Raw genomic sequence first — 57,671 nt, 5'->3', positions numbered from 1 at the left:
CGGTGCCTGCGGCACCTTGGCATAGCGCTGGAACAGCAGCAGCAGGGTCTCGCGCCAGGCGGTCTGCTGCTGCAGGGCACCGGCGTCGCTGTCGAGCAGGCGGTGCAGCTGGCCGAAGGCGCGGTGCAGCTCCACGTCCTGCAGCACGCTGACACCGAACGAGGGCGTGCCGCCGGCGTTCAGGCCCAGCTCGGCGAGTACGCCATCGACCTGCGCCGGCGCCGGGTAGAAGCCGCGGTACCACCAGCCCTCGTCGTGGGCCTTGGAGCCGGTGTGCACTTCGTCCGGGTTGATCAGGACCATGCTGCCGACCGGCGCCAGATGGTCGCTGCCGCGATGACGGAAGCGCTGCGCACCACCCTCGATCACGGTGAACACGAAGCCCTCGTGCACATGCGGCGAGAAGCGCTGCTCTATATAGCGCGCGTGCAGCAGCTCCACGCCGCTCAGCGCCGGGCTCTCCCAGAAGCGTGTCCGCTCGCCGCCGGCCATCGCCGTCACGCGCCGAAGCGCGCCTCCAGAGCGGTCTTTACCTGCGGCCACTCGCGATCGGTGATGCTGAACATCACCGTGTCGTCGAGGCGGCCATCGGCCAGGCGCCGGTGATTGCGCAGCACGCCTTCGCGCTCGGCACCGAGCTTGGCGATGGCCTGCTGCGAGCGCAGGTTGCTGGCGGCGGTCTTCAGCTGCACACGCACCAGCTGCCATTCCTCGAAGGCGTGACGCAGCAGCAGGTACTTGATCATGCTGTTCAGCCCGGTGCCGTGCTGGCGGGCGTCGAGCCAGGTGTAGCCGATCTCGGCGGCCGGCAGGCCAGGCATGAAGTCGAAGAAGCGGGTGGTGCCGACCAGTTCCCCGGCCAGGCGAATGACGAACACCACCGCCCTGCCCTCGCGGTGGTCGGCCAGGGCGCCGCGATACCAGTCCGGGCGCAGGGTGCCGTTCATGTACTGCTGGGATTCGCGGTTGGCCTCGGCCAGTTCGAGCAGCCCCGGGATGTCCTCCTCGGCCAGCGGCTCGAGGCGCAGCGCGCCGCGCTGCAAGGTGATGGGCAAGGGCTGGAACATGACGCGAACTCCGGTAAAGCGACAACGGGCGGCCACGCTATCAGGGGTATCCACGCCACTCAAGCCACTTGCGACCTTGGTCGGCCTGACGAGTGGCACGCCGCGTGCGAGACTACAAGCATAATCCCCATGGTCCGCGTGGCCATGTACCTGATTGCGGAGCTCGCATGTCGTTGTCCGGCGGACTGATCGCCTTCGTCGCCCTGGCCTACATGGCCATCCTGTTCGCCATCGCCTTCTATGGCGATCGCCGGCGCACGCCGCTCAAACCGCGCACCCGCGCCTGGGTCTACAGCCTGTCGCTGGCGGTGTACTGCACCAGCTGGACCTTCTTCGGCGCGGTCGGCCAGGCCGCCGGCGAGCTGTGGTCATTCCTGCCGATCTACCTGGGGCCGATCATCGTCCTGATGTTCGCCCCCTGGGTGGTCGAGAAGATGGTGGCGATCAGCAAACAGGAGAACATCACCTCCATCGCCGACTTCATCGCCGCGCGCTACGGCAAGTCGCAGAGCCTGGCGGTGGTGGTGGCGCTGATCTGCCTGGTCGGCGTGCTGCCCTACATCGCCCTGCAGCTCAAGGGCATCGTGCTCGGCGTCAACCTGCTGGTCGGCACCACGCCGAGCCCCACGCGCGGCCAGGACACGGCGCTGATCGTGTCGCTGATCCTCGCCCTGTTCACCGTGCTGTTCGGCACCCGCAGCCTGGACGTCACCGAACACCACCGCGGCATGGTGCTGGCCATCGCCTTCGAGTCGCTGGTCAAGCTGCTGGCCTTCCTCGCCGTCGGCGCCTTCGTCACCTGGGGCCTGTTCGGCGGTTTCGGCGACCTGTTCCAGCGCGCCAGCGAGGCACCTGCCCTGGAAGAATTCTGGTCGCAGACCGTGAGCTGGCCGGCCATGCTGGTGCAGACCGGCCTGGCGATGACCGCGATCATCTGCCTGCCACGCCAGTTCCATGTGGCGGTGGTGGAGAACATCGAGGCCAAGGACCTGCGCCAGGCGCGCTGGGTGTTCCCCATCTACCTGATCCTCGCCGCGCTCTTCGTGGTGCCGATCGCCCTGGCCGGCCAGTTGCTGCTGCCGGAAGGCGTGCAGCCGGACTCCTTCGTGATCAACCTGCCGCTGGCCGAGGCGCACCCGGCGCTGGCCCTGCTGGCCTTCATCGGCGGCGCCTCGGCCGCCACCGGCATGGTCATCGTCGAGGCCGTGGCATTGTCGACCATGGTCTCCAACGACATGCTGCTGCCGGCCCTGCTGCGCCGGCAGAGCGCCGAGCGGCCGTTCGAGGCCTTCCGCCACTGGATGCTCAGCGCCCGGCGCGTCAGCATCGTGGTCATCCTGCTGCTGGCCTATGTCTGCTACCGCCTGCTCGGCACCAACGCCAGCCTAGCCACCATCGGCCAGCTGTCGTTCGCCGCCATCGGCCAGCTGGCACCGGCCATGTTCGGCGCCCTGGTGTGGAAGCAGGCCAACCGCCGCGGCGTGTTCGCCGGCCTGGCCGCCGGCTGTGCCCTGTGGTTCTACACCCTGGTGCTGCCGCTGGTGGCCGGCGGGCTACGCTGGTCGCTGGACAACTTCCCGCTGCTGCCGGAGCTGCTCTACTACCCGGTCGGCATCGAGATCGACCCGCTGACCCGCGGCGTGCTGCTGTCGCTGAGCGGTAACTGGCTGCTGTTCGGCCTGGTCTCCTGGCTCTCCCGCACCCGCGTCTCCGAGCACTGGCAGGCCGGGCGCTTCATCGGCCTGGACACCGGTGCCAAGTCCAGCGGGCGCAACCTGCTGGCCGTGCAGGTGGCCGACCTGATGGCCCTGGCCGCGCGCTTCGTCGGCGAGGAACGCGCGCGGCAGAGCTTCGTGCGCTTCTCCTACCAGCAGGACAAGCCCTTCAACCCCAGCCAGAACGCCGACAGCGACTGGATCGCCCACACCGAACGCCTGCTCGCCGGCGTACTCGGCGCCTCGTCGACCCGCGCCGTGGTGCGCGCAGCCATCGAAGGCCGCGACATGCAGGTCGAGGACGTGGTGCGCATCGTCGACGAAGCTTCCGAGGTGCTGGAGTTCAACCGCGCCCTGCTGCAGGGCGCAATCGAGAACATCACCCAGGGCATCAGCGTGGTCGACCAGAACCTGCGCCTGGTGGCCTGGAACCGCCGCTACCTGGAACTGTTCGAGTATCCCGAGGGGCTGATCGGCGTCGGCCGGCCGATTGCCGACATCATCCGCTACAACGCCGAGCGCGGCCTGTGCGGCCCCGGCGACGTGGAAGAACACGTGACCAAGCGCCTGTACTGGATGCGCCAGGGCAAGGCGCACACCTCCGAGCGCCTGTTCCCCAACGGCCGGGTCATCGAGCTGATCGGCAACCCCATGCCCGGCGGTGGCTTCGTCATGAGCTTCACCGACATCACTGCCTTCCGCCAGGCGGAAAAGGACCTGCTGGAGGCCAACGAAGGGCTGGAGCAGCGCGTCGAGGAACGTACCCGCGAGCTATCGCAACTCAACCAGGCCCTCGGCGAAGCCAAGGGCACCGCGGAGAACGCCAACCAGTCGAAGACCCGCTTCCTCGCCGCGGTCAGCCATGACCTGATGCAACCGCTGAACGCCGCGCGGCTGTTCTCCGCCTCCCTCGCCCACCAGCAGGACGCCCTGCCCCAGGAGGCCCAGGAGCTGGTGCGCCACCTGGACAGCTCGCTGCGTTCGGCCGAAGACCTGATCGCCGACCTGCTGGACATCTCGCGCCTGGAAAGCGGGCGCATCACCCCCGAGCGCAGCCACTTCCCCCTGGCCCAGCTGTTCGAGACCCTGGGCGCCGAGTTCAAGGTGCTGGCCCAGGAGCAGGGTGTGGACTTCCGCCTGATGCCCAGCCGCCTGCGCATCGACAGCGACCCCAAGCTGCTGCGCCGGGTGCTGCAGAACTTCCTCACCAACGCCTTCCGCTATGCCCGCGGCCACGTGCTGCTGGGTGTGCGCCGAGAGGGCGAGTACCTGCGCCTGGAGGTCTGGGACCGCGGGCCGGGCATTCCCGAGGACAAGCGCAAGGTGATCTTCGAGGAGTTCAAGCGCCTCGACAGCCACCAGACCCGCGCCGAAAAGGGCCTCGGCCTGGGCCTGGCGATCGCCGACGGCCTGTGCCGGGTACTCAACCACCGCCTGGAAGTACGCTCCTGGCCGAACAAGGGCAGCGTGTTCAGCGTCAGCGTGCCGCTGGTGCGCAGCGCCGCACCGCAGGCCCTGGCGCCGGCCAACGAACTCAACGGCAGCACCCTGGGCGGCGCCCAGGTGCTGTGCATCGACAACGAGGACAGCATCCTCGCCGGCATGCACAGCCTGCTGTCGCGCTGGGGCTGCCAGGTGTGGACGGCGCGCAACCGCCTGGAATGCGAACACCTGCTGGACGAGGCGGTACAGCCACAGCTGGCGCTGGTCGACTACCATCTGGACGAAGGCGACACCGGTACCGAGCTGATGGCCTGGCTACGCACGCGCCTGGGCCAGCCGCTGCCGGGCGTGGTGATCAGCGCCGACGGCCGCCCGGAGCTGATCGCCGCCGTACATGCCGCCGGCCTCGACTACCTGGCCAAGCCGGTCAAACCGGCGGCGCTGCGGGCGCTGATCAGCCGGCACCTGCCCCTGGCCTGAATCATTGATTTCATCGATAGGAAGTAGCGGGTTTTTGCGCTTTTTATCGGCCATCCATCGATAGATCATGCGCTCCATCCCCGGTGACGCAATCTGGCATCACCGGCCACGGAGTCATCACCATGATCGAAGTACGCCCGTTCGCCTCCCTCGGCCATGCCCACCACGGCTGGCTGAATGCCCGTCACCACTTCTCCTTCGCCGAGTACCAGGACCCGCAGCGCACCAACTGGGGCCGCCTGCGTGTGTGGAACGACGACGAGATCGCTGCCGGCAGCGGCTTCCCAGCGCACCCGCACCACGACATGGAGATCATCACCTACGTTCGTGAAGGCGCCATCACCCACCGCGACAACCTGGGCAACCAGGGCCGCACCGAGGCTGGCGACGTGCAGGTGATGAGTGCGGGCACCGGTATCGCCCACTCCGAGTACAACCTGGAGGACGTCACCACCAAGATCTTCCAGATCTGGATCATCCCGGACCAGCAGGGCGAAGCGCCGTCCTGGGGCGCCAAGCCCTTCCCGAAAGGCGAGCGCGCCGGCCAGTTCGTCATCCTGGCCAGCGGTCATGCCAGCGATGAGGAAGCCCTGCGCATCCGCGCCGACGCCCGCCTCGCCGCCGCCACCCTGGCCGCCGGGCAGAGCGCCGAGTACCCGCTGGGCCGCCTGCGCAAGGGCTACCTGGTAGCCGCCAAGGGCCGCATCGAGGTCAATGGCGTGGAAGCCGCCGAACGCGACGGCGTGGCCGTCGCCGAGGAGGAAGTGGTGCGCATCACCGCACTGGAAGACAGCGAGGTGATCCTGGTCGACGTCGCCTGACGCCGATTATTCGCCGGCCTCGTCCAGCATGGGCAGGCCGGCAGCTCGCTCGATCAGCTCCGGCGCCAGGCTCTTGCTGGCGCGGGCGCCGAGCAGCTTGAGGTTCTCCACCCGATTGATCAGATTGCCACGCCCCTCGCACAGCTTGTTGCGTGCGGCGTCGTAGGCCTTGTCCAACTGCTTGAGGCGGCTGCCGACCTCGTCCAGGTCCTGGATGAAGGCGACGAACTTGTCATACAGCTGTCCCGCCCGCTCGGCGATCTCCAGGGCGTTCTGGCTCTGCCGCTCCTGGCGCCAGAGGCTGTCGATCACCCGCAGGGTAGCCAGCAGCGTGGTCGGACTGACGATCACGATGTGCTGCTCGAAGGCCTCCTGGAACAGCCCCGGATCGGCCTGCAGGGCAGCAGCGAAGGCAGCCTCGATGGGCACGAAGAGCAGGACGAAGTCCAGGCTGTGCAGACCTTCCAGGCGCTGGTAGTCCTTCACCGAGAGACCCTTGAGGTGGCTGCGCAAGCTCAGCACGTGCTGCTTCAGGGCATGGCTGTGTGCGGCCTCGTCCTCGGCGGCGATCATCGCCTGGTAGGCGGTAAGGCTGACCTTGGCATCGACGATCACCTGCTTGTCGCCAGGCAACTGGATCAGCACGTCCGGCTGGAAGCGCTCACCCTCGGCGCCCTTGAGGCTGACCTGGGTGTGATACTCGCGGCCCTTCTCCAGGCCGGCATGCTCCAGCACCCGCTCCAGAATCAGCTCGCCCCAGTTGCCCTGGGTCTTCTGGCCCTTGAGGGCGCGGGTCAAGTTGGTGGCCTCGTCACCCAGGCGCTGGTTGAGCAGTTGCAGGCGCTCCAGCTCCTTGGCCAGGGAGAAACGCTCGCGGGCCTCGTTCTGGTAGCTCTCCTCCACCCGCTTCTCGAAGGCCTGGATGCGCTCCTTGAGCGGATCGAGCAGCTGGCCCAGGCGCTGCTGGCTGGTCTCGGCGAAACGCTGTTCGCGCTCGTCGAAGATCTTCCCGGCCAACTCGGCGAACTGCGCACGCAGCTCGTCACGGGCACCCTGCAAGTCGGTCAGGCGCTGCTGGTGGTGGTCCTGTTGCTCACGCAGCTCGGCGGCGAGTGCGGCGCGCTGGCTCTCCAGCTGGCGCAGCTGGCCTTCCTTCTGTTCACGCTCGCGGCTCCACTCCTGGGCCGCCTGCTGTGCGGCCTCGCGCTCGCGGCCAAGCAACTCGCTCTCGCGACGCAGGGCGGCCAGCTCGGCCTGCTGGCCGCTGTTTTCCTGTTGCAGGGCGCGCTGGTCATCCTGCAGGCCATCTATCTGCGCGCTCAGCCCCTCCTGCGCCAGGCGTGCCTGGCCCAGGCGTTCCTCCAGCAGCAAGCGCTCGCCGGCCTGGGCCGCCTGGGCGCGTTGCAGGCGCCAGGCCAGCACGGCCAGGGGCGCCGCACCGAGCAGCAGGCCCAGCAGCAGGTTGGTCGGATCGAGGACGAAGGAAAGAGGCACGGGCGGGCTCGCTGTCGGGGGTCGGAATGCCCGGCAGTATACCCGCGTGAATCAGGGGGTGAGGCGCTGCAGCAGTCGCTTCGCCTCGTGGGAACCGTGGGCGGCGGCGAGGTCCAGCCAGTGGCGGGCCTGCAACAGGTCGCGCTGGCGCGCCTGGCAGTAGAAGCGCCCCAGTTCCAGCTGGGCGCGCACATCGCTGGCGCGGGCAGCCTGGCGCAGCAACTCCAGGCCTATGCGGCGATCGCGGGCGTTGCCGCAGTCGCGGCACAGCAACTGGCCGAGGCGACTCTGCGCCGCGACCACACCCTGGCGGGCCGGCCGCTTGAGCAGCCTGCCGGCGAAGTGCTTGATGCTGGAGTGATGCCCCAGGCGGGGACGATCGAGAAGCCAGAAGGCCAGACGGATCGGGAGCCGGTGGCTGACATCGGAACGATGCTGGGCCGGCAGAACGCGAGAATTCATGTAAGCAATGGCTGACTTCGGGGCGCGCAACTCTACTCTCTTTTTTCGCCCGGTAAAGACTTGCCAAACGCGACGGCTCTCGCTCTAGAACAACAACTCTAGAAATCCACAGAAGCTGTGGATAACTTTGTGGGCAACTTGGTGGAAACCTTTCTCATCCCCCATTGTCTGCGGCTTCGGCTCAAACTGATGCTTTTTTCACCAATGTAAAAAATCCTTATTTTTCAGCAGCTTAAAAAATGACCACGGAGAATCAAGCGGTTACGACGCTTTGTGACAGAAGCTTGACAAGCTGCCTCGCGATTGTGCACAAGTGCGCCGCTCTAGAGCGCACCCCGCTCCCTTTCGGAGCACCGCCAGCCCTGGCATGCGGCCTGTTGCACACCCTCGGCCGGAGGCATCCGGCCTTACGCCGGCTGCGGCAAACGCCCCTCGACCATGAACAATTCCACGCCAAACAGGCGCGGCGTGTCCGGCATCTGTGCGCTCTTGAAGGCCACATAGCCGGCGGTGGTCTCGCATAGCCAGCGCTGCACGTTGCGCGGCCGCCGCTCACTGAATGCCTCGGGCGCATAGAGCGCCACATTGGTGCCGCCAAGGGGGCAACGCGCCGACGGATACTCGAAGGCTTCCACCCCCGCTTCACGCATTGCACTGCCCAGTTCATGGGTGGCGCGATAGTCGCTGCGGTGGGTCAGCACCTCGCGATGGCGGTCGAACGGCGGCATCTGCAGGCGCACGCCGCGTTCCACCTGATAACGCGCCTCGAAGGAGGAATGCTGGGAGAGAATCCGCGCGCTGGGCGGCGGCACCGCCATGCCCTGCCACAGCACGAAGCGGTAGAAGGCCGTCTCGGCCATCGCCGTCTCCAGCCGGCAGGCGGCGTAGAACAGACTCGGCTCATGGCGCCGGCCAAAGCGCGAGCCCCAGCGCAGCGGTGGATAACGAAAAGGCGTGTGCAACAGATAGTGCAGCGGCTCCTCGCTGGGCGGCAGCGGCGGCTTGCTGCCTTCCAGCAACTGCTCGAGCAGCGCCTGCTCTTCCAGGGTGTCCACCAACTGCACGGTGGCGACCTGTTCCTGGTTCTCCACCAGGCGCACCAGGCGCCCACGCAGTGGAAACATCTGCTCTGCGCCGGCGCAGGCCTGCCAGATATCCATATCAGAACTCACTTGGCCCGGCCTCGGCCGGGCATCGGAAGGGAAATCAGACCTTGCCGCGGATCGCGTCGAGATACTCCACCACGCGCACCAGCCCCTGCACCTGCGCCATCTGCTGCAACGGCACGCCAGCCAGGTGGCGGTTCTCGGTACGCAGGAAGTGGCGCATGTCTTCGAGGTTGCCGCCGAACAGGGCGAACAGCGCACGATAGATGCGGATCAGCAGCAAGGCCAGCTCGCCGGTTTTGCTCTGCGGGCGCAGGCCGCCGCTGTCGCTCCAGCGGCTGATGGCCGAGCGATTCACGCCCACTATCTCCGCCAGTTCCTGCTGGGTCAGGCCCAACTGCTCACGGGTATTGAGCAGGGCCTTGAGCAGTACGGCATCGGCCTGGGCAACGGATTTGCTGAGCGCGCTCATGGCTTACTCCTGGCGTTCGTTAAGCACACATATAGCACAAAAAGTGCGAAACAAACAAAACAGACCGACCACCGAACGAGACTGTGTCCTCGATAGCGAAGGCAGACGGACCATAAGGAACGCCGAACAGCACGTGGCAGCTCATGGCAGAGAGCCCACGCGATCAGGCCATGTCGCTCTCGCTGAACTCCTCGGCCAGGAAGTCGATCAGGGTGCGTACCGAGGGCAGCAGGCCGCGGCGCGACGGGAAGATGGCGTGGACGATGCCGCACTTGGGCGACCAGCCCGGCAGCACTTCCACCAAGGTGCCGGCGGCCAGGTCGTCACGCACCGCCACCCGCGGGAGGTGCACGATGCCCACGCCGGCCAGCGCACCATTGCGCAGGGCCAGCAGGTCGTCGGTGATCATCCGCGGCTGGTGCGCGATCACCAGCCGCGCATCGTCCGCCCCCAGCAACTCCCACTGATAGTCGCGCTGCGCGCCGCCCCAGTGCAGGCTCGGCAAACGACTCAGCTCCTCGGGGGCGAAGTCCTGGGGCAGGGAGGCCAGAAGGCCCGGTTGCCCCACCAGGCACTGGGTACTGGCGCCCAGCACCTTCATCACCATGTCGGTGTTCTCCAGCGGTGGAAAGCGCACCCGCAGGGCGACATCGAAGCCCTCGTGGAGCAGATCCACGCGGCGGTTGGTGCTCTCGACGTACAGCTCCACCAGCGGGTACTTGAGCATGTAGCGGGTCAGCATCGGCCCGACCCAGGAATTCAGCAGCGTCGTTGGGCAGGCCAGACGCACCAGGCCGCGCGGCTCGCAGCGGTTGCGCTCGATGACCTCCGCAGCCCCCTCGGCTTCCACGCGCATCGCCAGGCAACGCTGGTAGTACTCCTGGCCGATCTCGGTGAGCGACAGGTGGCGGCTGGTGCGGTGCAGCAGGCGCACGCCGAGGCGCTCCTCGAGCTGGGCGATGCGCCGGCTGAGCTTGGACTTGGGCATATCCAGCGCGCGCCCGGCTGCGGCGAAGCCGCCCCGCTCCACCACCTGGGTGAAGTAGTAGAGGCTGTTGAGGTCTTCCATAGATCGTTCTCCAAATAGAACGCTAGAGGCAATTTTCGCAGTCTAGCGCGCCAAAGGTCTCGAATTTAATCTTTCTTCCATGCAGTGACGCACTGCAAGACGAAACCAAACACCGGCCCAGCCGGAACCTACTGAAAGCAAATCGAGGACTTCACCATGGCCAACACCACCTACAACCGCCTGGACAAAGACAACGCCGTCGTTCTGCTGGTCGACCACCAGGCCGGCCTGCTCTCCCTGGTTCGCGACATCGAGCCGGACAAGTTCAAGAACAACGTGCTGGCCCTGGCTGACCTCGCCAAGTTCTTCAACCTGCCAACCATCCTCACCACCAGCTTCGAAACCGGCCCCAACGGCCCGCTGGTTCCCGAGCTGAAAGAGATGTTCCCCGACGCGCCGTACATCGCCCGCCCTGGCCAGATCAACGCCTGGGACAACGAAGACTTCGTCAAGGCGATCAAGGCCACCGGCAAGAAGCAGCTGATCATCGCCGGTGTGGTCACCGAAGTGTGCGTGGCGTTCCCGGCCCTGTCGGCGATCGAGGAAGGTTTCGATGTGTTCGTCGTCACCGATGCTTCCGGCACCTTCAACCAGATCACCCGTGACTCCGCCTGGAGCCGTATGACCCAGGCCGGCGCGCAGCTGATGAACTGGTTCGCCGTGGCCTGCGAGCTGCACCGCGACTGGCGCAACGACGTGGAAGGCCTGGCCAAGATCTGCTCCGACCATATCCCGGACTACCGCAACCTGATCACCAGCTACAGCGCCCTGACCGCCGGCAAGTGAGCCACCGCGCATAAAAAACCGGAGCCTGATGCAGGCTCCGGTTTTTCTTTGTGCCCTGAAAACTCGCAAGCACGGCGCAGGCCACTCAAATCGCCGGAGCAATTCAAGGCTTTCCGCGCTCATAGCTCTCAGGCAACCCCGAGGAGCGAGCCATGAGCCTTGAACACCCAGAACTGATAGTCATGCGCGAGCGCCGCAACGTGGCGCAGGCCGAGCTTGAGCGCTACGCGCTTGAGCAATATCCAATCGACAGCGAAGAAAAATCGCTTGGCCTGGCCATGCGGCAAAAGGCCGTGGCCGCCATCGAGGAAGAGATGCGCCATGTGGCGCTGGACGGCAAAGCAGAATAGGGACGCTATTTCCAGCTTTGCCCTGAACAGAGCTCGCTCCCCTCTCTAGTCGGCCAACTGCGCGCGGGACCGTCGGATTATCTTCCTGCAATACATGTGATCAGGATTTGCGATACTGCCTGGCAATGCCCAACTCGCTGGCAGCGCCCAGGGATCGCGCGCTTCCAATATTCCTTCAGTGCTCGGCTTCCATCGCTGGCTCCTCACTTGCCCGAATCCATGGTCACCACCGTCATCCTCGGCATGCTCTGCGTGCACCTGCTCTGTTTCTGCGTGATGTTCCTGCTGATCAGCACACGGCTGAATGGCAAGAAGATGGGCATGGAAGTCTTTGCCCTGGGCAATTTCCTGCTCGGCACCGCCTACATCCTGCAGTTGCTGGGCGGCCCCGCGGGTTGGGGAGTGATGAGCGTCATCAACCACACGCTGACGCTGTGCGCCCCCGTCGCCTATGTGCTGGGCGCCCTGCGCTTCTTCGATCGGCCAACCTCCGTGTGGCGCCCCCTGCTGGCGCTGGCCGGTGGCTACACCCTGGCACAGGTACTGGTGCAATGGGCGCTCGGCAGTGAGGCGCGCCATGCCCTGCTGGCGGGTTCGTGCGCGACACTGTTCCTAGCCATGATGGTGGGCGTGCTCTATGCCGGGCGCACCGTGGCCAAGGACCTACGCGCCGAGATGGTGGTGTTTGCCGTGCTGATCGGCGGCATCTGCGTACTGAACGCCGCGAAGCTGGTGATGATCCTCTCCGGCGGCATGGCGGCGCTCGATCTGAACACCAGTTTCCAGAGGACTTTCTACATCTACATGTCATTCCTCGGAACGGTGCTGCCGCCTTGCGCCGTCTGGCTGGTGTTGCGCCGCCTCACCGATGAGCTGCGCAGCATGGCCGCCCATGACCCGCTCACCCGCCTGCTGAACCGCCGCGGACTGATGGATGGGCTGGATGCACACTTCCGTTCCCGCACCGCTGGGCCCGCACACCTGCTGATCGTGGATATCGACCACTTCAAGAGCATCAACGACACCCATGGCCACAAGGTCGGTGACCTCGTGCTGTGCCACGTTGCCCAGGTCCTCAAGGCCAACGCCCGCCAAGGCGATCTGATCTGCCGCCTGGGCGGCGAGGAGTTCGCGATCATCAGCCTGGACACCGACAGGGCCGGAGTCTTGCAGCTGGCAGAGCGCACGCGGGCGGCGATCGAACACAGTGCTGTGCCGGGAGCCAGTCCGACTCGGCCGCTGCGCTGCAGCGTGACCATCGGTGTTTCGAATGAATTCAGCAGTGCCCAGGCACTCGACGAGTCCATGCAGCAGGCCGATGCCGCGCTGTACCGGGGCAAGGCCTCAGGACGCAATCGCGTCGAATGGGCCCACGCGCAGTAGATCAGGCCAGGTTGTGGCTGCCCGTGTAGGGCCAGTTGCAGGTACTGACTCGCGGGCGAAGACGGCCTAACTGGTCTTGCTGCATTTCGGCTCGACCGTGAAGGTGCGGGAAACATCCACGGCGCCGAGATGCTCCAGCGTTCTCCGGCCAATCAGCACCGGATAGAGCATCTTGCTGCGGTTGTTGAGCGAGAACTCTTCGTCGTAGATCTTGTTGCCGATGCACATCTTCAGGCGCACCACGGGGCGCCGGTCAGCCCCACCCGCGCCTCTTACCTTGATGTTGCGCTCCACCTTACGCTCGAACGGGATGCTGACCGACTTCTCGGTGTTGCTGTCCTGTACCTCGACATTGAATTTCACCCACTTCTCACCGTCCTTCTCGAAGCGCTTGATATCCGATGCATCCATCGACGAGGTCAGCGCCCCCGTGTCCAGCTTCATCTTTAGCGAGACATTTTCAGGTAGCAGCAAGCCCTCCTCTATCCAGCCGATGCTCTTGGCGGTGGGCTGATTGGCCGAGATTGCCGGGGCGGCGACAAGCAACGACAAGAGGACGAGAACGGGTGCCGAGCTGCTCATAGGGGGCTCCTGAAAAAGGGCGACATGAGCGGTAAGGTGTCCTGCGTTCTGTAAATGTTCCGTGAAATCGACCGACAGCTCGTCGGCTGCAGTGGAGTAGGCCATGAGGGCCGTTGCGCTGATGATCGCCAGGAACATCACCCACAGATACAACCGTGGCGCCTGCTCGAATGGCGCCAGCGCAGCCTTCGGCGCCAGGCTTACCGCCTGACGCCTGCTGTCGGCCGCTCTCGCACGCTAGAAAGCGTTCCACCTAGCCAAGCGACTTCACCAGCATGGGCTGGAAGAGCGGTGAGTAATCCTGCTGCCGCTCCAGCCCGGCGACGAACGCCAGCACCTCATCCTGGGCCCTGCGGTCGATATGCGGCGCCGCCATCTTGCGCAACTTGCGTTCGAAGTCGGCATCGCTCATCGGCGTTTCCAGGGAGCCGGGACCGCTGAGCATTTCGCTGCTAAGCACTTCGCCAGAACGCAGGGTCAGCGTCACCCGGTTGCCCAGCTGCTGGGGAAAACGCTGGGTCAGCGCCGGGTCTTCGCTGACAGTGGTGCGGCTCATCAGGGCGATGGCGCGCGGGTCGGCGATCTGCTCTGGCGCGTAGGAATCCAGGGTGATGTCGCCATCCAGCAGGGCCCGCGCGACGTTGTAGGGCAGGCTGTGATCGGCGGTTTCGCGCGTGCGCGGCCGCCACTTCTCCGGGTCGGCGAGCACCCGGCGGTTGAACTCCGAGGTTTCGATGTGGATGGTCTCGATGGCGTCGAGATCGCCAACCCGCGCACGCAGGTCGATGCCAGCCCACACCGCCGTGTGCAACTCGCCATTGGTAGGGAAAGTCTTGGTCAGCGAACGCAGGATAGCGAAGTCGCCGTTCGCACGATTGCCGAAGCGCTCGACATCCAGACTGAACTCACCCGTCACCTGGCGGAAGAACCCCATGTCACCCTCGAACACCGGTGCCGGTCCGGTCATGCAGTGGCGTGCCAGACTGGCGGCGAAGATGGCGTTGCGCGCCGCGTTCGCCGCCGAGCAGCCCTTCCAGTCGGACAGCGAGCCCGAACGCACCTGACGCATTGCCAGGTGCGCGCAGAGGGCGATGTTGATCGCCTGCTCGGCCTGCTCCTCGTCCAGCCGCATCAGCCGCGCAGCCGCGGCGGCCATCGCCACGTTGATGTAGTTGACGTGGTCCCAGCCGCGCTTGTTCAGGCTGGCGGCGTCCTGCAGGCGCATCTGGATTTCGTAGGCGATGACGATGGCCATGATCAGCTCGCTGCCCGTGGCGCCTTCGGCCTCGGCCAGGGCCAGGCAGGCGGGAATGCTGTCGCTGGGGTGGCCGGGCTCAAGGCCCATGTAGCCGTCGTTGTAGTCGAGGAAGCGGACCATGATGCCGTTGGCGAAGGCGGCCAGTTCCGGCGTGGTACGCAGATCGGTGCCGAATACGCTGGACGCCGGCTGGTGCACCTGCGTGGCCACCGCGATGGCCGCCTCCACCGGCTTCGCGCCGTAGGCGCCGAGGATGCAGGCCAGGCTGTCGACGAAGCGCCGGCGCACGCAGGCGGTCACCGTGTCGGGCAGATCATCGATGGATAGATTGCAGGCATAGCGGGCCAGGCGCCGCGCCAATGTGGGTTCGGACATGAAGATTCTCCAGTATGCCGGCTCAGGCTAGCCAGGGATTGGCGCGCAGGTGCGCGGCCTCGAATGCGCGGATCTGCTCGGTGCGCCGCAGGGTGCTGCCGATGGCATCCAGCCCCAGCAGCAGGGCCTGCTTGCGTAGCGGGTCGATGTCGAAATGGATGATCGCGCCGTCGCCGAGCAGCACCTGCTGCGCCTGCAGATCGACGCTGATCGCCGCGTTGGCCGGGTCGCTGACGATGCGCCCGAGGTGCTGCAACTCCGCCTCTCGCAGCTGAATCAGCAACACGCCGTTGCGCTGGCAGTTGTCGAAGAAGATGCCGGCGAAGCTGGTGCCGATCAGCGCGCGAAAGCCCAGCTGTTTCAGGCCCCACACAGCATGTTCGCGGCTGGAGCCACAGCCGAAGTTGGGCCCGACCACCAGGAAGCTGGCGCGACTCCACGGCGTTTGGTTGAGCACGAAACCAGGGTTGGCACTGCCGTCCTCGAGAAAGCGCAGATCGAAGAACAGGCCACGGTCCAGGCCATTGCGATCGATGCCCTTGAGGAACTGCTTGGGCATGATCACGTCGGTGTCGACGTTGGCCGCCAGCATCGGCGCGGCGATACCGCTGACATGGGTGAACGGCTGCATCTCAGCTCTCCAGGGACAGGCTGCGGACATCGGTGAGATGGCCGCTGATGGCGGCCGCGGCGACCATCGCCGGGCTCATCAGGTGGGTGCGCGCACCAGCGCCCTGGCGGCCCTCGAAATTGCGGTTGGTGCTGGAGGCGCAGCGGTCGCCCGGCGCCAGCACGTCATCGTTCATCGCCAGGCACATCGAGCAGCCGGACTGCCGCCATTCGAAGCCGGCCTGGCGGAAGATCTGCGCCAGCCCTTCGGCTTCGGCCTGCTCGCGCACCAGGGTCGAGCCGGGCACGATCATCGCCCGCACATGGCTGGCCACACTGCGCCCACGCACGATTCGCGCGGCGTCACGCAAGTCCTCGATGCGCGCGTTGGTGCAGGAGCCGATGAAAGCGTGGCTGATGCGGATCGCCGCCAGCCGTTCGCCGGGCTGCAGGCCCATGTAGCGCAGGGCGCGCTGCAGGTCCTGGCGGCGGATCGGGTCGCCCTCCTCCTGCGGGTCCGGCACGCATGCGCCGATGGGCGCCGCCTGGTCGGGGCTGGTGCCCCAGGTGACCATCGGCTGCAGCACAGCGGCGTCCAGCTCTACCTCCGCGTCGTAGTGCGCACCGGGATCGCTGCTCAGCTCGCGCCAGCTGGCCACGGCCTGTTCCCAGAGCGGGCCTTGCGGCACGCGCGGCTTGTCCTTGAGGTAGGCGAAGACCTTGTCGTCGGGCGCCATGAAGGCGCCGCGGGCGCCGGCCTCCACCGCCATGTTGCAGATGGTCATGCGCGCCTCGACGCTCAGCGCCTCGATGGTCTCGCCGCAGAACTCGATGGCGTAGCCGGTGGCGCCGGCCGCGCCGATGCGCTGGATCAGCGCCATGATGATGTCCTTGGACGTCACCCCGGCGCCGAGTTCGCCGCGCACCGTCACGCGCATACTGCGCAGCTTCTTGTAGACCAGGGTCTGGGTGGCCAGCAGGTGCTCGATTTCCGAGGTGCCGATGCCGAAGCCGAAGGCGCCCAGCGCGCCGTAGGTGGTGGTGTGGCTGTCACCGGCGGCGACCATCATGCCGGGCAGGATGAAGCCCTGCTCGGGCGCCACCACGTGCTCGATGCCCTGACGCTTGTCCAGCACATCGAACAGCTCCAGACCGAAGTCGCGGCAGTTCTGCTCGAAGTAGGAGACCTGCCGCGCGCCGCCGGCATCCGGCATGGCGGCGATGCGCTCGGGCGCCGTGGGGTTCACATGGTCGACCACGCACAGCGTGGCGGCCGGGCGCCACACGCTGCGCCCGGCTTCGCGCAGGCCGCTGAAGGCCTGCGGGCTGGTGTATTCGTTGGCGACCTGGCGGTCGATGTACAGCAGCACATGGCCGTGGTCGTCGAGGGTGCAGACGGTGTGGGCGTCGATGTGCTTGTCGTAGAGCGTTCGGGGGCGGTTCATCACGGCTCTCGCGCGGGTCGTTGGGAATCGCGGGCGTGGTACCCGCTGTCGCCATGGCCGCGGATGGCGGCCATGGCGACACGAGGACGATCAGGCCGCCGTGCGGGCGAGTTCCTCGGCCAGCACGTAGCCCCACTGCGCGCCGTGCATGTCGCGATCGGCCAGCGAGCCCTGTACCACCGGGCGCGGCAGGCTGATCTTGATGACGTTGAGCAGGGCCAGGTGGAAGGTGCGCACCTGGCTGGCGTCGCTGTGGAAGATCGCCGCCATCGACTCGGCGCCCAGCAGCGGTTCGGCGCACAGGCGGCTGTAGGTTTCGCCGTCAGCGCAGAAGATGTCGAAGGTCAGCCAGAAAGGGCCGGCGCTTTTCGAGCGGATTTCGTATCCCTGAGACTGGATCATGGTCAGGCTCCTGTAACGGTGAAGTCGAAACGGTACGGCGCCAGCGGGTCGCCGATGACCATCACGTGGTTGAGGACGAATTCGTAGACCAGGCCGCGATCCATCGAGGCCGGCGACAACGGGAAGGCGTGGGTCGGCAGGTCTTTGTCGTCGGGCAGCGGGAAATGCAGCATGTAGGGGTTGAGCAGGGCCAGAATGTCCTGGGTGTGCGAAGCGTCCGGGCAGGTGGCGATGGCCAGCACGCCGATTTCCGTCGGGGCGCTGGCGTGCGGCTCCAGCTCGCCGAGAGCGGAGTTCTTGCCGATGGCGCGGAACTGCAGGTCGTACTGCGCCGGGCCGATGCCGAGATTCTTCTCGATGCGCGCCCGCATGGCGCCGTCCAGCATCTGCAGCCACTCGTCGAAGCGGGCGATGTACTCCGGCCCACGCACCACGCTGAGCAGCACCGACTGATGGCCGGCCGGGGCCGCGCCTTCGAGCTTGACGGTATAGCGCTCGTGCGGCTCCCACACGGAACCCTCGACGCGCACGCGGCGCTCGTCCAGCGCGTGGTAGCGCGCTGCTTCGACGTTGAGCGCACCACCCGGCTCGGTCAGCAGGTTGGGGTTGCTGTTCTCGTAGAGCATGTGCGCCATCACCGATTGCGGGGTCAGGCGCGCCTGCGGACCGATGGCGGTGATGGTGAAGCCGGTGGCATCGATCTCGGCCATGACCATCGCATCGAGCGGCGTGGTGGTGCACTGCGCGCCGCATTCCATGGTCTTGCCGGCGTGCCAGGACGGCCCGGCCGGCGCGCCGCGCATGATCGGCAGGCAGGCCAGCACGGCGGTATCGGTGGCACGCCCGGCGACGATGATGTCCGCGCCTTGCTCCAGCGCATGAATGAACGGCTCGACCCCCATCACCGCAACGATGTGCGAGCAGCGCTCGACCAGCGTCTCGTCGATCGGGCGCACGGGGTTGAGCGGCAGTACACGGCCATCGGCCAGCGCCTGCACCACTGTGGCGTGCTGCTGCTCGCCATAGATGGCGGCGACCTTGACGTTCTGCCCCAGCTCGGCGGCCACCTCCAGGCAGACGCTACGCAGCAGATCGACACCCGAGTCGGAGCCGCAGGTGCCGCTACTGCCGACGATCAGCGGAATGCCCAGCTCGGCGCGGGCCTTCATGTAGACGCGCAGCTCGTCGCGCAGCACGGCTGCCGAGCCCTTGGTGCTGCCGGTGCCGAGGTAGTGCGGGCCGGAGTCGGTCGAGCCGCCGTCCATCGCGATCACGTCCGGCTTTTCCAGCAGGGCCCGCTCGAAGAGGTCCAGTCGTACCCCGGAACCGATGCAGCCGGTGGGGACGAGCACTTTTATACTTTTTTCCATGGTCATTCCTCGGTTGGAAGTGCGCCGCGTCCGTCGGCGATAACACAGGACGCTGGCGGCGTGTCGCCATTCAGCACTGCGACTACGCACTGCGCGGCGATCAGGTTGGTGCGCTGCAACCCTTCATGGGTCGAGGCACCGCTGTGCGGGGTGGCCACTACGTTCGGCAAGGCGAGCAGCGCCTCGGTGGTGGCGCGGTAGGTTGGGTCGGTCTCGCTGAGAAACACGTCCAGGCCGGCGCCGGCGATGGCGCCATCGAGCAGTGCCTCGAGCAGCGCGCGGTCATCGACCAGGCCGCCACGGGCGGTATTGATCAGTACGGCGCTGGGCTTCATGCGATTGAGCGCTGGTGCGTCGATGAGCAGGCGGGTGTCCTCGTTCAGCGGCGCGTGCAGGCTCACGTAGTCGCTCTCGGCCAGCAGGGTGTCGAGGTCGACGTACTGCACGCCGGCCTCGCGGCCGTAGCTCCAGTCCGGGTTCGGCGAATAGGCCAGTACCTGCGCCTCGAAGCCGGCCAGGCGCTTGACCACGCCGCGGCCGATGCGCCCGAGGCCGACTATGCCGACGGTCTTGCGATACAGGTCGCGGCCGAGGGCAATGCCCCAGTCGCCCTGGAGCATGCGTGCCTTGGCTTCGCCCAGGCGCCCCAGGGCCAGCATCATGGCAATGGCGTGGTCGGCGACGCTGGCATCGTTGCCGCCGACCGCGATGGTCGCGACCTTGCCGCTGGCCTGTACGGCGTCGACGCTCACCCGCTCGTAGCCGACGCCACGCCGGGCAATCACCTGCAGACGCGGCAACTGCTCCAGCAGCTGCGCCGTGACCCAGGCGTGGCCGACGATCCAGGCATCGGCATCGGCCAGCAGTGCCAGCAGTTGCGCCTCGTCGAGGTCGCCATCGCCCTGCCCCTGGGCCAGCTCTGCGATCCTCACCTCGCAGCCCTGGCCCTGCAGGTAGGCGATGCTCTCGGGGTCGAAGAAGCGCTGGGTCACCAGCACCTTGCGTGGGAGTTGTGTGTTCATGCGATCTCTCACCTCCGGCTGCGCGGCCCGGTTGCACCGCGCGCCACTGTTCTTGCGGCAAGCCGCTGCCCTTCCCCCTGATCGTGATGATCGGAGGCGTGGTCATTCGTGGAATCGGGGCTGGCTAGATGATCGCGCCGGTCGCCAGCGCCGACAGAATCAGCACCGCCGAGCAGCCCAGCGCCCAGGCCAGGCCATAGCGCTGCAGCTCACCCATGTCGCGCTTGAGCAACCCGGCCAGCAGGTAGGGCGCGGCGATCAGCGGGCTCAGCGCATGCACCGGCTGGCCCAGCACCGAGGCGCGGGCGATGTGCAGCGGGTCCACGCCGTATTGCCCGGCGGCGCCGTTGAGGATCGGCAGGATGCCGTAGAAGAAGGCGTCGTTGGACATGAAGAAGGTGAAGGGAATCGCCGCCAGCGAGGTGATCACACTCATGTACGGCCCGGAGTTCTCCGGCACCACGTCGAGGAAGGCCTGGGACATGGCATCGACCATGCCCGATCCGGTGAGGATGCCGGTGAAGGCGCCGGCGGCGAAGATCAGCGCCACCACGTTGAGCACGTTCTCCGAGTGCGCGGCAATGCGTTCCTTCTGCTCCGCCAGGCGCGGGTAGTTGATCACCAGGGCCAGCGCCAGGGCGATCATCATCAGCACCGGCAGCGGACCGAGCCCCATGCCCATGCTCGCCACCAGGCCCAGGGTCAGCGCCAGGTTGACCCAGAACAGGTGCGGACGGTGGCTGTCCTTGGCCTTGCGCTCCAGCTCAGGCGCCGCCGTGTCGGCCTGCCCCGGCTCCCAGCCGAGGCGCCGGCGCTCGCGCTGGCCCAGCCACCAGGCCGCAGCGAAGGCATAGACCAGGCCGATCAACATGGCCGGGATCAGGCCGACGAACACATCCATGGCATCCACGTGCAGCGCACTGGCGGCCCGTGCGGTCGGCCCGCCCCAGGGCACGATGTTGATCACCGTGTTGGTCAGCAGCAGCATCACCGCCAGGATCAGCGGGTTCATGCCCAGGCGCAGGTACACCGGCAGGAAGGCGGTGACCACCACCAGCACAGTGGTCGCGCCATCGCCATCCAGCGAGATGACGGTGGACAGCGCAGCAGTGCCGAGGGTGATGCGCAGCGGGTCGTTGCCGACCCAGCGGATGATGCGCTTCACCGCCGGCTCGAACAGGCCGGCGTCGAACATCACCGCGAAGTACAGCAGCGCAAACATCAGCATCATCGCCGTCGGCGTGACCTTGATGACGCCATCCAGCACCATTTCGCCCATCTGCGAACCAAGGCCCAGCGCCAGCGCGAACGCCACCGGCACCAGGATCAGCGCGACGATGGCCGACAAGCGCCGCGTCATGATCAGCAACATGAACACCGAGACCATCGCGAATCCAACCCAAGCCATTCTGTTGTCCTTGTTGTTAAAAGAATCAGGTAGGAGTGCAGCCTTCAGCCGGTCGGGATACCGCCACAGGTGCACGATGGACGCAAAGTACACATTGATTTTTTATACGTAAATCTGTATTTTTTTTGTACACCAATTCAATCGAACAGCCAGGAAATGCCGACCTTCACCCCGAGCTGGCCGGCATCGCCCTCCGCCAGCGGGCTGTCGGTAAGACAATCCGGCAGGTGCCGGTAGCTGGCCTCGCCGCTCAGCAGCCAGCGCTCGCCAACCGGCCTGGACACTCCCAGCGCCAGCTCGGGCACCACCGCGCTGCCCGGACGATAGCGTGCCACGCCGCGCGCTTCCTCATCGCTCAGGGTGCCGTAGTAATAGTCGGCCAGCTTGTCCGACAGATAGCTGACCTTCAGCGCCGGCGTCACCCTCGCCCCGGCCACGTCCATCGGATAGCCATACTCCAGGGCCAGCTCGTAACCCTCGCTGGCGCCACTGACATCGGCCTTGGCCGTGGCCTGCAGCTCGCCGAAGGCAAACTCCCAGCTGGCGCGCAGGCCGAGGTCGATGCCGTCGTCACGATCCTCCAGGAGATCGCGATCGATACCGTTCTCGGCCAGCTCGGAGCGGCCGAAGTCATCGGCATCGATACCATCGAAGCGCCCTGAGACGATCGCATCCAGGCCGAAACCATCGCGCTCGATCAGGTGCACACCACCGGTCAGCCCCTGCAGGAACAGGCGCTCGCCCTGGTAACGCACCAGCGGCACCGGCGACACGGAGTTATCCGCCCCCGCATAGGGGCTCTGCGAGTAGGACAGCCCCAGGCCGATGGACTGCAGCCCCGGGGTGGAATCCGCCTGAGCGACATGGGGCAACAGAACGGAGGGCAACACGGACACGGCAAGACACAGCGATTTCATGGAAAAGCCTCTGGCATGAGAGTGGAGCACGAGCTGAAAGCGCCGACATAGACGCCTTCCAGCAATGATTTACAGGAATGTAAACAGTCGACTAACATCGGTAAATCTGTACTCAGAACGTCCACATGAAGGCCGCCATGCCCAACCAAGATGAGCTGTACCTCTCCGCCGAGGAAGCCGCCGGGCTGCTCGGCGTCAACCTGCCGACCCTGTATGCCTACGTGGGGCGCAAGAACATCCGCTCGGTGAAGATCGAGGGCTCGCGCAAGCGCCGCTACTGGGCGGCCGACATCCAGCGCCTGGTCAAGGGCAGCAAGAGCGGCGATGCCACGACGAGCAAGCGCGGCAATCCGGACTCGCACAGCTCGCTGACCCTGCTCACCGAGGACGGTCTGTACTACCGCGGCCGAGACATCCACGAGCTGGTGGAAAAGGCCTCGGTGGAGGAAGTGGCGGAGATGTTCTGGCAGGTGCCAGGAGCCTTCGGCGATTCGCTGCCGCACATGCCGCCCGGCGTGCCGCAACTGCTGGAGCTGTTCGGCCACACCACGGTGATCGAGAAGGCCATCGCCCTGTTCCCGCTGGTGGAGCGGGAGAACCCCAAGGCCTTCGACCTGTCGCCCGAGGGCTATGCGCGTACCGGTGCCGACGTGGTGCGCTGGTTCGCCGCGCTGGTGGTCGGCGCCGCCGCGCCGGACCCGCGCCCGCTGCACGAATTCATCGCGGCCTCCTGCGGCATGGACCAGCGCTTCGCCGACCTGATCCGGCGCATGCTGATCCTCAGCATCGACCATGAACTGGACCACTCCACCTACAGCGTGCGCGCCGCGGCGAACACCGGCGTCACACCCTACTACGCCGCCATCACCGGCCTGGCCACGGCCCGTGGCCGGCGCATCGCCTATGGCCGCAACGAGACGGTCAGCCACCTGCTGGACGACATCTGCAACGCCAAGGACCCGGCCGAACCGATCCTCCAGCACTACAGCCAGGGCGGCGACATCCCCGGCTTCTGCGCCAACGTGCACAGCGTCGCCGACCCGCGCGCCCTCAGCCTCAAGGCCACGCTGGATAGCATGTTCGCCGACGACCCGGAGTACCTGCGCCTGCTCAAGGCGATGAAGGTGGCCGAGGAACTGGTGCAACGCCCGGTGGAGTTCATCCTGCTGGTCAGCTTCGTCGGTCGCAAACTCAACCTGGGCGGCCAGGAACTGGCGCTCGCCGCCGTCGCCCGCCTGATCGGCTGGATCGCCCACGCCAGCGAGCAGTACAACCAGCAGCCGCTGGTTCGTCACCGCGCCCGCTACACCGGCGCCCTGCCCGGCTGACCCCGCGCTGGCGCGCCGCAAGGGCCGCCAGCCACCCTCCTCCCTCTTCCCCCGCCGAGCCGTACCCCTTCCGGGTATGGCCGCATCACGCATGCACAAAAACCGTACAGATTTACATGTCAGTCACACATGTATAGCGTCTTATTGAGCTCAATTCATACATATGTACATAAATAATACATATGTCTTTGAGCCCAAAGCCTAGGGATGCCGGGAACAGCGCTAGCTGCCGCCCTCATCGAAAACAAGAAAAGGTGAAGAGACGTGAAACGAACCATCAAGCGGCCCGGCATACCCGGCGCAGCCGTTCTGGCAATGGCGACGGCGGGCTACATGTCCGGTGCTCAAGCAGTGAATTTCAATATCGGCGAAGTGGAAGGCCAGCTCGACTCGGCACTGTCCATCGGTGCCAGCTGGGCGGTGCGCGCGCCGGACCCGGACTTCATCGCCCAGGGCAACGGTGGCAAGGGTGACTCGCGCACCTCCGACGACGCACGCCTGAACTTCAAGAAGGGCGAGACCTTCTCGAAGATCTTCAAGGGCATCCACGACCTCGAGCTGAAGTACCGCAACTCCGGCGTGTTCCTGCGCGGCAAGTACTGGTACGACTTCGAACTGAAGGACGAGAGTCGCCTGCTCTACGACATCCGCGACGACAACCGCAAACGCGGCGCCCAGTCGTCCGGCGTGGAGCTGCTCGATGCCTTCGCCTACCACAACTACGACCTCGCCGAACTGCCCGGCTCGGTACGCGTTGGCAAGCAGGTGGTGAGCTGGGGCGGCAGTACCTTCATCAGCGGCGGCATCAACAGCATCAACCCGCTGGACGCCAACGCCCTGCGTCGTCCGGGTTCCGAGCTGAAGGAAGGCCTGCTGCCGGTCAACATGCTCTACCTGCAGCAGGCGCTGGCCGAAGACGTCAGCCTGGAAACCTTCTACCAGCTGGAGTGGGACCAGACCGTCGCCGACAACTGCGGCACCTTCTTCGCCAGCTCGGACATCGTCGCCGACGGCTGCTATGACCGCTACGTGGTGCGCGGCGCGGACATCGAGCCCGGCCAGTCCGACAACAGCGGCCTCAACGGCAACACCATCTACATGCCACGCGGCGGCGATCACGATGCCCGCGACAGCGGCCAGTTCGGCGTCGCCCTGCGCTGGTTCGTGCCGGAGCTGAACGATACGGAAATCAGCGCCTACTACCTCAACTACCACAGCCGCACCCCCGTGGGCAGCTCGGTGATCAGCAGCGCGCCCAACCCGTTCGCGGCCCCCGGCTTCGGCGCCGCCAGCGCGCAGTACTTCCTCGAGTACCCCGAGGACATCCGCCTCTACGGTCTGAGCTTCAACACCACCCTGGGCACCGCCTCCATCGAGGGTGAGCTGAGCCACCGGCCGAACATGCCGCTGGCCTTCGACGACCTGACCTACGCCACCCTGCGCCTGGCCCCGGTAGTGCCGAGCGTGATCCCGAACTCCGGCATCCCCGGTGACGTGATCCACGGCTACGTCCGCGTGCCGATGACCCAGGCGCAGATGAGCGTGGTGCAGACCTTCGACCAGGTGCTCGGCGCCAGCCGCCTGAACCTGATCGGCGAGGTCGGCTACACCCACCTCAACGGCATCAGCGAGGGTGACTACGGTGAGTACCGCTTCGGCCGGGCGAGCCACTTCGGCCCGGGCGAATACTTCGACAACGACGGCAACGACCTGTGCAGCACGCTGCTCAGCGGCCGCCCGGAGTACTGCAACGACGACGGCTTCTTCACCCGCAACTCCTGGGGTTATCGCCTGCGCGCCGGCCTCACCTACAACGGCGTGATCGGCGGCCTGGATCTCAGCCCGAGCCTGGCCTGGTCGCACGACGTGGACGGCTACGGCCCGACCTTCACCGAGGGCAGCAAGGCCGTGAGCATCGGTCTCAGCGCCAAGTACCTGTCCAACTACGAAGCCAGCATCAGTTACACCGACTACTTCGGCGGCGACTACACCACCAACGGTGACCGCGACTTCATCAGCGCCAGCATCGGCGTGACGTTCTGAGGATGCACCACATGAACCGACCCACCCTCTTCTCGCGCTGCGCGCTGTCGCTGTGCCTGCCGCTGCTGCTCAACACCGCCCATGCCGCCGTGGACGCGGCGCAGGCCGCCAAGCTGGGCGCCGACCTCACTCCGGTTGGCGCCGAGCGCGCCGGCAACGCTGCCGGCAGCATTCCCGAATGGACCGGCGGCCTGCCCAAGGATGCCGGCAAGGTCACCGACGGCTTCCGTGCCGACCCCTTCGCCAGCGAAGCGCCGTTGTTCACCATCACCGCGCAGAACCTTGACCAGTACCGGGAGCAACTGAGTCCGGGGCAACAGGCACTGTTCGCCCGCTACGCCAGCACCTACAAGATTCCTGTGTACCCCACCCATCGCAGCGTCGCCTGGCCGCAGAAGGCCTACGAAGTGGCGCGCCGCAACGCCACCACCACGCAGACGGTGGAAGGCGGCAACGGCCTGGAAAACTATGCCAGCCCGCTGGCCTTCCCCATTCCACAGAACGGCCTGGAAGTGCTGTGGAACCACATCACCCGCTACCGCGGCGGCAGCTTCACCCGTGAGACCACGGCCTTCATGACCACTCCGGGCGGCGACTACTCGTGGAAGACCGAGCGCGATCGCCTGGCCTACAGCGAGGAGCTGCTGGACTACGACCCAAGCAAGTCGAAGAACATCCTCTACTACTTCACCTCCGAGAACATCGCGCCGGCGCGTGATGTCGGCGGCGTGCTGCTGGTCCACGAGACCCTAAACCAGGTGAAGGAACCGCGCATGGCCTGGCAGTACAACTCCGGCCAGCGCCGGGTACGCCGCGCCCCGCAGGTCGCCTATGACAGCCCCGGCCCGGGCAACCTGCGCACCACCGACCAGACCGACATGTTCAACGGCTCGCCGGATCGTTACGACTGGCAACTGGTCGGCAAGCGCGAGATGTACGTGCCCTACAACAGCTTCCGCCTGGCCGACCCGGCCAACAGCTACGACGAGCTGATCACCCCGGGCCACCTCAACCAGGACAAGACCCGCTACGAGCTGCACCGGGTCTGGGAGATCATCGGCACGCTGAAGGAAGGCCAGCGCCACGTCTATTCCAAGCGCCACCTGTTCATCGACGAAGACAGCTGGACCATCGTCGAAGCTGACCACTATGACGCCCGCGGCAACCTGTGGCGCGTCTCGGAGAACCACATCCTGCCGCTGTACGACGTGCAGACGCAGATCTCCGCGGGCGAGCTGACCTACGACCTGATCTCCGGCCGCTACCTGGCGAACTACATGTTCAACAAGGTGAACAACGCCTACCAGTTCGGCCTCAAGGCCAAGACCGGCGACTTCACTCCTGCCGCCCTGCGTGCCATCGGCATTCGCTGATTTACAGGCTGGACAGATTGGCCTCCATGCATCTCTAGCGCTCCCTGCCATCGACGCAAGTTAGAGATATTTGCCGCCCTGTGGGGCGGCTTTTTTATGCGCGTGGATATCAACGGGATGCCAGGCTGCAGCAGGCAACCAGCCAATGGCTGCCATCACTGCGGCGCGTCTAATGGCCCAGGGCAATCACGAGAATATCGCGAGCAAAGAAAAAGCCCCGTGATTCAACGAATCACGGGGCTTTCGATATGGCGGGAAGATAGGGATTTGAACGATATCTACTGCACGCACAGACCGCTCTGGTCCTAACTACCCCTAGCAGTTCCTGGGGCTTCTGGGGATTGGCGTTCTACAGCGGTCTCGATTTTGCCCCCAGAATTTGCCCCCAACGAGATGGGGACAAATTCTGGGGCAGGTAGCGCCTAGGGAGATACATGCACACCAAGTGAAGGCAGCTTAGGCTGCCGAAACAGACGGCACCGTAATAAAAGCCCCCTATCAATCAGCCAACGGCCGCTTCCGGCCGATAGCTGCCGGTCGCGACAGGCCAATCAAGACAGGGAGCTAACTGCCTCCTCGAGACTCTTCACACGTCAATGAAACTCGAGCCTTTCGCGCTTGAGCCCCTTTCCCGGCATATGGCAATCTGCAATCACTCTCACCCGTACTCCTCCTAAAGCGGGGGGGCGAGCGAAACTTCGGATCCGATAAACCAATCAGGGATGTGCCATATGCACCTGCGCGCCGCCTCACGCACCACCATTGGCCTGGGCGCGATGTCCATGCTACTTGCCGGGTGCACGCAATTCACTCCAGCAGCAATGCCAACTGGTATCCCTGATGGCGTCTATACCCACCGTTTTCAAGCCAATCCGTCCCTCTCTGCTTTCGAATACAGCGGCGAGTGGAAGGGAGGCGTACCACAGGGCAAGGGCTCGGGGCGCGGGTTCGATATCAACGGCACCCTGAGTGCAACTTGCAAAGGTGACTTCAGAACACTCCAGTCCGGCTATCTTGAGGGCGACGGGGAAATCTATCGCCCCGACGGCACTGTGCTATTTCGCGGACAACTTACGGGAAGCTTGACGTTCGGCGCAGGCTGCATGGCCGGTTCAAAAGGTACCTACATATCACCTACGGGCTGGACGGTTAGCTCCGAAAAATTCACCATGGTCTCCTTCTCGGCAGGGGTTTATCTGCTCCCTGGTAGCACCTGTACTCTGGGCGACCCTCAGGGCAATACCTGGACCGGTACCTGTAACCTGCCGGCACAGTCCAAGCACGCCAATATTGCTTTTGACGGTGCGACTTACAGCCTGCCTTATCTAGAAGTCACCTCGCAGGTCATCCACTTCACTGCGTTAGGCATCGTCAACTTCACCTTGGCGAACGGCCCAGGCGTCATGCGCTACGCCAACGGCGAGCAGGTGCAGGGTAACTTCGACCTCGGCCACCTGGACGATGGTCTGGTACAGGTCACCTCGCCTGATGGCAAGGTTTCCCAGGCTATGGTCAGCAATGGCAAGCTGGGGCCACGTCATATGGCCAGCTCTCAACTGGCCAGCGCCAAGTCGTGCGGCTTCCCTGGCTGGCGCCTCGCAAGCGGTACCTGCGAACAAAACAGCTGGTCAGGAACTGTCGATGCTTACGATGCATCTGGCATGGAACGCATTGCCGGCCCGTTCAAGAAAGGTGTTCCTGCCGGTACCGTCACCTGGTCCAGATTGGACTCCGGCCTACAGATTCGCGGCACCATGGTGGCAGTCAACGGTGGCTTGGGCTTCACCAAGGGCCAGGTGAGCATCAATGAAACCCCGATTTATGAAGGCGAGATAAGCGGCTTCGCTCCCAACGGCAATGGAATTTGCACTGTCGATGGCAGTCCCGAGCGTTGTGAATACTCCCATGGGGAACGCATCGATGCCCTGTATAAGACCCGGCTAGAAAACAATCGTCTCCGTCGCGAGATGGCGGCCAATCAGGAAGCGCAGCAGCTAGCCCAACAACAGGCCGCAGCTCGCCAGCAGGCGCAAGCCCAGGCAGAAGCTGACTCGGGCGGTGGTGACCTGTTCGGCAAGGTCATGGCCATTGGCATTGGCGCGGGGGCTGTCAGCTCGGTATCTGGTGTTTCCAGCGAAATTCGCAACCAAATGATCACTGGGATGGCGGCCGATATCCTCACCGACGGCCAAGCCGGGGGCATCGCCACTGCACAACAGAACCTCGGCGTACAAAATGCGGGGAGCGTTCAGCCTGCGGTGTCGGCGCTGAGTGGGGCCAGCATGGGCAGCAACGGCGTACTCAAGGGCAGCTCAGCAGTAGCCAGCCATACGGAAACCGACGCATCCAATGCAACCTTGCAAAACATCGCCGGAATCGGCAGCACTCCAGGCCATGCCGAACGCAGCCAACAGTTGGACGACATCGTTGCTCAGGTAGCCGCCGACGCCGGAATGAAAACCTACGACGCCACCTACCAGTGCTCGCCCGAAGAACAACCGCAACACGTCACCGTGCCGTATAAAAGTGAAGCTTGCCGTGTCGCCAAGCAGAACTGGTTCCAGGTCTATGCCTGCAACGATGTCGAGCATATGGGCGCTGCCAACCAGAAGTGCCTGGAAAGCTGTGGCAATGCGGGGTGCGACGAACAATAACTCATCGCTTCTGCTAGATCGGTGCCTCCAAAAGCCCTGGCCTTGCGACCGGGGCTTTTTCTTTACCTGCTCGCCTAAGCTCCCATTGGCTTAGCTACCTCAGCCTCGGCAGACGATCCGTGCTCAAGAAAGGGAGTCCCTTTAAGAGACCATTGGATGCATGAGTGCCAGGTCAGCGTGGGAGCAGCCGCTCTCTGGTGGAGCCCACCCAGCCCGGCCGACTTCCTTGCCCGATGCGCGGCCGGCGGGCGGTACAGGGAGTCTAGGGCAGCATGAAGCGTTGACCAGAGACATGATGCCGCGGGCGAGGTGTGAGCCTCTATGCACAGTCACCGGCAGCCGCATTCGGCCAAAAGCAGACGTTACTCATCACTCCCTCAGCTTTTGAGCAAGTGAGCGAAGTGGCGATAGTACCTGCCGCGTGGTCTCACTGATGAGCGACTCCTGCTCGAACGCAGGCAGTGCAGCAACAGTTTCATCTGGCAGCTTGTAGCTGGGGAACAGGCTAAGTGCATTGCCACGTTCGATACGGGAAGCCTCGCCTGCGCTCCAGAAGTCGGAATCGACCAGCTCCTTGATCTGTTGCTGGCCTTGGGGGGCCGAGGCGAATGGCGCATCGGTACCGAACAGCAGCCGGGTTGGCTCGACCAACTCACGCAATGTGGCCATCGATGAACGCGAGACAGATGTGGCCGTGTCCAGGTAGAAGCGCCTCAGGTAAGTCAGTACCCCCTGAGTTGCTGTGTCCCCATACTCGATCATCGTGTTGGCCAGAGAGACACGCCATGCGACATAGGGGAGGAAGCCTCCGGCATGAGCGAGAATCCAGCGGATCTTGTGGAAGCGTTCCATCGTCCCGGACAGGATGAGGTTCAGCGCTGCTCGGGTTATGTCGCAGGGATACTCCACAATGCTCAGTGGCGTGCTCAGGCCAAGAGGGTCAGTGGCCGGCACATTCGGATGCACGAAGACAATGGCACTGCGCTCATTCAGCTCGTACATCAACTCATCGAACAGCGGATCGCCCAGGAATTTACCGTCGTTGCTGGCCATCAGGACCACACCGTCTGCCTTCAAGGTGTCGAGCGCATAGATGGCTTCGGCACACGCTTGCTCGGTATACGGCAACGGCAGGTGAGCAAAGAAGCCGACCCTCCCCTTATTACGATCGGCAAGCTCTCGTGAGAACTCGTTACTGCCGCGAGAGAACGCTGTCAGCTCAGATTCGCCAACCTGAATACCGGGTAGAACTGCAGAGGTGATTGCCGTCTGCACGCCCTCGGCTTGCATGGTTGCGATAAACAGCTCAGGAGACCAGTCGGGCAGTTCAATCCCAGCCAGTGACGTTGAGTTACGGCGCGCGAACAGGTCCCGCATGGCAGGTGGAACGATATGGCGGTGAATATCGATCACGCCGGACTTCTCAACTGCAGCTATGGCTGCTGCGTCTGCAGCGGGATCAACGTGTCTCACGAAGTTCTTTTCTGGTTCGCTTTTCATATTCGATGCGAGCACCCCTGCACCAACGAGCGCGCCAGCGCCCACGACGAATGTACGACGTTTCATGACCACCTCTTGTTCTTGTACTTAAACCGCGTAGATCAGCGGTTTCGCATGGACTCGACCATTGATGACATAGGCCTGGTCATTGCTCGCCGCAGTCGTCCTGCCACGGACTCGCTCTCGAAGATAGGGAGAGCAGCAACAACCTCGTCGGAGTGGCGGTACTGAGGGAAGAGGCTCAGGGCATGGCCTCTGGCTATGCCGTACTTGGTCGGTTCGGGGAACAGGTCGGACTCATCCAGCGTACGGCACTGCACTGCCGTAGCAGGCGCCGGTGCAAACGGGAAATCGCTGCCGAACAGAATGTGCGAAGGATCGACCAGCTCCTTCAGCGCAACCATTGAGTAGCGCGACGGTGATAGCGCCGTGTCGAAGTAGAAACGCTTGATGTAGTGCTGCACTCCCTGGGGAGCGTGGCGCTGCAGATCGGGAATATTCACCGTGCTCAGCCGGCCTACAACGAACGGCAGGAACCCACCGGCGTGGGCCAATATCCAGCGGGTATTGGGGTATTTCTCCTGAGTCCCGGTCAGGATCAGGTTGATCGCGGCACGTGTGGTGTCGCAGAGGAACTCGATAAGGAAGCCCGGCATGTTGAGGCCGATGTTCACGCTGGTCTCATGCAGGTTGGGATGTACAAAAACCACCGCGCGGCGGCGATCCAGCTCGCTCATCAGCTCATCGAAAAGCGGGTCGCCGAGGAAGTGGCCATCGGTGCTACCCAACAGAACCACACCATCGGCCTTCAGCACATCCAGGGCGTAGATAGCTTCGCTGCACGCCTGTGCAGTGAAGGGCATTGGTAGCACTGCGAAGAAGCCGAAGCGGCCGGGATACTGAGCAACCATTCCGGCAGAGAACTCGTTACAGCGTCTGGCCAGCTGGACAGCCTGTGCTGCTCCATCACCGAAGTGAACACCAGGTGCAGAGAGCGATGTGATTGCAGTTTGAATGCCGTTGGCATCCATCACGGCAATGGATTTTTCGGGCGTCCATTTGGGCAGCGGTGCGCCCGCGACCTTCTCAATGCCCTTGGATTGCATGGTTGCGACGAAGGCAGGGGGGATTACATGGTGGTGGACGTCTATGCGCCCTTGCTTGATAGCCATGAGAGTTACCTTGGCGAGCATGGAGTTCGAGTCGGCCAGCGACTCACCGCTAACACATGCGCTCCATAGTGAGCAGTAGTGCTCATTAAGGTCAAGAGTGATTCATGCATGAAAGCGCATGTATTCCGTGCTTACGCCTGATTTAGGTGCAACGATAAATCGATGAAACGCCTGTTTTAGACGTGCTCAGTGATATTTCTTGGTGGTCGTAGACTAAAAAATAGACGATCTCATTGTTGATTTATAGTGATCAGAGGTGTTCACTTGTGCGCATTCGACGTTCCTAAGGTCTAAATCCGTGAGCATCATTCAAAAGCGCATCCACGAAGCCGCCCTCCAGCTGTTTGCCCAGAAGGAGCTTGTGGACGTTAACGTCAGCGAGCTGGCCCAGAAGGCGGGGCTGGCGCGTAACACCATCTACAAGAATCTCGAATCCATCGATACGTTGTTCGAGACGGTAGCCACTGAGCTGGCTTCCGAGATGAACGAGCGGGTTGGCAAGAGTGCAGCCCCTGGCCTAGACCCAGCGCAGCGGCTGTCCAACGGCATTCGCTTCTATGTCCGTAGAGCCCATGAGGAGCACAACTGGGGTAGCTTCCTGCTTCGCTATGGAGCCTCGCATGTATCGATGCAGGCTCTGTGGGATGGCCCGCCTGTGAGAGACGTGCTGGAAGGCCTTGCCAGTCAGCGCTACAGCTTCCGTCAGGACCAGCTCTTGTCCGCCATTGGCCTGATCGCCGGAGCGGTTCTGTCGGCTATCAGTCTCGTCCTGCAAGGGCATAAGACGTGGCGCGATGCCGGCGCTGATACCGCGGAGTTTGTCCTGCGGGGGTTGGGTGTTCCAGCTGATGAAGCTCGAGCATTTGCCACTGCTCCGCTCCCAGAGTTACCGACTCTAGACGACTGATAACCCGGTTCTGCAAAGCGCACCATGTGATGCGCAGGAGGAGCTTATTGCCTGAAAAAAGTGAACAAGCAGGTTAGGCCAGTCAGGCACTTCTGCTGATCAAACGCCCGCTAGTACGCAGGGCGAAATACCCACCACTTCCAGAAATACGGAATTCATCGAGCTCTCGATGACCTGTACGGGCCGGCTCGTCCCCGAAAAAGGGCCAGCGTCGCAACACAAGAACAACAAGAGGTAGTGAAGATGCTTAAGCAACCCCAATGGCGGCCTGCCCGGCTCGCCAGTGCCATCAGCCTTGCAACTCTGTTTTCCGCGTCGGCCCAGGCCATCGACTTCTCCATTGGCGAGATCGACGGCCAGCTGGATTCAACTCTCTCAGTTGGCGCCAGTTGGGCGCTCAGAAATCCCTCTCCAGACCTACTGGGTAGCAGCGTCACCGATGATGGTCGGCGCAACTTCGAGAAAGGCGAGACCTTCTCCAAGATCTTCAAGGGCATCCACGATCTGCAACTGAGCTATGGCGAGAGTGGTGTGTTCCTGCGCGGCAAGTACTGGTACGACTTCGAGCTGAAGGACGAGAGCCGTCCGTTCAAGGATATCGACGACCACGGACGCAAGACTGGCGCTCAATCCAGTGGTGTACAGCTGCTCGATGCCTTCGCCTACCACAACTACACCATCGCCGATCTGCCGGGCACGGTACGCCTCGGCAAGCAGGTGGTCAGTTGGGGCGAGAGCACCTTCATCCAGGGCGGTATCAACAGCATCAACCCGGTCGATGTTGCTGCCCTGCGCCGCCCCGGCTCCGAGCTCAAGGAGGGGCTGATTCCGGTCAACATGTTCTACCTGTCGCAGAACCTCACGGACAACCTCACCGCCGAGATGTTCTACCAGCTGGAGTGGGATCAGACCGTCATCGATAACTGCGGCACTTTCTTTGCGCCGAACGATGCTATTGCCGATGGCTGCACTGGGCTGGTCGCGGGACCGGTGCTGGATCAGAACGCCCTAGCTCAAGCGGCGTTGTCGCCTTTTGGCATTGACCTGACCAGCGAGGGAATCCGCGTTCCGCGTGCAGGCGACAACGATGCTCGCGATGACGGTCAGTGGGGTACGGCGCTGCGCTGGTTTGCTCCAGAGCTGAACAGCGAGTTTGCCGCCTACTTCATGAATTACCACAGCCGCATGCCTTACATCAGCGGGATCAGCAGTCCGCATATGGCTGATCTGGGCTTCGCCAGCGAGCTCTGCGCCAATCTCGGCATTGGTGTTCCGGCAATGTGCAACGCGGTCATTGGTAGTCCTCAAGGCCAGGCGCTTGCTCAGGCCTACCGCTTGGGCACGTCGCAGTACTTCGCCGACTACCCGGAAGACATCCAGCTGTATGGCCTGAGCTTCAGTACCAGCCTGCCAACTGGCACCACTCTCTCTGGCGAGATCAGCTACCGCCCGAACATGCCGATCCAGATCAACTCGGTAGACATCATCGCTGCCACGTTCGGCGACCCTAACGCTTCACCAGTTCTGTCGTCGGGCTACTTCACGAGTGCCAACAGCACCATGTTCAAGGGCTATCAGCGCAAAGAGCTGACCCAGGCCCAGGTCACCGCTACTCACTTCTTCGACCAGGTCATGGGCGCGGACCGGCTCACTCTGGTTGGTGAAGCAGGTGTGACCCATGTCAGCGGTATGGGTGGCGACGGGCTGCGCTATGGCCGGAGTACCACCTTCGGGATGGGTGAGCTGGCTGACAACAGCATCTGCACCAACCAGATCAATACCAAGACCCCGCAGTACTGCACCGACGACGGCTTCACCACCAGCACCTCCTGGGGCTACCGAGTTCGTGCGATCTGGGAGTACAGCAACCTGATCGATGGCATCGAGCTCAAGCCCAGCCTGGCCTGGTCTCACGACGTCAACGGCTACGGCCCGGAGCCAGGCTTCAACGAAGGCTCCAAGGCCATCAGCCTGGGACTAGATGCCGTCTACCTCAATACCTATACCGCCAGCCTTGCCTATACCGACTACTTCGGCGGCGACTACAACGCGATGGCCGATCGCGACTACGTCGCCCTGAGTTTCGCCGTGTCGTTCTAAGTGGAGTTACCAAGATGAACAACAGAATACTCTCGGCGTGCTCACTCGCCCTTGCTTGCACCCTTGCCAACCACGCTGCCTTGGCGGCAGTAAGCCCCGATCAGGCCAAGCAGCTTGGTTCCAGCCTGACCCCCATCGGCGCTGAAATGAACGGGAACGCCGATGGCAGCATTCCCGCGTGGACCGGTGGTTTGCCCAAAAACTCCGGAACCCTCAGTTCCGAAGGATTCCTCAGCAACCCCTTCGTCAGCGAACAGCCGTTGTTCACCATCACCTCGCAGAACGCGGGTCAGTACCAAGACAAGTTGAGCCCTGGTCAGCAGGCGATGCTCAAGCGCTATCCGACTTACCAGATCCCGGTTTATCCGAGCCATCGCAGTGCCAGCCTGCCAGATGCTGTTTACAAGGCAGCCCAGGAGAACGCGACCAAGGCCAAGCTGGTTGAAGGCGGCAATGGTCTGGAGGGCTTCTCCACTGCTATTCCATTCCCGATTCCTCAGAACGGCCTGGAGGTGCTGTGGAACCACATCACCCGCTACCGCGGCGGTAGTGCCAAGCGTACCCATGTGCAGGCCACGCCCTTGGCTAGTGGGAAGTTCGTACCGGTGTACTTCAAGCAGCAGTTCACCTTCCGCGACCGCATCAAGGATTTCAATCCGGCCAACCCCGGCAATGTGTTGTTCTACTACAAGCAGCTGGTCACGGCCCCTGCGCGCCAGGCTGGTGACGTAGTGCTCGTCCACGAGACCCTGAACCAGGTGCAAGAGCCGCGTATGGCCTGGATCTACAACGCAGGCCAGCGTCGTGTGCGCCGTGCTCCACAAATCTCCTACGACGGGCCCTATCCAGCCTCCGAGGGGCAGCGCGTCGCCGACAACCTGGATATGTACAACGGGGCACCTGACCGTTACGACTGGAAGTTGGTTGGGAAGCGCGAGATCTACATCCCCTACAACAGCTTCAAGCTGGACTCACCGACGCTGAAGTACACCGACATCGTCCAACCTGGCCACCTGAACCCTGCTCACACCCGCTATGAGTTGCACCGTGTATGGCAGGTCGAGGGCACCTTGAAACAGGGTGAGCGCCATATCTATGCCAAGCGCGTGTTCTTCATTGACGAGGACTCCTGGCAGATCGTCCTCGCAGATCACTACGACTCGCGCGGTACGCTGTGGCGTGCAGCCGAGGGGCATCTAACACCGCTGTACGACGTGCAGGTGCCGTGGTTGGGGGCTGAAGCCCTGTATGACCTGATCAACGGCCGCTACATCGTTTCCGGCATGCGTAACGAGGAGAAGGACCCAGTTGAGTTCGGCTTCTCTTCGCTTTCCTCCGAGTACACCCCAGCTGCTCTGCGCAACGCAGGAATTCGCTGACCCCGGTTACTCCAGTCGAAGGCGTTCCGCCCTAGACCCTCGCCGCCCTACGGGGCGGCTTTTTTGAGTTCATCGGACCTCGCACCAGCGAGAAAGATCAACGCAGTCATCAAATGAACACTTGTGCTCATTTATGAGCAGTTGTAGATTGATTCCCACAACAACAAGCAGGTGTTTCTGGAGCGCACATGAACAAAAACGTAGCCATTCCAGGTCTCACATCCCGCCACGTCAGCGTCGGCCGGCGGCAGATCTTCCTCAGCGAAGTCGGCCAGGGACACCCCCTGCTGATGCTGCACGGTGGCGGCGCAGGCGCATCGGGCATGTCCAACTACTCGCGCAACATCGAGGCACTGGCCAAGCAGTTCCGTGTGCTGGTGGTGGATATGCCTGGATATGGTCAATCGACCAAGGGCCTGGACCGCAGCGACTCTTTTGGCGACCTGGCCCAGAGCATGCTCGGCCTGCTGGATGCTCTGCAGATCAAGTCGGCCCATGTGGTCGGCAACTCCCTCGGCGGTGCCTGTGCTCTACGTATGGCGTTGGAGGCACCGGCGCGTGTCTCGGCCCTGGTGCTGATGGGCCCAGGGGGAATCAACACCACGCGCAGTTTGCCCACCAAGGGGCTGAACCAACTGCTCGACTACTACAACGGCGAAGGCCCGACGCTGGAGAAGATCACCCGCTTCATCCGCGAATACCTGGTGTACGACGGCAGCCTGGTTACCGACGCGATGATCGCGGAGCGCTACCGCTCCAGCATCGACCCAGAAGTGGTGGCAGCTCCGCCGCTGCGTCGTCCGCCAGGCCTGAAGGCTGCTCTGCGCATGGACTTCACCCGCGACGCGCGCCTCGATCAGTGCCAGGTGCCGACCCTGGTGCTGTGGGGCGCGGATGACAAGGTGAATCGCCCCAGCGGTGGCGAGACTCTGCGCCAACGTATGCCTAACTGCGACCTGTACCTGTTCAGCAAAACCGGGCACTGGGTGCAGTGGGAGCGTGCCAGCGAGTTCAACGCCGTCACCGCCGGCTTCCTTGCCTGTCACACCCCGGCCTGAGCACGCGGAGTACCTATGAAACAGGACATCTTCGGTGCCAGCAGCATGGGCTACGCCGTGATCGAGTCGAGCCAGCTGGAGCGCTGGCAGGCACTGCTACAAGACGGCATCGGCCTGCACCTGCAGCATGTGGATAGCCACCTGCTGGCGTTTCGCATGGACCAGCACCAGCGCCGCATCATCGTCAAACGCGGCCCTGCAGAAGACTTCGCTGCTATTGGCTGGCATCTGGGCGACCAGGCCACTCTGGACATCGTTCTACAACGGCTTAAGACCCGCGGAATTGCTGTTCATGAAAGCAGTGCAGCGGAAGCAGCAGAGCGAGGCGTAGTGCGCTTCTGGCGAGTGATTGGACCCAAGCGCATGGCCATTGAGTTGTTCGTTGAGCCGCTGACCACTGACGAGCCGCTGGAGATGCTCAGCGAGGGCTTCATCACCGGTGAGGCTGGCATGGGCCACTTGGCGATCACCAGTCGCCGCGGCAAGGACATGCGCCGCTTCTGGCAGGAAATCTTCGATGCCCGGCAGAGCGACACCATTGTCGAGCAGCTAGCTGGCGTGACCGTCGATATCGAGTTTTTCCGCGTTAATCCACGCCATCACTCAATTGCTATCGCCCAGGTGCGTGGCCTTGCGCTCGACCCGATTCGCACCAAGGCCCAGCACATGAACCTGCTGACCACCTCGGTCGGCGGGCTGACCGATGCCTTCCTGCGCTGCCGCCAGCTGGGATTCGAGATGGCTCACGAAATTGGTGAGCACCCCAATGACCGCGAGCAGTCGTTCTACGTACTCACTCCCTCCGGTTTCGAACTGGAGCTGGGCTGGAACGCCCTGGAAGTCGACGAAGCCAGTTGGCAAGTCACGACCTACCAGGGCATCAGCCTGTGGGGCCACAAGCCACAGAAGCTTGGTGCCTGGAACAAGCTCAAAACCAACCTGGGCAATTTCGGCCAAGGCCTGCGCTCGCTGCGCCGTGCCGAGTACTCCCCGCTGTAGGAACTGCCATGACTACACACAACTCTGAAATCTTCGACGTCGTCATCGCGGGCCTAGGCCCAACCGGTGCCACGCTGGCTCACCTACTGGGCAAACGCGGTCTCTCAGTGCTGGTGCTGGAGCGCGAGCCGGTGTTCTACGGGAACGCGCGCGCGGTCTACACCGACGACGAGTGCATGCGCGTGATGCAGGCTGCCGGCGTCGCCGCTGAACTGGCCACCGACATGCAGATCGACACCCCCGCCCAATGGACCTTCCCGGACGGCCGGGTGATCGGCCGCTACTGGCAGCTCAAGCGCAGCTTCGGCTGGCCAGTGATCAACTTCCTCTACCAGCCCTGGCTGGAGACCAAGCTCAGCGACATGCTGTCCCGCTATCCGTCGGTGCAGGTAGTGCGCGGCCGTGAGCTGGTTGATTTCCAGCAAGATGGCGAACTGGTAACGCTCACTCACCAGGCCACGCAGAACTGTCGTTTCGGCGATGGTGACGGCAGCCGCATCGACCTCGAAGTTGACCTGGCGCCGGCCACAGTCACGGCCCGCTACTTGGTCGGTGCTGACGGCGGCCGCAGCACGGTGCGCGAGAAGCTCGGCATCGGCATGGACGGAAAGAACTTCCCCGAGCCCTGGCTGGTGGTCGACCTGGAGATGAAGGAAGGCGAGGACGCGCTGCGCCACATTCCTTACTTCAACTTCATCTGTGACCCCGACTGCCCGGTGGTCAGCTGCCCGCAGCCCGGGCGCTTCCATCGCTTCGAGTTCATGCTGATGCCAGGGCAGACCAAGGAGTACATGGAGGACCCGGCCACCGTTCGCCAATTGCTGAGTCGTTACGTCGACCCGGACAAGTTCGAAGTCAAGCGTAAGCTGGTCTACACCTTCAACGCCCTGGTCGCCCGCGAGTGGCGCAAGGGCCGCGTGCTGCTGGCCGGTGACGCTGCGCACATGACTCCGCAGTTCATGGGTCAGGGCATGAGCTCAGGTGTGCGTGACGCCTACAACCTGGCCTGGAAGCTGGAGGCCGTGCTGCGTGGCAAGGCCTCCGAGCAGCTGCTCGACACCTATGGCAGCGAGCGCTACCACCATGCCAAGGCAATGATCGACATCTCGGTGATGATGAAAGACTTCGTCTCGATGTCGAACCCGCTCAAGACGGCGCTGCGCAACTTCGTGGTCAAAGCCATGAATGCCACCCCGGTACTGGGCAAGTGGTTGCGCGAGGGCGGCTTCAAGCCCACTCCAACCTACAAGCCCGGCTCTTACCTGGGGCTACCCAGGAGCGGCCGTCGCGATGTCGCCGGTACCCTGCTGCCTCAACCGGAAGTACGTACCTTCAAGGGCAAGCGCGTGCCTCTCGACGAGGTGCTGGGTGAAGGCTTCGCCCTGCTTGGCCTAGAGAACAATCCACGGGTAGCAATATCCGCCGAGCACCGGCAGTTCCTGTCGGCGCTGGATACCCGCTACGTCACCCTATTCCCCTTCGGCGGGCGCCCCCAGGGCATGGAGGTACAGCGCTTCAGCCCCGCCGGCCTGGTCGAGGTCGAAGAGCCCGCGGAGGATCTGGTGCGCTGGTTCAAGCGCGCAGGGCGCGGCAGCGACCTGGTCGCAGTGGTGCGCCCGGACAAGTTTGTCTTCGCTCTGGTACCTGCCGAGCAACTGAACACTGCACTGAGCGAGCTCAAGCGCCAGCTGGGCTGGCAGCCAAACCTGGCTGCCAGCCAGGCGAATGTTGCCGACATGAGGAAAAGCGCATGAGCCACGACGCCCTGAAGAAACTGGAACAGGCCGCCGACGCACTGACCCAGGCGCGCCAGCTACGAGAGCCCTGCGCGCAGATCTCAGCGACCTTCGGTATCAACACACTGACCGAGGCCTACGCCGTGCAGGAGATCAATACCCGACGCGCCCTGGAGCAGGGCCGGCGCCTCGTCGGGCGCAAGGTCGGCCTGACCTCCAGCGCTGTGCAGCAACAGCTTGGCGTCGACCAACCGGACTTCGGCATGCTGTTCGCCGACATGGAGATCGCCGATGGTGAAAGCGTCGACTGCAGTCGCCTGATCCAGCCCAAGGCCGAGGGTGAGATCGCCTTCGTCCTCGGTCGCGACCTGCCGAACGCCGACACCACGCTGGCCGAGCTGATGAGCGCGGTGGAGTACCTGTTACCGGCCATAGAAATAGTCGACTCCGCCATCAGCAACTGGAAGATCACCCTCGCTGACACGGTGGCGGACAACGCTTCCTCCGCACTCTACGTGCTGGGTAAGCAGCCCACTCGTTTGTCGGCACTGGATCTGCGCTTGGAGGGCATGCTGCTAGAGAAGAACCGCAGTCAGGTCGCCATCGGTGTCGGCGCCGCCTGCCTGGGCAACCCGCTGGATGCCTGCCTGTGGCTGGCCCGCACCATGGCCGAGTTCGGCCGCCCGCTGGTGGCCGGTGATGTGTTGCTGTCCGGCGCCCTCGGCCCCATGACCCAGGTTGCTCCTGGCGACCACCTGCAACTGCGCCTGACTCGCCTGGGCGAAGTCGGCTGCCACTTCCATTGAGCCGCCGGCCTGGAGAATCTGAATGAGCAGCAAGAAACTCAAAGTCGCCATTGTCGGCTCCGGCAACATCGGCACCGACCTGATGATCAAGGTGATGCGCAATGCGCAGCACCTGGAAATGGGCGCCATGGTCGGCATTGATCCAGCTTCCGACGGGCTGGCTCGCGCACAGCGTCTGGGTATCGCCACCACCCATGAGGGGGTCGAGGGGTTGAGCCGCCTCCCGGTCTTCGACGAGATCGACTTCGTCTTCGACGCCACCAGCGCCGGCGCGCATATCTGGAACTCCGGCTTCTTGCGTGGTGTGAAGCCGGGGATCCGCCTGATCGACCTGACACCGGCGGCCATTGGCCCGTATTGCGTGCCGGTGGTCAACCTGGAGCAGAACCTCGATCAGCTCAACGTCAACATGGTTACTTGCGGTGGTCAGGCCACCATCCCGATGGTGGCGGCAGTCTCGCGAGTGGCCAAGGTTCACTACGCCGAGATCATCGCATCCATCGCCAGCAAATCTGCCGGCCCTGGCACCCGCGCCAATATTGACGAGTTCACCGAGACCACTTCGAAAGCCATCGAAGTGATCGGTGGTGCGACCAAGGGCAAGGCGATCATCATCATGAACCCGGCCGAGCCGCCGCTAATGATGCGCGACACAGTGTTCGTGCTCTCCGAAGCGGCCGACCAGGCCAAGGTCGAAGCGAGCATTGAGGAGATGGCTGCTGCGGTGCAGGCCTACGTGCCCGGCTACCGGCTGAAACAGAAGGTGCAATTCGACGTCATCCCTGATTCTGCTCCGCTGAACATTCCCGGCCATGGCTCATTCAGCGGCCTGAAAACCTCGGTATTCCTGGAAGTCGAAGGAGCAGCCCACTACTTGCCTGCATACGCCGGCAACCTCGACATCATGACCTCCGCCGCGCTGGCTACCGCCGAGCGCATGGCCCAATCGATGCTCAACGGCTGAGGAGCAAGCAGATGACTTTCGACCCAAGCAAAAAGCTGTACATCTCCGATGTCACTCTGCGCGATGGCAGTCACGCCATTCGCCACCAGTACGGTCTAGGGATTGTGCGCGCCATTGCACGAACACTAGATCAGGCAAAGGTGGATTCCATCGAAGTAGCCCATGGTGATGGCCTGCAGGGCTCCTCCTTCAACTACGGCTTCGGCCGCCACACGGACCTCGAATACATCGAGGCAGTGGCTAGCGAGATCAGCCACGCCAAAATCGCCACATTGCTGCTACCCGGCATTGGCACGGTGCACGACCTGAAAAACGCCTATGAAGCTGGTGCGCGTATCGTGCGCGTAGCCGCCCATTGCACCGAGGCAGATGTGTCTAAACAGCACATTGAGTACGCCCGAGAGCTGGGCATGGAGGCTGTTGGGTTCTTGATGATGAGCCATATGGTTCCGGCCGAAGAACTAGCACGCCAAGGCAAGCTGATGGAGAGCTACGGTGCTACCTGCATCTACATGGCTGACTCCGGTGGTGCGATGAACATGGGCGATATCCGCGATCGCATGCGTGCCTTCAAGGCAGTGCTCAAGCCGGAGACGCAGACCGGTATGCATGCGCACCACAACCTCAGCCTTGGCGTGGCGAACTCCATCGTCGCGGTGGAAGAAGGTTGTGATCGTATCGACGCCAGTCTCGCCGGTATGGGCGCCGGTGCCGGCAACGCACCGTTGGAGGTGTTCATCGCTGCCGCCGAACGCCTGGGCTGGAACCACGGTACAGACCTCTACGCCCTGATGGATGCCGCCGATGACATCGTTCGTCCCCTACAGGACCGTCCGGTGCGGGTCGACCGCGAAACCCTTGGTCTTGGATACGCTGGGGTGTACTCCAGCTTCCTGCGCCATGCTGAAGTCGCTGCTACTAAGTACGGTCTGAAGACTCTCGACATCCTGGTCGAGCTAGGAAAACGGCGTATGGTTGGAGGCCAGGAGGACATGATCGTCGATGTCGCCTTGGATCTGCTCAAGCAGCAGGGACAACTGCAAGCACTGCCAACCTGAGATAGGAACTGCCCGATGCCACGTGTTCAACCAAATGGAAAGGTCGCTCTGGTGACCGGCGCCAACTCCGGTATCGGGCGGGTCACTGCTCGTAAGCTGGCGCTACAGGGATATCGCGTGTTCCTCGCCTGTCGCTCAGAGGCACGCACGCAGCCCGTACTGGAAGAAATTCGGCAACTCAGTGACGGTACCGCCCAGGCCGAGTTCCTGCCGCTCGACCTGGGCGACCTCGGCTCCGTTCGCCGCTGCGCCGAGGCTTTCCTCAAGCGCGGCCTGCATCTTCACCTGTTGATCGGCAATGCAGGGCTGGCGGGGCAGCGCGGCATCACCACTTCCGGTTTCGAGCTGGCCTTCGGCACCTGCCATATGGGGCACTTTCTGTTAGTCGAATTGCTGAAGGAACGGCTTGCCGAATCTGCCCCTGCGCGAATCGTCATGCTTTCCAGCAAGGCGCATCGGCATGCCAAAGGAATCGATTTCGACTTGGTGCGGCAACCAACCCGAAGCCGTGCAGCCCTACCGGAATACGCAGTGGCGAAGTTGGCCAACCTGCTTCACACCAAGGAACTGGCTCGTCGCCTAGATGGGAGTGGCATTACGACCTACGCGGTGCATCCTGGCGTGGTGGCAACGGATGTATGGCGAGCACTACCTTCGTCGCTGGCCTGGATTCTCAAGCGTTTCATGCGCAGTGAAGAGGACGGAGCCGCGACGACGCTGTACTGCGCAACCGATCCAGGAGTGGCTGATCAGACCGGGCGTTACTACGCCGATAGCAAGGAAGAACAGCCATCGCCGACTGCCTGCGATCCAGTCCTCGCCGCGGAGCTTTGGAGCCGAAGTGAAGGCTGGATAAGCAGGACATAGTGAGCTGGAGCCTCAAGGCATTCTTCCTAACCAATAGTTCGGAGTTACTCTTCAGGATCAGCACAACCACAAGAGCTTCCGAGCAACGGGGTAGCAAGGCTCAGTCTGCTACCCCGTTTTGTGGGCTTTTTGCAGCATTCTTGAAGGGCTGCTTATGGCCGGTAGCTGCCTTTCACGGCCGACCGCTTCCGGCCAGAAGCTGCCGTTCACGTCAAAGCGCCAAGTAGCATTTCAGACCATTGCTAGGGTTTCCTTAAGCAGCCGCCTGGGAATAGTGCTTCGCATCTGTAGCGATATCTTGTGTGTGCGACATTTCACTAGCTTTCTCCCGCAGTGGCAGGGGCAGGGCTGTTTATTCGCTTGGCGCTTTTTTAGCACCAAAGAACGTAGGTATCGCACCAGAGCCTCTCTGGATGAGCAGCCGAACAACCTAAGGTAGTCGTCGACAAGTCCATTGGTACCGTGAGCGAGCTCGCCGAACTGGAAGCGGGGATGCCCTGCCTCTGTTAGCGAGATGGAGTAGAGAAATGGGACTACACACCGCTCTACAAAATCATTCAGTGAAAAGTTTCTGCCAAGAATTGTGTGGAGCCTGATAGGCGCACCAAGGCAGAGGGAACCATCAGGATTGACATGGTGATTACCATCCTTGGGAATTCTCCCGGCTGTCTCATACACCAACGGCAGCTGCTCTTTGTCACGTCGTGAGATCTTTATGTGCAATTGAAAGGCATCTTCAACCACAGATGACCCGGCGCTTGATGCGGAAAATCGGAATCGCCCTCCAATGTGTATGCACCCATCCCGGGATGGCTTGAGGGCCATCCCGGGATGGGCATTAAGGAATAGGTCGATATCACCCCACAACGCCAACTTATTTGTGACTCCAGGGGCTAGGTGCATCTTGTGGGATGTGCACATGAGGAGCCAGGTAGGTGGCCGCCGTCGCCTGCAGGCCGACGTGGCTCATAAGGACAGCAGCGGAGTAGCTGACGCTCAATTTTTCGTTGAGCTGATCAGACAATTCAGCGCTGCTGACAAGCTCTCCTAGACGAGGAATGTCAATGGAGGCCTGGCGCACCCAGTCATGGAAATTCTCCTTCAGGCGCAGGCGGCGGCCCTCATCTGTCTGCCAGCGGTCAGCAAAATTTTCGTTCGGGTTAGCGGGATTGGGCACTTCGTTGGAGTTCGAGGCGCGAAATTCGCTAAGACCTTTAAGCACCTGTTCCATTGCCCCGGAGAGGGTGGGGCTCCCGGTGTAGCTGCGAGCAGCAATAGTCGTAATGATGATCGAAATTGGCTTCGAATCAGACTCTTCCCTGAACATCAAATCGCGATGGCGCTTGAGCAGTTGAATGCAGCGCTGGAGGTGTGTCTTACGGCGGTAAAGTGGTACCTCATCTACCTGAGCACGCGCTTCCGTCAGGTTCAAAAAGCTCTCCGCACGCTGGCGTGACTTGAACCACTCTATATAGCCCTCTGGGTTACTGATGTGCCAGCCGCTATCCTTTATCCGATAATTGGGCAAACGGTCGTCGGTGATATTCACTGAGTCGTCGGCCACTGTGCTAGCCAGCGCCTTGTCCAACCCTCTGCTTTCCAAGATGGAAGTTAGCTGCTGCTTTACGTTGGAGTCGGTAGGAATGCAGGGCACAACATCCATGTGGAAGCTCATTTCGTCGCGGTACTCAAGCCGCCAACAGCGATGCTTCTCCTCCAACGGATTAGAGATGCGGCGAGCCTCCCGGTAACGTTCAAGCTCCTTCCCCACTAGCTGCTTGAGGTCATGTTGGCTATGACTTGCTTTAGCCACCCCCGTACGCAGCTTGCACGCCAGGTCGAGATCGTAGCTTTCCCCGTCAAGCAAGGGCCGGATAGCCGTGCCTAAAGCGAATGAGCCTTGGGCAAAAACGTGCGGATCATTAGCTTCTATTGTGGACTCTGGGCGTCCGAACCACTCCCCCAGATCCTTGTAACGATTGACAGCTTTTTCGTAAGCGCTGTCCGGGAGCTCCAGGGCCTCTACGGCTAGCTTGAGCGTTTTCTCGTAGCTGTCGGCAGTCATGTTCTATTCCTATCAAAGACCAGAAATGCTGTGGTTTTTCCTCCAGGTATCTACGAATATCGCTCATAGTGGCCCGGTGATGGCAAATGTTGGGGGCGTCTTGTGGATTTCAAGGGGAGGGGGCGATGAGTGATTGGATGAGCATTGGGCACAAACTGGTGGATTGGATTACCAGGCCTAGCACGCTGGCACTTTTGTTGATCCGTTCTGGCATCGCGCTCCTCGGTTTTTCCGTCTTGGGTAACATTGCAGTCAACGTGCTTTTCAAAAGTTCGGAGATGGAGCTGCGTGTTGGCGGTGAGACGACCGGAGGGTTGCCTAATGTATGGCTCTACGGTGTGGGGGCTTTTGGCCTGTTGCTGGTTGTGCTTGGCTTGATCGTGTCTTGGATAGATCGTCGACAAGTACAGCGCAAATGCGTCTTGGTGATGGAGCACCGGGGGCTATTCCCTATCGACACACCCTTGGTCAGCTCCTTGCCGGCGACGATTGTTGGCAGGAAAGAAGAACTCATAGTTGATGTGCGAGAGGGAATCGAGGATGGGAGACTCACTCGGCCCGACATTGCGCTACAAAAAGTCATCGACTCGCGGGGGGATTTGCGGCGCCGCTTAGAGCGTGAGAACCCTGCAGATGTGTTGCTGGTTTATGGTGGATTGAGCGCGGTACCGCTGACTTTCCTCACAGGCCTATTGCTCGACGATGAAAGCCACATCAAGGTCTTCGATTGGGATCGAAAACCGCCTGGCCGTTGGAGAGAAATCACCAATGGTGGGGACGACCAGAAGCGATTCGAAGTAGAACAACAAGCGACGGGAAATCAGGGGGAGGCGATTCTGGCCCTTTCCGTCTCCTATCAGGTGGAGCTTCCTGCGATCCGGGAAACCTTCGGCGAGTTACCCCTCACTCATCTTAAGTTGGGAGAGCTATCGTCGGACTCACACTGGTCTAGCGAGAAGCAGGCTGCTCTGGCCATGCAGTTTTTCGAGGAGCTCAAGAGGTTGGCTGTCTGCGGATTCAGTAGAATTCACCTGATCATCGCCGCCCCGAATAGTGTCGTCTTCCAGCTGGGGCGGATTTACGACAGACGCAATCTGCCACCTGCAATAGTTCATCAGTTTGAACGTACATCATCACCCGCATACCCTTGGGGTGTTGAACTGCCAAGTCATGCGGTTCCTGCCCCTCTACTCGTCTACCGGCCGCGGGTAATTACTGCTGGCGAGCAACAGGCGTGAAGCAGCTAGTGTCTAATGTCGCAGGAATTACCAAACCGCTGGCGAGTGGCAGCCTCTTGCTGACGTCTGCCTGTTGTGGAGGGCGGAGTCGACCAGAAGTAGTTGCCAGCAGCTGCTCTTGGTTGACTGCTCCAGCCTGTGATAGCGGGTTGTGCAGCACCATTGGTGCTGCGACTGGCTCTACTCCTCTGCCCCAACTGCCAGAGCATCACTCCAAAGTCTGTCGAGATCTACGTCCTCGCTGGCAGGCTGTTTACCGCCTAGCAGCCGGTCCACCTGGATCACCATTGGCAGCTCAAAAGCGGTACCAGTGACTACACAACACCCTTGTGAGAGTCCCGGGATGAGGCTGCGAGACAAAGAATCCAGCGTAGAAATCGTATTGTCGATCAAGTACAGATCACGGTCATTCACCAAGCGGTGAATAAAGAAATTATGTAGCTGCGAGACGATTGTGGGCGAGATGTCAGCGGGGCGCTGGCTGGCGATGGTAATGAACATCCCGAATTTGCGCCCCTCCTTAATGATCTCCTCGAACTGTTCGAGCCGATAGTCCTTCCAGGTTTCGCTTTCTCTCGCAGATTGGTCAGACAGGATATTGTGTGCCTCGTCAACGATGAGATGGATGGTGCGGTCGGGTGGATTAGTGACTGTGGCTTTGTGGCTGTTGTAGTAATGCTTAGCGAACAACAACGGCAGAACCTTCTTGATTTCGTTGTTGCAGCGGCGCATCGAGATGACCGTGAGCAGGCGGTTATCCTGCGGCAAATCCGAAACCAACAGCACCTTACGTAGGTTGGAGAGTGAGGACTCGACGCGCTTCAAAAGCGGCTGGATATGCTCGAACTGAACATATCCTGCATTCAAGTCTGATAGCAGCTGCAGGTTGACACGGAGTACAAGCTGATCGAATTCATCAAGCCCATCGGCGTTCAACGTCTCTACGGTTGGGGCGATTTGCGCTGCGTATCGCGTGCCATCGGTACCGATGAACTGCTCGTTGTAGGTAAAGCGACCGCCAGTCCGGTGCCAGGTGACGTCTGCCAGCATATCCTGGACTTGCTGGTTCTCCATGCGCCGCGCAACGGCTCTCATCAAATCTAGCGTCGCAGGCTTAACCTCACCGGCGCAGAACGACTTCTGGAACATTCGCTTCGCATAGTTCGCAAGTGAGCCCTGGATGGCTCCATAGCGTTCCCAGCCTGCAATGACACGATTAAGGAAAGGCCTTTGTGTATTGGGTGTGGCCTGAAAGAGCAGAGCCATAGTCTCGAGCTGCCAGAACTCCTGCGTTGCCAGCGGAAACCGGGTAGCAGGATCGTTCAGGTCTGGAGCGGTAAGCGTGGACAACTGGTAGACGGCTTTGTGATCTGCAGCCACGAGCTGCTCGCCGCCGTACTCGCCATTAAAATCCAAGATGATGAAACGGCTTTTGCCTGTAATGAGAGGCAGCTTTTGATCGAAAAGAACAGTGTAGAGCTTTGCCAGAGTATTCGACTTGCCGCTTCCGGTATTGCCGAAGATGCCGATATGGCTATTGAAGAGTCGCTTCCACGGCAACCCAACCGCGATTTCCTCTTTCAGCATGGTCCCAATTCTGAAATCGCTGTCCGCCTTGCGGTCGAAGATGGACCTGATTTTCTCCTCGGGAAGCAGGTAAGCCGCATCCTGGATCATCGGTAGATACTTGATGCCCTGAGTGAAACCAGAGCGGTCGAAGTATCCTATCGGCCTAGCCTCCACCTTCCGCACAAACGTCTGCCGGCCGTCATGCATCTCAGTGCGGCTTTCGTCCAGATACTCGCCCTCGACGATGCAGATGATGTCGCGGAAGCCGCGCTGGATGGATAGGTATTCGCGGATTGAGACCCCCTTGTATTTCTCCCCTTCATAGAACAGGGTTTCCTTGCTCGACTGTTCGTCGATCTTCAGAACCAATTTTGTTCCATGGACGGCGATGACCTCGCCAACGCGAATACTCATGCCAGGTTCTCGAGGCCTGCATCGACCGCAGGAGGGGCTGCTGGAGCTATGGGGGGAGCAGGTGCAAGAGCTGTAGCCTCCGGCCAAGCCAACACCTGCTCATTGAATGCGGTGAAGTCCATCACCCCACTCTGTAGCATCAGGCACTTGACGTTACGGTTGCCCTTGAACTTGCTCTCCATTTCGGCGTGCCCGGACTGGCTGTAACAGCAAACAAACACTTGCAGACCTGGATTTGAAAGAGAGCGCATGACGAGGTTGAAGATGTGCTCGTCGGCAAACGAGAACCCGAAGGTGATGAGCACGGCGTTGGGCTTCTCAAGCTCATAACTGAGCAGCCGCAGCATTTGATAGTAATGCTCCTCGTAGACCGTCTCGTGGAACTTCCACTTGGTCGGGTTCACGATTGGAATCCGCTTATATTTGTCCCAAAAAGCGCCCAGTTCATCATCGGTGAAATCTGGGACCGGGACGTCGTCAAGTGTCGATGCAGGATTATTAAGCGCAGCCGAAAATGGCTCCAGCAACGCCATCGCGTCAGCGTCCAGCAGTTCTTCTCGGCTAGACAGGTCGTAGCCGACCTGAATCGCGGCGTCCAACTTGCTCCAATAGACCGACCCATGCAAATGGATCAGGTTGATTTGAGGGATGCTGCTCTGATGACGGCCGAAGACACCGGCCTGACAAAGGTAAGACCCGAAATTTCGGGCCTGTAGGATGCGCCGCGTGAACCCCCGTGCACCATCATTCAATACGAAGTCAGTGTGGCCCTCCTTAATAAGCGCGTCGGCCACGAGCGGAAAGCAACCGTCATAGTTCGTCGTGAACACATTGCAACGACGATCCAGCGCTTTGCGGCGCTTTACCATTTCGAGCGCTGTCGTTAGGAAGGTGCGGTAGTTCTTGATAACCGTGGCGCCTGGCTCTCCGGCCACTGCCTGTTCCAGGCTAAGCTCCTCAGCCGGACGGATACAGCTGGCGTAGTAATGCATGAACAGCGGAATTAGGCGCTCGTCGCCCTCACGCTCAAATCTGGTGGCTAGATCTTCCAGCGTGTAGCGCGAGTTGCCCTCACCAGTCTGGACTTGCAGCTGGAGGGTCGGGAGCAGGCCGAACGATGCTCCTGATCCGAAGAGGAAATTTATGTCTTGGTTGTAAATGTCGCCGATAGAAATCACTGGCTGTCCTCCCTGGCTGCGCAGAATGACGCAAGGAGACGATACATCTCGCAGTGGGCAGAGTGCCACCACGGGGGCATGAATGACGACGGCGTGAAAGACTGCGACCTCTGTCAGACTGACATTAACCGCTAAGCTCGAGCGACAGCTAATGGCCGGAAGCGGCATTGGCCCGTACAGATCGAAGCTCATCTCACGCAGCACAAACCTAATCCCCTGGCGCCCCAATAGCTGATCCGCCCAGATTTAGCGGACTCGGGGATGGGCACCACTACTATTGCTGATAGCAGAAGCGCCATGAGCATCTCACCTCGCTCAACTCAGCGCCGCGAGGTCAAATCATCAGGAAAAGCTATTAGAGGTCGCCCGCTAACCACCAAACAGGTGGCTCTGCCTACCTTGGAGCCGATGGTGTTTGAGTTGGGGCTAGAGCGTTTTATAGCGATCTGGATAACAGCTATTTTTGTCCCCAAATTCCCAGCTTTTTGTCCCTAGAACGATTAGGTGCATCTCAAAAGCAAAGATGCCCTACGTAACCACCTGAATGGCATAGCTTTTAGGGCGCCCAAAAGCTAGGGATCGGTCTATCTGGCCGTGGAAAGGAAAGAGAGCCGCTCCAGCCCAGCTAGTGCTCTGCTACAGCAGGCCAGTTGCTCATCCTGAAGGGCCAGCAACTACAGGCAGCGCATGGGGTTTCGCCACAGGCAATGGCATATGACGGTGCGACTTGGTTCTACCCTAGGCTCGTCTTGTCCTGACAGGCATTTTCGATGCCCTGATCAAGCTAGGGTGCCGCCCCCTAAAAGCGAAACCCCCGAAACTCTAGGAGTTTCGGGGGTTTCGTTTGGATATGGCGGGAAGATAGGGATTTGAACCCTAGGTGCCATTGCTGACACAACGGATTTCGAATCCGTCCCGTTCGACCACTCCGGCATCTTCCCAAAGCGGTGCGCATGATATCAGCTGAGCGCCGTTAGTCCAGCAATTTTTCTTGCACGATCAGGTGCTTGCGCGACGGGCATGAAAAAGGGAGCCGCAGCTCCCTTCTCCAGGTGACGAATAACTCAGCTGGTCAGCCGGGTCAGCGCCTCGCGGTACTTGTCGGCGGTCTTCTGAGCAACGTCGGTCGGCACGGCTGGGGCTGGCGGCTGTTTGTTCCAGCCGGTGGACTCCAGCCAGTCGCGCACGAACTGCTTGTCGAAGCTCGGCGGATTGCTGCCTTCGGCGTAGCTGTCGGCCGGCCAGAAACGGCTGGAGTCGGGGGTCAGCGCCTCGTCCATCAGGGTCAGGGTGCCGTCTTCATCCAGGCCGAACTCGAACTTGGTGTCGGCGATGATGATGCCGCGGGTGGCCGCGTACTCGACCGCCGCGCTGTACAGGGCGATGGCGGTGTCACGCACCTTGGCCGCCAGCTCGGCGCCGATGATGGCTTCGCATTGTTCGAAGCTGATGTTCTCGTCGTGGTCGCCAACGGCAGCCTTGGTCGAGGGGGTGAAGATCGGCTGCGGTAGCTTGGCCGCTTCCTTCAGGCCAGCCGGCAGCTGGATGCCACAGACGGTGCCGCTCTTCTGGTATTCCTTCCAGCCGGAGCCAACGATGTAGCCACGCACGATGGCCTCTACCGCCACCGGCTTGAGGCGTTTGGCGACCACGGCGCGACCTTCCACCAATGGCAGCTCGGCAGCCGACACCACGTCCTCGACCCGGTCGCCGGTGAAGTGGTTGGGCACCAGGCCGTTGAGCTTGTCGAACCAGAAGTTGGAGATGGCGGTAAGGATCTTGCCCTTCTCCGGGATCGGCTCCTCGAGGATCACGTCGAAGGCCGACAGGCGATCGCTGGCAACCATCAGCATGCGCTTGGCATCGATTTCGTAGAGGTCACGAACTTTGCCGGAGTAGATCTTCTTCAGGCTCAGGGTGGTGGGAGTGGTCATGTCGAATTTTCCGCCTGGTTCAAAACGAAACAGGCGAAACCCTGGGGTTTCGCCTATCGGTTCGCTGCGGCTCCGGCCTGGGCCGGAGCGGATCAGCCGAGGTTTTCCTGGATCAGGGTCAGCACACGGCGGGCGACGTCTTCCGGCGCCACGGTGTTGATATCCTTCTCCACGCTGACCTGCACGTCACCACCGGCACTGGTGGTCAGGCGCACCTGATAGCGCTCGGCACGGGAGTCGATCTCTTCCTGGGTCGGCTCGCTGCTGAACAGACCGCTGAGGAAGCCTTTCTTCTCTTCGGGCTGCTTGGCGCCTTCGGCCAGGTTGACGTAGTACACGCCCAGGCTGCGGTTGATGTCGTCGACGCGCACATCACCCAGCTCCAGGGCACGACCGACGCTGGACCAGGCACGGTCGAAGTCGGTGCTGAGGTTGAGTACCGGGTTGCCGGCACCGTCCTGGGACAGGGCTACTCGGCTCGGTGCGTCGAAGCTGCGCGCGGCCAGCAGGGAGACCGAGCCGTGCTCGGTGGTGCTGCTCAGGTCGGCGAGCATGCCATCGAGCAGCGAGGCTTCGAGGCTGGCGTTGCCGCTGCGTGCAGGGAACGCGACATCGGCGCTGCTGTCTTCTTCGCGCTCGGCGCTGACCACGAACACTTCACTGGTGTTGCGCACCACGCCCGGCTCGACGCGGACACGTACGCGAACCTGGTTGTCGCTGTCGCTCATCAGGCTGCCGAGGCGGCGACCCATGGACGGCGCGAGGTCCTTGCTGCCCTGCCACTCGGTGACGAACTCACCGGTCTGCGGGCGCTCTTCGGCGATGCGGAAGCCGTTGTTCTCGAAGTAGGAGCGCGCCACCGGCCAGACTTCTGCCGGGTTGCGCTGAGCCACCAGCCAGCGCGAATCGCCGCTCTTCTGCAGGCTGAACTGGCTGGTCTCACCCGTTGCGCCGAGAGCCTGCGGACGCGGCACCTCGAAGCTCTGCGGGGTTTCGGTACTGGTAGCCACGTGCTCGGGAACCGGCAGCAGCGGGTCGAGACGCTTGGCATCGACATTCTGCGGAATCTGCATGGGCGCGGTCTGGCGCGCATCCAGATAGTCGGTGGAGCGGTCACGGAAATAACCTTCGTCGCCCCACAGCCAGCCGCAGCCGCTGGTGCTGGAGATGATCAGGGCAAGGGCAGAGAGTCCAGCCAGTCGCTTCATGCGTACAGGTTCCTTCGATTAAGCGAGGACGCCGGACTGGCGCATGGCCTGACGCAGCGGTTCGTGACAACGCGGGCTGAGCCAGGTCAGCGGCAGACGGATGCCGTCCTGCATCAGGCCCATTTCATTCAGGGCCCATTTCACCGGAATCGGGTTGGATTCGATGAACAGGTTCTTGTGCAGCGGCATCATGCGTTCGTTGATGGCACGTGCGGTAGCGGCATCGCCGTTCATAGCAGCAGCGCACAGCTCGGCCATGGCACGCGGGGCAACGTTGGCGGTCACGGAAATATTGCCCTTGCCGCCCATCAGCATCAGCTCGACGGCAGTGGCGTCGTCACCGGAGTAGACCAGGAAGTCGGCGCTGACGCGGTCGAGGATGTCCTGACCACGCTGCAGGTCGCCGGTGGCTTCCTTGATACCGATGATGTTGGCCACCTTGGACAGGCGCTCGATGGTCTCCGGCAGCATGTCGCAGGCGGTACGGCCCGGCACGTTGTAGAGGATCTGCGGGATGGCCACGGCTTCGGCGATGTGCCGGAAGTGCTGGAACAGGCCTTCCTGGGTCGGCTTGTTGTAGTAGGGGGTCACCAGCAGGCAGGCATCGGCGCCGACGCTCTTGGCGTTCTGGGTCAGCTCGATGGCCTCGCGGGTGCTGTTGGCGCCGGTACCGGCGATCACCGGAATACGCCCGGCAACCTGGTCGACTACGCGACGAATGACTTCGACGTGCTCGTTGACATCCAGAGTGGCGGATTCGCCCGTGGTGCCGACGGCGACGATGGCATTGGTGCCTTCCTGCAGGTGGAAGTCGACCAGCTTGCTCAGGGCATTCCAGTCCAGACCGCCTTGTGCGTCCATGGGCGTGACCAGAGCCACCATACTGCCGGAAATCATGCAACCGCTCCTGCCGGAAAAAGAGAGCCGTAATGGTACTGGCGCCACCTGTGTTGTACAAGCGAACGGAAGGCCCGCCAGCATTCCCCTGAGCGGCGCTTTTCGCTACCCTTCCTGCTTTGTTCGGCCAACCTACGCCGAGCGCCCATCGTTTCAGGAACGCTGCATGTCCACCCCCACGGTTCGCGAACAATTCCTTGTCATCAGCGCCCTCGGCGCCAACCCCATGGAGCTCACTAGCGTGCTCTGCCGGGCCAGCCAGGAAAACCGCTGCGGCGTGGTCAGCAGCCGCCTCACCCGCCATGGCGAATACAGTGCCCTGGTGCTCCAGGTCGGCGGCAGCTGGGATGCCCTGGCCCGCCTGGAAGGCGTCCTGCCGGCCCTGGCCAAACGCCATGACTTCAGCGTCAACATGATTCGCAGCGGCGCCCTCGACGTGCGCCCCAATGCGCTGCCCTATGTGGCCTATGTCAGCTGCGCCTACCGCCCGGACATCCTCAACGAGCTGTGCCAGTTCTTCAGCGACCATCGCGTAGAGCTGGAGAACATCACCTGCGACACCCACCAGGCCCCGCAGACCGGCGGCACCCTGCTCAACGCCACGCTGACCGTGACCCTGCCGCCAGGAACCCAGATCAGCTGGCTGCGCGACCAGTTCCTCGACTTCGCCGACGCCCTCAACCTGGACGCACTGATCGAACCCTGGCGCCCGCAGAATCCGTAAGGAGCCCAAGATGGCTGTTTCTCTCGACCAACCCGTCGCCGATTTCAGCGCCGAGGCCACCAGCGGCCAGCAGGTCAGTCTTAGCGCCCTCAAGGGCCAACAGGTCGTGATCTACTTCTATCCCAAGGACAGCACACCGGGCTGCACCACCGAAGGATTGGACTTCCGCGCCCGCTACGCTGACTTCCAGGCCGCCAACACCCAGATTTTTGGTGTTTCGATGGACAGCCTGAAGAAGCACGAAAGCTTCAAGTGCAAGCAGGATTTCCCCTTCGAGCTGATCAGCGACCCGGAGCACGAGCTGTGCGACCTCTTCGGCGTCTATCAGCTGAAAAAGAACTACGGCAAGGAATACATGGGCATCGTGCGCAGCACCTTCCTGCTCGACGCCAATGGCGTGCTCCGCCAGGAATGGCGCAACCTGCGGGTTGCCGGTCATGTCGATGCGGTCCTGGCCGCGGCACAGGCCCTGCACAAGGGCTGAGCCGGAAGAATGAAAAAGGGCCGCATCAGCGGCCCTTTTTCATTGCGGCACGTATCAGGCCTTCTTCAGCCAGTAACGGTACACACCGCCCTGCTCTTCCTCATGCAACAGCTCGTGGCCTGCCAGGCGGGCGAAGGCTCGGAAGTCGCGCTGCGAGCCCGCGTCGGTGGCAATAACCTTGAGCACCGCGCCACTGGCCAGGCGGTTCAGTTCCAGCTTGGCCTTGAGCAGAGGCAACGGGCAATTCAGACCGCTGGCGTCGAGTTCGGCGTCACAGATAAGAGCATCGGTCATGGGTATCTCCTCGAAGGCCGCCAAGGATACCGCACAACCCTGGCCAGGTGCCCAAGCGGCCGGCTAGAGTAGCGGCTCAGTCCAAGCCAGAGCCCCGTGCATGAACTTTCTGCGCCCTTCCCTGCTTGCCCTAGCCTGCCTCGCACTACCCGTCGGCGCCAGCGACCTGCCCTCACTGGGCGACTCCAGCTCATCCATCGTCTCGCCGGAGCAGGAGCACCGTCTCGGCCGCGCCTGGCTCAGCGTGCTGCGCGGCCAGGTCGACCAACTGTCCGACCCGCTGCTCAAGGACTACGTGGAAACCAGCGTCTACCGCCTGGCCGAGACCAGCCAGCTGGAAGACAAGCGCCTGGAGTTCGTCCTGCTCAACAGCCCGCAGATCAACGCCTTCGCCGCGCCCGGCGGCATCGTCGGGGTCAACGGCGGCCTGCTGCTGCATGCACAGACCGAGGCCGAGTACGCCTCGGTCATGGCCCACGAACTGGCGCACCTGTCGCAACGCCACTTCGCTCGCGGCCTCGAGGCGCAGCAACGCATGCAGGTGCCGGTGATGGCCGCCATGCTCGCCGGCATCGTCGCCGCCGCCGCCGGCGCCGGTGACGCCGGCATCGCCACCATCATGGGCGCCCAGGCCGCAGCCATTCAGGAGCAGCGCCGCTTCTCCCGGCAGAACGAACAGGAAGCCGACCGCATCGGCCTGCTCAATCTGGAGAAGGCCGGCTACGACCCCCGTGCCATGCCGAGCATGTTCGAGCGCCTGATGCGCCAGTACCGCTACGACTCCAAGCCGCCGGAATTCCTCCTCACCCACCCGGTGACCGAATCGCGTATCGCCGACACCCGCAACCGCGCGGAGCAGTATCCGGGCAGAGGGGTCGAGGACAGCCTGCGCTACCAGCTGATGCGCGCCCGCACCCAGCTGATGTTCGAGGAGACGCCAGGCATCGCCGCCAAGCGCTTCCGCGCCATGCTCGATGGCAACCCCAAGCTGGACGCCGCCCGCTATGGCCTGGCCCTGGCGCAGATCAAGGCCGGCCGCTTCGAGGAGGCCCGCAAGGATCTCAACGACCTGCTGGGCAAAGCCCCCAACGAGCTCACCTACAACCTGGCCATGGTCGACCTGGACGAGGGCAGCAACCGCCTGGCCGACGCCCGACAGCGCGTCGAACGCCTGCGCGGCCTGTACCCGGACAGCTATCCGCTGGAACAGGCGCGCATCGACCTGATGCTCAAGCAGAACCAGACCAAGGAAGCCGAAGCCGCCCTCGACCATCTGCTCACGCAGCGCGGCAACGATCCGGACGTCTGGTATCAGGTCGCCGAAGTGCGCGGCCTGACGCGCAACATCATCGGCCTGCACCGTGCTCGTGCCGAGTTCTTCGCCCTGGTCGGCGACTACGACCAGGCCCTGGAGCAACTCGACCTAGCCAAGCGCCGCGCCAGCAGCAACTTCCCCCTGGCCTCGCGCATCGACGCCCGCCAGCAGGAGCTGATGGAAGAGAAGCGCGCCCTGGAAAAGATGATGCGCTGATAACGCAGCCCATGAAAAAGCCCGGCATTGGCCGGGCTTTTCTTTGCGCGCGAGAAACTCAGGCGTTGCCAGCCAGTTTCAGTCGCGCCGCCTGGGTGAAGTCCAACATGCGCTTGAGCGGTTTGATCGCTCGCGGGATCAGCGCAGGCTCGACG

The 57,671-nt window shown here is 62.6% G+C and carries 49 protein-coding genes and 1 tRNA gene (2 of these 50 running past the window's edge); 23 read left to right on the top strand and 27 right to left on the bottom strand.

Features of this window, described 5'->3' with window-relative positions:
* Both PTT45_RS07360 and PTT45_RS07355 read right to left on the bottom strand, forming a co-directional pair.
* Positions 1-492, bottom strand: partial view of a helix-turn-helix transcriptional regulator gene (locus tag PTT45_RS07360; RefSeq protein WP_273812792.1) — the 5' portion only. 354 nt of this gene lie to the left of the window's left edge; only the first 492 of its 846 coding nucleotides appear in the window; its start codon is at positions 490-492; its stop codon lies off the left edge, out of view.
* A 5-nt stretch (positions 493-497) separates the two neighbouring features.
* The gene (locus PTT45_RS07355) at positions 498-1,067 is read right to left on the bottom strand and encodes a GNAT family N-acetyltransferase (RefSeq protein WP_273812399.1); all 570 of its coding nucleotides are present in this window, start codon (positions 1,065-1,067) and stop codon (positions 498-500) included.
* Between the two features lie 167 nt (positions 1,068-1,234).
* Between PTT45_RS07355 and PTT45_RS07350 the strand changes: the two genes are divergently transcribed.
* Positions 1,235-4,705 (top strand): hybrid sensor histidine kinase/response regulator, encoded by a 3,471-nt coding sequence (locus tag PTT45_RS07350; RefSeq protein WP_273812397.1) that lies wholly within the window; start codon positions 1,235-1,237, stop codon positions 4,703-4,705.
* A gap of 122 nt (positions 4,706-4,827) precedes the next feature.
* Positions 4,828-5,526 carry a pirin family protein gene (locus PTT45_RS07345; protein WP_273812396.1) on the top strand — a complete coding sequence of 233 codons (699 nt, stop codon included), beginning with the start codon at positions 4,828-4,830 and terminating at the stop codon, positions 5,524-5,526.
* A 6-nt stretch (positions 5,527-5,532) separates the two neighbouring features.
* On the opposite strand, the gene rmuC is transcribed toward PTT45_RS07345, so the two are convergent.
* From rmuC to PTT45_RS07320, 5 genes are all read right to left on the bottom strand, one after another.
* Entirely contained in the window at positions 5,533-6,894 is a 1,362-nt protein-coding gene (rmuC, locus tag PTT45_RS07340) for a DNA recombination protein RmuC (RefSeq protein ID WP_273812790.1), read from the bottom strand.
* Positions 6,895-7,071: 177 nt separating this feature from the next.
* On the bottom strand, positions 7,072-7,482 hold the full coding sequence (locus PTT45_RS07335) for a tetratricopeptide repeat protein (protein ID WP_273812395.1): 411 nt from the start codon (positions 7,480-7,482) through the stop codon (positions 7,072-7,074).
* Between the two features lie 407 nt (positions 7,483-7,889).
* On the bottom strand, positions 7,890-8,642 hold the full coding sequence (locus PTT45_RS07330; RefSeq protein ID WP_273812393.1) for an RES family NAD+ phosphorylase: 753 nt from the start codon (positions 8,640-8,642) through the stop codon (positions 7,890-7,892).
* A 46-nt stretch (positions 8,643-8,688) separates the two neighbouring features.
* A complete protein-coding gene (locus PTT45_RS07325; RefSeq protein WP_273812392.1) occupies positions 8,689-9,060 on the bottom strand; it encodes an antitoxin Xre/MbcA/ParS toxin-binding domain-containing protein in 372 nt (123 codons plus the stop codon).
* A 163-nt stretch (positions 9,061-9,223) separates the two neighbouring features.
* Positions 9,224-10,129 carry a LysR family transcriptional regulator gene (locus PTT45_RS07320; RefSeq protein WP_273812391.1) on the bottom strand — a complete coding sequence of 302 codons (906 nt, stop codon included), beginning with the start codon at positions 10,127-10,129 and terminating at the stop codon, positions 9,224-9,226.
* Between the two features lie 156 nt (positions 10,130-10,285).
* Here PTT45_RS07320 and ycaC point away from each other — a divergent pair, with 156 nt between their 5' ends.
* The 3 genes from ycaC to PTT45_RS07305 all read left to right on the top strand — a co-directional run bounded on the left by ycaC (position 10,286) and on the right by PTT45_RS07305 (position 12,648).
* Entirely contained in the window at positions 10,286-10,915 is a 630-nt protein-coding gene (gene ycaC, locus PTT45_RS07315) for an isochorismate family cysteine hydrolase YcaC (protein ID WP_273812390.1), read from the top strand.
* Positions 10,916-11,067: 152 nt separating this feature from the next.
* Positions 11,068-11,265 carry a hypothetical protein gene (locus PTT45_RS07310; RefSeq protein ID WP_273812389.1) on the top strand — a complete coding sequence of 66 codons (198 nt, stop codon included), beginning with the start codon at positions 11,068-11,070 and terminating at the stop codon, positions 11,263-11,265.
* A 207-nt stretch (positions 11,266-11,472) separates the two neighbouring features.
* Positions 11,473-12,648: a GGDEF domain-containing protein gene (locus tag PTT45_RS07305; RefSeq protein WP_273812387.1), complete on the top strand. Its 1,176-nt coding sequence runs from the start codon at positions 11,473-11,475 to the stop codon at positions 12,646-12,648.
* A 66-nt stretch (positions 12,649-12,714) separates the two neighbouring features.
* Here the strand turns inward: PTT45_RS07305 and rloA3 are convergent, their stop codons facing one another.
* From rloA3 to PTT45_RS07260, 9 genes are all read right to left on the bottom strand, one after another.
* Positions 12,715-13,230: a retropepsin-like aspartic peptidase RloA3 gene (rloA3, locus tag PTT45_RS07300; protein ID WP_273812788.1), complete on the bottom strand. Its 516-nt coding sequence runs from the start codon at positions 13,228-13,230 to the stop codon at positions 12,715-12,717.
* Positions 13,231-13,483: 253 nt separating this feature from the next.
* The gene (locus PTT45_RS07295; protein WP_273812386.1) at positions 13,484-14,863 is read right to left on the bottom strand and encodes an MmgE/PrpD family protein; all 1,380 of its coding nucleotides are present in this window, start codon (positions 14,861-14,863) and stop codon (positions 13,484-13,486) included.
* A gap of 22 nt (positions 14,864-14,885) precedes the next feature.
* The gene (leuD, locus tag PTT45_RS07290) at positions 14,886-15,494 is read right to left on the bottom strand and encodes a 3-isopropylmalate dehydratase small subunit (RefSeq protein ID WP_273812385.1); all 609 of its coding nucleotides are present in this window, start codon (positions 15,492-15,494) and stop codon (positions 14,886-14,888) included.
* 1 nt (position 15,495) lies between these two features.
* Complete coding sequence (gene leuC, locus PTT45_RS07285; RefSeq protein WP_273812384.1) at positions 15,496-16,917, bottom strand: 3-isopropylmalate dehydratase large subunit; 1,422 nt, start codon at positions 16,915-16,917, stop codon at positions 15,496-15,498.
* 90 nt (positions 16,918-17,007) lie between these two features.
* Entirely contained in the window at positions 17,008-17,319 is a 312-nt protein-coding gene (locus PTT45_RS07280; RefSeq protein ID WP_273812383.1) for a DUF4387 family protein, read from the bottom strand.
* A gap of 2 nt (positions 17,320-17,321) precedes the next feature.
* Positions 17,322-18,689 carry an acyclic terpene utilization AtuA family protein gene (locus PTT45_RS07275; RefSeq protein ID WP_273812382.1) on the bottom strand — a complete coding sequence of 456 codons (1,368 nt, stop codon included), beginning with the start codon at positions 18,687-18,689 and terminating at the stop codon, positions 17,322-17,324.
* Between the two features lie 2 nt (positions 18,690-18,691).
* Positions 18,692-19,711, bottom strand: a complete 1,020-nt coding sequence (locus PTT45_RS07270) for a phosphoglycerate dehydrogenase (RefSeq protein WP_273812380.1) — start codon at positions 19,709-19,711, stop codon at positions 18,692-18,694.
* 124 nt (positions 19,712-19,835) lie between these two features.
* Positions 19,836-21,119 carry a CitMHS family transporter gene (locus PTT45_RS07265; RefSeq protein ID WP_273812379.1) on the bottom strand — a complete coding sequence of 428 codons (1,284 nt, stop codon included), beginning with the start codon at positions 21,117-21,119 and terminating at the stop codon, positions 19,836-19,838.
* Between the two features lie 137 nt (positions 21,120-21,256).
* Positions 21,257-22,036 carry a MipA/OmpV family protein gene (locus PTT45_RS07260; protein ID WP_273812377.1) on the bottom strand — a complete coding sequence of 260 codons (780 nt, stop codon included), beginning with the start codon at positions 22,034-22,036 and terminating at the stop codon, positions 21,257-21,259.
* Between the two features lie 137 nt (positions 22,037-22,173).
* Between PTT45_RS07260 and PTT45_RS07255 the strand changes: the two genes are divergently transcribed.
* From PTT45_RS07255 to PTT45_RS07240, 4 genes are all read left to right on the top strand, one after another.
* Positions 22,174-23,364: a citrate synthase gene (locus PTT45_RS07255; protein WP_273812376.1), complete on the top strand. Its 1,191-nt coding sequence runs from the start codon at positions 22,174-22,176 to the stop codon at positions 23,362-23,364.
* 309 nt (positions 23,365-23,673) lie between these two features.
* Positions 23,674-25,407, top strand: coding sequence for a DUF1302 domain-containing protein (locus tag PTT45_RS07250; RefSeq protein WP_337961737.1), 1,734 nt, complete (start codon positions 23,674-23,676; stop codon positions 25,405-25,407).
* An 11-nt stretch (positions 25,408-25,418) separates the two neighbouring features.
* Entirely contained in the window at positions 25,419-26,780 is a 1,362-nt protein-coding gene (locus PTT45_RS07245) for a DUF1329 domain-containing protein (RefSeq protein ID WP_273812375.1), read from the top strand.
* A 731-nt stretch (positions 26,781-27,511) separates the two neighbouring features.
* Positions 27,512-29,434: a hypothetical protein gene (locus PTT45_RS07240; RefSeq protein WP_273812373.1), complete on the top strand. Its 1,923-nt coding sequence runs from the start codon at positions 27,512-27,514 to the stop codon at positions 29,432-29,434.
* 369 nt (positions 29,435-29,803) lie between these two features.
* Here the strand turns inward: PTT45_RS07240 and PTT45_RS07235 are convergent, their stop codons facing one another.
* Positions 29,804-31,000, bottom strand: coding sequence for an amidohydrolase family protein (locus PTT45_RS07235; protein WP_273812372.1), 1,197 nt, complete (start codon positions 30,998-31,000; stop codon positions 29,804-29,806).
* 35 nt (positions 31,001-31,035) lie between these two features.
* On the bottom strand, positions 31,036-32,106 hold the full coding sequence (locus PTT45_RS07230) for an amidohydrolase family protein (protein WP_273812371.1): 1,071 nt from the start codon (positions 32,104-32,106) through the stop codon (positions 31,036-31,038).
* Between the two features lie 298 nt (positions 32,107-32,404).
* On the opposite strand from PTT45_RS07230, the gene PTT45_RS07225 reads away from it, so the two are divergent.
* The 10 genes from PTT45_RS07225 (at position 32,405) to PTT45_RS07180 (ending at position 43,980) form a co-directional block, all read left to right on the top strand.
* Complete coding sequence (locus PTT45_RS07225; RefSeq protein WP_273812370.1) at positions 32,405-33,013, top strand: TetR/AcrR family transcriptional regulator; 609 nt, start codon at positions 32,405-32,407, stop codon at positions 33,011-33,013.
* Between the two features lie 243 nt (positions 33,014-33,256).
* Positions 33,257-35,113: a DUF1302 domain-containing protein gene (locus PTT45_RS07220; protein ID WP_273812368.1), complete on the top strand. Its 1,857-nt coding sequence runs from the start codon at positions 33,257-33,259 to the stop codon at positions 35,111-35,113.
* A 14-nt stretch (positions 35,114-35,127) separates the two neighbouring features.
* Entirely contained in the window at positions 35,128-36,492 is a 1,365-nt protein-coding gene (locus PTT45_RS07215) for a DUF1329 domain-containing protein (protein WP_273812366.1), read from the top strand.
* A 188-nt stretch (positions 36,493-36,680) separates the two neighbouring features.
* Positions 36,681-37,550: an alpha/beta fold hydrolase gene (locus PTT45_RS07210; RefSeq protein WP_273812365.1), complete on the top strand. Its 870-nt coding sequence runs from the start codon at positions 36,681-36,683 to the stop codon at positions 37,548-37,550.
* Positions 37,551-37,565: 15 nt separating this feature from the next.
* A complete protein-coding gene (locus PTT45_RS07205) occupies positions 37,566-38,549 on the top strand; it encodes a VOC family protein (RefSeq protein ID WP_273812364.1) in 984 nt (327 codons plus the stop codon).
* 8 nt (positions 38,550-38,557) lie between these two features.
* Positions 38,558-40,303, top strand: coding sequence for a bifunctional 3-(3-hydroxy-phenyl)propionate/3-hydroxycinnamic acid hydroxylase MhpA (gene mhpA, locus PTT45_RS07200; protein ID WP_273812362.1), 1,746 nt, complete (start codon positions 38,558-38,560; stop codon positions 40,301-40,303).
* The gene (locus tag PTT45_RS07195) at positions 40,300-41,091 is read left to right on the top strand and encodes a 2-keto-4-pentenoate hydratase (protein ID WP_273812361.1); all 792 of its coding nucleotides are present in this window, start codon (positions 40,300-40,302) and stop codon (positions 41,089-41,091) included. Before mhpA ends, PTT45_RS07195 begins: the two co-directional genes overlap by 4 nt.
* Positions 41,092-41,113: 22 nt before the next feature.
* Positions 41,114-42,055: an acetaldehyde dehydrogenase (acetylating) gene (locus PTT45_RS07190; RefSeq protein WP_273812359.1), complete on the top strand. Its 942-nt coding sequence runs from the start codon at positions 41,114-41,116 to the stop codon at positions 42,053-42,055.
* An 11-nt stretch (positions 42,056-42,066) separates the two neighbouring features.
* A complete protein-coding gene (dmpG, locus tag PTT45_RS07185) occupies positions 42,067-43,113 on the top strand; it encodes a 4-hydroxy-2-oxovalerate aldolase (RefSeq protein WP_273812358.1) in 1,047 nt (348 codons plus the stop codon).
* A 15-nt stretch (positions 43,114-43,128) separates the two neighbouring features.
* Positions 43,129-43,980 carry an SDR family oxidoreductase gene (locus PTT45_RS07180; protein WP_273812357.1) on the top strand — a complete coding sequence of 284 codons (852 nt, stop codon included), beginning with the start codon at positions 43,129-43,131 and terminating at the stop codon, positions 43,978-43,980.
* Positions 43,981-44,854: 874 nt separating this feature from the next.
* Here PTT45_RS07180 and PTT45_RS07175 read toward each other — a convergent pair.
* Positions 44,855-46,045, bottom strand: a complete 1,191-nt coding sequence (locus tag PTT45_RS07175) for a nucleotidyltransferase domain-containing protein (RefSeq protein ID WP_273812355.1) — start codon at positions 46,043-46,045, stop codon at positions 44,855-44,857.
* A gap of 125 nt (positions 46,046-46,170) precedes the next feature.
* On the opposite strand from PTT45_RS07175, the gene PTT45_RS07170 reads away from it, so the two are divergent.
* Entirely contained in the window at positions 46,171-47,283 is a 1,113-nt protein-coding gene (locus tag PTT45_RS07170; protein WP_273812353.1) for an SAVED domain-containing protein, read from the top strand.
* Positions 47,284-47,463: 180 nt separating this feature from the next.
* Here the strand turns inward: PTT45_RS07170 and PTT45_RS07165 are convergent, their stop codons facing one another.
* From PTT45_RS07165 to dapA, 6 genes are all read right to left on the bottom strand, one after another.
* Positions 47,464-49,266: an ATP-binding protein gene (locus PTT45_RS07165; RefSeq protein WP_273812352.1), complete on the bottom strand. Its 1,803-nt coding sequence runs from the start codon at positions 49,264-49,266 to the stop codon at positions 47,464-47,466.
* Positions 49,263-50,636 carry an SIR2 family protein gene (locus tag PTT45_RS07160; RefSeq protein WP_273812351.1) on the bottom strand — a complete coding sequence of 458 codons (1,374 nt, stop codon included), beginning with the start codon at positions 50,634-50,636 and terminating at the stop codon, positions 49,263-49,265. Before PTT45_RS07160 ends, PTT45_RS07165 begins: the two co-directional genes overlap by 4 nt.
* 659 nt (positions 50,637-51,295) lie before the next feature.
* Positions 51,296-51,385: transfer RNA gene (locus PTT45_RS07155), tRNA-Ser, on the bottom strand.
* A gap of 123 nt (positions 51,386-51,508) precedes the next feature.
* The gene (locus PTT45_RS07150; RefSeq protein WP_273812350.1) at positions 51,509-52,378 is read right to left on the bottom strand and encodes a phosphoribosylaminoimidazolesuccinocarboxamide synthase; all 870 of its coding nucleotides are present in this window, start codon (positions 52,376-52,378) and stop codon (positions 51,509-51,511) included.
* A gap of 92 nt (positions 52,379-52,470) precedes the next feature.
* The gene (gene bamC, locus PTT45_RS07145) at positions 52,471-53,586 is read right to left on the bottom strand and encodes an outer membrane protein assembly factor BamC (RefSeq protein WP_273812348.1); all 1,116 of its coding nucleotides are present in this window, start codon (positions 53,584-53,586) and stop codon (positions 52,471-52,473) included.
* Positions 53,587-53,604: 18 nt separating this feature from the next.
* Positions 53,605-54,483: a 4-hydroxy-tetrahydrodipicolinate synthase gene (dapA, locus tag PTT45_RS07140; RefSeq protein ID WP_273812347.1), complete on the bottom strand. Its 879-nt coding sequence runs from the start codon at positions 54,481-54,483 to the stop codon at positions 53,605-53,607.
* 166 nt (positions 54,484-54,649) lie between these two features.
* Between dapA and PTT45_RS07135 the strand changes: the two genes are divergently transcribed.
* Entirely contained in the window at positions 54,650-55,207 is a 558-nt protein-coding gene (locus PTT45_RS07135; RefSeq protein WP_273812345.1) for a glycine cleavage system protein R, read from the top strand.
* Between the two features lie 10 nt (positions 55,208-55,217).
* Entirely contained in the window at positions 55,218-55,691 is a 474-nt protein-coding gene (locus PTT45_RS07130; RefSeq protein WP_273812344.1) for a peroxiredoxin, read from the top strand.
* 54 nt (positions 55,692-55,745) lie between these two features.
* Here the strand turns inward: PTT45_RS07130 and PTT45_RS07125 are convergent, their stop codons facing one another.
* Entirely contained in the window at positions 55,746-55,985 is a 240-nt protein-coding gene (locus PTT45_RS07125) for a sulfurtransferase TusA family protein (protein WP_273812343.1), read from the bottom strand.
* Positions 55,986-56,085: 100 nt separating this feature from the next.
* Between PTT45_RS07125 and PTT45_RS07120 the strand changes: the two genes are divergently transcribed.
* Complete coding sequence (locus PTT45_RS07120; RefSeq protein WP_273812342.1) at positions 56,086-57,516, top strand: M48 family metalloprotease; 1,431 nt, start codon at positions 56,086-56,088, stop codon at positions 57,514-57,516.
* A 58-nt stretch (positions 57,517-57,574) separates the two neighbouring features.
* Here PTT45_RS07120 and nadA read toward each other — a convergent pair whose 3' ends face one another.
* On the bottom strand, positions 57,575-57,671 hold the end of the coding sequence (nadA, locus tag PTT45_RS07115) for a quinolinate synthase NadA (RefSeq protein WP_273812341.1). Its footprint extends 962 nt past the window's final position; 97 of the gene's 1,059 nt are visible here — the last part of the coding sequence; the start codon falls outside the window, past its right edge; the stop codon is at positions 57,575-57,577.

Source organism: Pseudomonas sp. Gutcm_11s (assembly GCF_028649395.1).
In the GTDB taxonomy this organism is placed as follows: domain Bacteria; phylum Pseudomonadota; class Gammaproteobacteria; order Pseudomonadales; family Pseudomonadaceae; genus Aquipseudomonas.
This window is presented reverse-complemented; position numbering and strand designations above follow the sequence as displayed.

Coding starts and splice junctions, on each gene's coding strand:
- PTT45_RS07215 (WP_273812366.1), top strand. CDS start 35,128: ATGAACAACAGAATACTCTCGGCGTGCTCACTCGCCCTTGCTTGCACC.
- PTT45_RS07190 (WP_273812359.1), top strand. CDS start 41,114: ATGAGCAGCAAGAAACTCAAAGTCGCCATTGTCGGCTCCGGCAACATC.
- PTT45_RS07255 (WP_273812376.1), top strand. CDS start 22,174: ATGCCCAACCAAGATGAGCTGTACCTCTCCGCCGAGGAAGCCGCCGGG.
- dmpG (WP_273812358.1), top strand. CDS start 42,067: ATGACTTTCGACCCAAGCAAAAAGCTGTACATCTCCGATGTCACTCTG.
- PTT45_RS07125 (WP_273812343.1), bottom strand. CDS start 55,985: ATGACCGATGCTCTTATCTGTGACGCCGAACTCGACGCCAGCGGTCTG.
- PTT45_RS07195 (WP_273812361.1), top strand. CDS start 40,300: ATGAGCCACGACGCCCTGAAGAAACTGGAACAGGCCGCCGACGCACTG.
- PTT45_RS07170 (WP_273812353.1), top strand. CDS start 46,171: ATGAGTGATTGGATGAGCATTGGGCACAAACTGGTGGATTGGATTACC.
- PTT45_RS07150 (WP_273812350.1), bottom strand. CDS start 52,378: ATGACCACTCCCACCACCCTGAGCCTGAAGAAGATCTACTCCGGCAAA.
- PTT45_RS07120 (WP_273812342.1), top strand. CDS start 56,086: ATGAACTTTCTGCGCCCTTCCCTGCTTGCCCTAGCCTGCCTCGCACTA.
- PTT45_RS07350 (WP_273812397.1), top strand. CDS start 1,235: ATGTCGTTGTCCGGCGGACTGATCGCCTTCGTCGCCCTGGCCTACATG.
- PTT45_RS07335 (WP_273812395.1), bottom strand. CDS start 7,482: ATGAATTCTCGCGTTCTGCCGGCCCAGCATCGTTCCGATGTCAGCCAC.
- PTT45_RS07230 (WP_273812371.1), bottom strand. CDS start 32,106: ATGGCTATCAAGCAAGGGCGCATAGACGTCCACCACCATGTAATCCCC.
- leuD (WP_273812385.1), bottom strand. CDS start 15,494: ATGCAGCCGTTCACCCATGTCAGCGGTATCGCCGCGCCGATGCTGGCG.
- PTT45_RS07205 (WP_273812364.1), top strand. CDS start 37,566: ATGAAACAGGACATCTTCGGTGCCAGCAGCATGGGCTACGCCGTGATC.
- bamC (WP_273812348.1), bottom strand. CDS start 53,586: ATGAAGCGACTGGCTGGACTCTCTGCCCTTGCCCTGATCATCTCCAGC.
- PTT45_RS07160 (WP_273812351.1), bottom strand. CDS start 50,636: ATGAGCTTCGATCTGTACGGGCCAATGCCGCTTCCGGCCATTAGCTGT.
- mhpA (WP_273812362.1), top strand. CDS start 38,558: ATGACTACACACAACTCTGAAATCTTCGACGTCGTCATCGCGGGCCTA.
- rloA3 (WP_273812788.1), bottom strand. CDS start 13,230: ATGAGCAGCTCGGCACCCGTTCTCGTCCTCTTGTCGTTGCTTGTCGCC.
- PTT45_RS07330 (WP_273812393.1), bottom strand. CDS start 8,642: ATGGATATCTGGCAGGCCTGCGCCGGCGCAGAGCAGATGTTTCCACTG.
- ycaC (WP_273812390.1), top strand. CDS start 10,286: ATGGCCAACACCACCTACAACCGCCTGGACAAAGACAACGCCGTCGTT.
- PTT45_RS07325 (WP_273812392.1), bottom strand. CDS start 9,060: ATGAGCGCGCTCAGCAAATCCGTTGCCCAGGCCGATGCCGTACTGCTC.
- PTT45_RS07295 (WP_273812386.1), bottom strand. CDS start 14,863: ATGTCCGAACCCACATTGGCGCGGCGCCTGGCCCGCTATGCCTGCAAT.
- PTT45_RS07220 (WP_273812368.1), top strand. CDS start 33,257: ATGCTTAAGCAACCCCAATGGCGGCCTGCCCGGCTCGCCAGTGCCATC.
- PTT45_RS07260 (WP_273812377.1), bottom strand. CDS start 22,036: ATGAAATCGCTGTGTCTTGCCGTGTCCGTGTTGCCCTCCGTTCTGTTG.
- PTT45_RS07180 (WP_273812357.1), top strand. CDS start 43,129: ATGCCACGTGTTCAACCAAATGGAAAGGTCGCTCTGGTGACCGGCGCC.
- PTT45_RS07275 (WP_273812382.1), bottom strand. CDS start 18,689: ATGGAAAAAAGTATAAAAGTGCTCGTCCCCACCGGCTGCATCGGTTCC.
- PTT45_RS07240 (WP_273812373.1), top strand. CDS start 27,512: ATGCACCTGCGCGCCGCCTCACGCACCACCATTGGCCTGGGCGCGATG.
- PTT45_RS07270 (WP_273812380.1), bottom strand. CDS start 19,711: ATGAACACACAACTCCCACGCAAGGTGCTGGTGACCCAGCGCTTCTTC.
- PTT45_RS07355 (WP_273812399.1), bottom strand. CDS start 1,067: ATGTTCCAGCCCTTGCCCATCACCTTGCAGCGCGGCGCGCTGCGCCTC.
- PTT45_RS07165 (WP_273812352.1), bottom strand. CDS start 49,266: ATGAGTATTCGCGTTGGCGAGGTCATCGCCGTCCATGGAACAAAATTG.
- PTT45_RS07135 (WP_273812345.1), top strand. CDS start 54,650: ATGTCCACCCCCACGGTTCGCGAACAATTCCTTGTCATCAGCGCCCTC.
- PTT45_RS07280 (WP_273812383.1), bottom strand. CDS start 17,319: ATGATCCAGTCTCAGGGATACGAAATCCGCTCGAAAAGCGCCGGCCCT.
- PTT45_RS07245 (WP_273812375.1), top strand. CDS start 25,419: ATGAACCGACCCACCCTCTTCTCGCGCTGCGCGCTGTCGCTGTGCCTG.
- PTT45_RS07310 (WP_273812389.1), top strand. CDS start 11,068: ATGAGCCTTGAACACCCAGAACTGATAGTCATGCGCGAGCGCCGCAAC.
- PTT45_RS07265 (WP_273812379.1), bottom strand. CDS start 21,119: ATGGCTTGGGTTGGATTCGCGATGGTCTCGGTGTTCATGTTGCTGATC.
- PTT45_RS07130 (WP_273812344.1), top strand. CDS start 55,218: ATGGCTGTTTCTCTCGACCAACCCGTCGCCGATTTCAGCGCCGAGGCC.
- PTT45_RS07320 (WP_273812391.1), bottom strand. CDS start 10,129: ATGGAAGACCTCAACAGCCTCTACTACTTCACCCAGGTGGTGGAGCGG.
- PTT45_RS07210 (WP_273812365.1), top strand. CDS start 36,681: ATGAACAAAAACGTAGCCATTCCAGGTCTCACATCCCGCCACGTCAGC.
- PTT45_RS07235 (WP_273812372.1), bottom strand. CDS start 31,000: ATGAAACGTCGTACATTCGTCGTGGGCGCTGGCGCGCTCGTTGGTGCA.
- dapA (WP_273812347.1), bottom strand. CDS start 54,483: ATGATTTCCGGCAGTATGGTGGCTCTGGTCACGCCCATGGACGCACAA.
- PTT45_RS07345 (WP_273812396.1), top strand. CDS start 4,828: ATGATCGAAGTACGCCCGTTCGCCTCCCTCGGCCATGCCCACCACGGC.
- PTT45_RS07175 (WP_273812355.1), bottom strand. CDS start 46,045: ATGACTGCCGACAGCTACGAGAAAACGCTCAAGCTAGCCGTAGAGGCC.
- leuC (WP_273812384.1), bottom strand. CDS start 16,917: ATGAACCGCCCCCGAACGCTCTACGACAAGCACATCGACGCCCACACC.